Below are 55,235 nucleotides of genomic sequence, written 5' to 3' on the forward strand. Positions count from 1 at the left end.
GGACTGCGGGACGCCGTGTCGCAGCTTGCCTTGCGGCGTTCGGCGATGCATGCGAAGACGCAGGCAAGCGCTGGTTCGATCCCCTATGGCGTGGCAATCGCAGCCGCCACGATCTACGTCCTCGCAAGCCGTTACGTCTGATATTTCTGCCAAGTCTGCTTCCTTGCCGGAGGTCAAATGGAGAGGGGAGGACGATGGCTAGAATCAATTTAACAAATGTAAGAAATATCCGCACCTCATCAGGAGGTTTCCTTATGGAAGTGTTTTCAGCACCAAGGCCAGTCGCTCATTCCGATGAGCTACTGGCGGGTGCAGCTGGCAGTGGCGGGGGAGAGGTGGAGCTTGTTCCCATCCTGCCGCGCCAGCCGCGCACCGTGCGCGATACGGGCCTCGAACCACGCTTGTTGAGCGCGCTGCTCGTCAAGACCATGCACGCCAGTGGCAAGACGCCGCTGTCCCTGCTCACCGGGCGCTTGCGCCTGTCGGTCAGTGTGGTGCGCGAAGTGTTGCAGGGACTGGTGGCCGAGCAGCTGGCCGAGGTGGCCTGGTCGGGCGAATCCGACCTCGACGTGCATTACCAACTGACCGGGTTCGGTCAGCGTGCCGCCGCCGAACACCTGGCCGAGTCGCGCTACGTTGGTCCGGCGCCGGTGGCACTCGACGCCTATCGCACCCTTGTCGGGCAGCAGTCGTCGCGCCGTCCCGATGCCGTTCGCGTCACGTCGCCCCAGTTGCAGGCCGCGCTGGCAGAGGATGGCATCGAGACCCCGGTGAACGAACTGATCGGCGCCGCGCTGCACTCGAACCGGCCGCTGATGCTGTATGGTCCTTCGGGCAGCGGAAAGACGACGCTGGCGCGCAGGTTCGCCCGCCTGCGCCAGGAGCCGGTGGCGATTCCCTATGCGGTACTGGTCAACCACGAAATCGTCCAGGTGTACGATCCGGCGCTGCATCCGGCGCCGCTCCAGCTCCGCGGCCTTGAGGATCGGCGCAGCTGCGACGCACGGTGGGCGCTGTGCCAGCGTCCGCTCGTGCATGTCGGAGCCGAACTGGCGCGCGACATGCTGGAACTGCGCATCGATGCCGCCCGCGGCGTTCTGTGCGCGCCACCGCACCTGTTGGCCAACAACGGCCTGCTGGTGCTCGATGACATCGGCCGCCAGCGGGTACCGGCCTCCGAGGTGCTGCACCGCTGGTTGGGCGCCCTCGAGAGCGGCACCGACCACGTCACAGTGCCCGGCGGGGCCAGCCATGCACTGCCGTTCGACGTGTCGTTGGTGCTGGTCACGAGCCTGGCGCCACAGGCGGTGCTGGACGAATTCTGCCTGCGTCGCGTGGGTTACCGGATCCCGATCGGTCCCTTGTCCGAAACGGGCTACCGCGCGCTGCTGTGGCGCCAATGCCGGCTGCGCGGCATCGAGCCCGAGGAAGGCGCGATCGACTACCTGATCAACGAACTGCACCGCCGCACCCGGCGCCCGTTGCTGGCAGCTTGGCCGCATGAGCTGCTGGGCCGGATTGCCGACTTCGCCGGGTTCGCCGGCCACGCGCCACGTTTCGACGTCGGCAGCGTGGGCCAGGCGTGGAGCAGCCTGTTCGGTTCTTGCGCGGCGCTCGAACCCGGTAACCTGGGAGATGTCCGATGAAAAACAAGCGTGCCGTGATCGTGATGACGCTCGCGATCCTTTTCGGCGTGGCGGCCGTCCTGCTGGCTTCACGCTGGCTACTGACACAGCCGGCCAAGCGTGCCGACCGCATCGTGGTGGCCGGGGCCGACATCAGCATCGGCCAGCGCCTGACGCCCGAGATGCTCAAGCTGGTCGAATGGCCGGCCCACAGCGTGCCGAAAGGCGCGTTCGACGACCCCCAGAAGCTGGGTGGCCGGGTGCTCAAATCCAGCATCCTGATGGGCGAACCGCTGAGCGAGGCCAAGCTGGCGCCCGCCGGCACGGTAGGCGGCCTGTCGGCGCTGATTACCGAGGGCAAGCGCGCCATCACGGTCCGCGTCAACGACGTGATCGGCGTGGCCGGCTTCGCCCTGCCGGGCAACTATGTCGACATCATCGTCAGCACCGAGACCGAGGCGCAGGCGCAGGAGGGACGGCAACGCGAGCGGAGCATCTCCAAGATCGTACTGGAACGGATCCTGGTGCTGGCAGTGGCGCAGGAAGTCAACCGCGACGAAACCAAACCGAAGGTCGTGAACGCCGTCACGCTCGAAGTGACGCCCGAGCAGGCCGAAAAGCTCGACCTGGCGCGCAGCGTCGGCACCCTGTCGCTGGCGCTGCGCAACCAGGTCGACCCGGCTCCGGCCGAGACCCTGGGCGCTACCAAGGAGAACCTGCTGCCGGCTCAGGCTTCACCCGTGCGGCCGGTGGCGATGCCGGTGCGTGCACCACGGGTGCAGGCGCAGGCGCCGCGCCCGGCTCCAGCGGCGCCGCCGCGGCGCGACTGCATCAAGGTCATCAATGGCCTGCATGCTTCACAGGAATGCTTCTGACTTTATCGATCCGGGATGGATGCCATGAACAGACGCCTCAATCTTGCACGGTTTGCCGCTGGCCTGGCGCTGGCCGCCACCGCGCCCTCCCATGCCGCCGCCGTAGCTGCCAAGCCCGCCGCCGCTCCTGCCAAGCCAGCCGACAGTGCTGCCGCCAAGCCGGCCGCCGCAGCTGCCGCCAGGCAGCAGGAAGCGCGTTCCCAGCTCGCGATGGGCTGCAACGGCGAAGCCGCGCGCCCCGCTACGCTGTCGCTCAACATGGGCAAGTCCACCATGCTGCGCCTGCCTGAGAGGGTGCTCAACCGCAGCGTTGGCAACCCCGCCATCGTGCAAGCGATGCTGGTGTCGCCGGACACGCTGTACATTGCCGGCGTCGACGTCGGCAGCACCAACATGATCGTGCAGGGAAAGAGCGGCCTGTGCAGCGTAGTCGACATCGTGGTCTCGATGGACCCCGCCGCATTGCAGGCGACGCTGGCCGCAGCGATGCCCGAAGAAAAGGACATCAGGGTGCTGGCCGCCGCCGATTCGCTGGTGCTGACGGGTACCGTCAGTGACGCCGGCGCGATCACCCGCGCGGTCGAGCTGGCGTCTGCCTACGTGCGGCGTCCGCTGCGGCAGCTGCCATCGGCCGACAAGGCCAACGATACCGACGGCGTCATCCCGCTGGCCAACGACAACGGCGGCGGCACCAACACAGGCAGCGGCAGTGGCGCGGCCACGCGCGTGGTCAACCTGCTCAACGTCGGCGCCCCCCAGCAGGTGCAGCTGGAGGTCAAGGTCGCCGAGGTGTCGAAGACCCTGCTCGAGCGGCTCGAAACCAGCACCGCCTTCAACTTCAATCCCGGTAGCTGGACCGCTGTCCTGGCATCGAATTTCCTGAGCGGCAAGATGCAAAGCGGGATAGGCGGCGTGAAACCCAACGGCAATCGCCTGATCGCCGAGGCCGACAAGCAGGATGCCCTGGTGCGCGTGCTGGCCGAGCCGAACATACTGGCCATCAGCGGACAGGAGGGCACTTTCCTGGCCGGCGGCAAGTTCTATATCCCGGTTGCTCAGGACAACAACAGGGTTACGCTCGAGGAAAAGGAATTCGGCGTCGGCCTGCGCTTTACCCCCACCGTCCTGTCTGGCGGGCGCATCAACCTGAAGGTAGCGCCGGAAGTGTCGGAACTGTCGCGCGAGGGGATCGGCGTGTCGGCGCTCGGCCTTGCCGGCAACGCGATCCTGCCGGTCGTGACCACGCGCCGCGCCAGCACCACCGTGCAGCTGTATGACGGGCAGAGCTTCGCCATCGGGGGCCTGGTGAAGAACAACCTGGTGGCCAACCTGAAGGGCCTGCCGATGCTGGGCGAAGTCCCGGTGCTGGGTGCGCTGTTCCGCAGCACCGACTACCAGCAGGACCGTACTGAACTGGTGTTCGTGATCACGGCGCGGTTGGTCAAGCCGATCCCGGGCGCCGAGTACTCGCTGCCGACCGATAAGGTGGGCATTCCATCCCGCGGCGCGGTGCTGCTCGGCGGCCGCCTCGAGGGACCTGTCCCGACCACGACCACCGCTGCCGCATCCACGCCGCCGGCCGCGGCCCCCGCCGCGCAGACCGCTGGCGGTTTTGAACTCAAATAGGAGGTCACGTGAAGACCAAGATTCACTTCCTGCTACCAGGCTTGCTGGCCACCTGCCTGCAGGGCTGCATGCACACGACACCACATTGGGACAGGCAGTTCGGTCAAGCCACGCGCGCCAACCTGGCAGCCCAGGTGCTCGATCCGGCGGCGTCGGCCAACCGCAATCCAGTCGTTGGGGTGGACGGCCGCGCGGCCAGGGGCGCGCACGAGCGCTACCAGCGCAGCTTTGCCCAGCCAGAACCGGCACCCGCGCCGATCTTCTTCAGCACTGGCGGCGCTCGATGAGCGCCTGCCACCCACTTTGACCCGATGCGCCAGCAACGAGGCCCGCCATGAAAGCGCTACTTATCAGCCGCGACAGCCAGCTCTATGCGGAGATCGCCTCCCAGGGGGCGGCACGCGTGCCGCCGCTGAACCTCGGTGCCGTCCGCGCCAGCCTGCGCGAGGCACTCGACCGGCCCGAAGCCGACAGTCCCCAACTGGTCATCATCGACGTCACCGAGACCGAACCCTCGGAAGCCCCCCTGCTCGAACGCCTCGGCCGCCAGTATCCCGAAGCCCACCTGATGCTGCTGACCGACCAGCACCATCCGGACCTCCTGATCCACGCCATGCGTGCCGGCGTGCGCGAAGTGCTGCAGCTGCCGCTGGTGCATCGCGCCTTCCACGAGTCGATGGACCGCATTTCGGCCGCGGCCGGGGTGTCGGGCCTGCGCGACGGGAAGATCCTCGCCTTCATCGCCTGCAAGGGCGGTAGCGGCGCCACCTTCATCTCGACCAATTTCGGCTACGCGCTCGCCACCCTGGCCGCCAAGAAGGTGCTGCTGATCGACCTGCACGGCCAGTTCGGCGACGCCGCGCTGTACGTGTCCGACCAGAAGCCGACCATGACACTATCCGACGTCTGCGCCCAGATCGCGCGCGTGGACGGGCCCTTTCTCGAGTCCTGCGTCGTCCATGTGACGCCGGGCTTCGGCGTGCTGGCCGCGGCCGACGACGCTGCCTATGCGAAGGAAGCCAAGCCGGAACACATCGATACCATCCTGCGCGTGGCGCGCCAGCACTACGACTATGTGCTACTGGACGTCGGCCGCCAGATCGATGCGGTGTCGCTGCGCGTCCTGGACGTTACCGACACGATTTATCCCGTGCTGCAGCTGGCGCTGCCCGACATTCGGGATGCGCGCCGCCTGCTCGACATCTTCCGCTCGCTCGGCTACGTGCTGGACCACATCCGCCTGATCGTCAACCGCTACGAAAAGGGCGGCAAGCTGCGCCTGCAGGACCTGCATGCGGCACTCGGCTGCGAAGTGGTGCATACCTTCCCCAATGACTACGTCGCCGTCACCGACTCCGTCAACCAGGGCGTACCGGTGCTGCAGCTGTCGCGCTCGAGCGCGGCGGCGCGCAGCCTGGCCGACATGGTCGAACTGGTGACGGCGCGCCGCATCCCGGAGAGCAGGGGGCTGCTCGAGCGCCTGTTCGGCCGCGGCGAAGATGAGTGATCAAAACGAAACAGAACGCCACGGAGCCATCCATGTCCCTACGTGAACGCCTTGCGAGTACCGCCCAGGAGCGCCAGCCCGGCGTGGTCCCGCCAGAAGTCGCCAACCAGGCTTACCAGGAGCTCAAGAAGCAGATGCACCAGATGATCCTGGACCGCATCGACCTCGAGCGCCTCAAGCGCCTCACCGCCGAGCAGTTCAAGCACGAGCTGGCTTTGCTGATCCAGCGCATCATCGAGGAGGAGCGCATCGTGCTGAACCAGCACGAGCGCCACCACCTGGTGCTCGACATCCAGCACGAGATGCTCGGCTTCGGTCCGCTCGAGCCGCTGCTGAACGATCCGAGCGTCTCCGACATCCTGGTCAATACCGCCAGCAAGGTGTATGTCGAGCGTCGCGGCAAGCTCGAACTCACCGACATCAGCTTCCACGACAATGCGCACCTGATCAAGATCATCGAGAAGATCGTCTCGCGCGTGGGCCGGCGGGTCGACGAATCGAGCCCGATGGTCGACGCGCGCCTGCCGGACGGCTCGCGTGTCAATGCGATCATCCCGCCGCTGGCGGTCGACGGTCCGCTGCTCTCGATCCGTCGCTTCGGCTCCTCGCCGCTGACGGTGCAGAACCTGCTCGACTATAAAAGCCTGACGCCGCCCATAATCCGGGTGCTGGAAAGCCTGGGGGCGGCCAAGGTGAACATCCTGATCTCGGGCGGCACCGGCAGCGGCAAGACCACCTTGCTGAACCTGATTTCCGGCTTCATTCCGGCCACGGAGCGGGTGCTGACGATCGAGGACGCGGCCGAGCTGCAGCTGCGCCAGCCGCACGTGGTGCGCCTGGAGACCCGTCCGCCAAATATCGAAGGCAAGGGCGAGGTGACCCAGCGCGCGCTGGTGCGCAACGCGTTGCGGATGCGGCCCGACCGCATCATCCTGGGCGAGGTGCGCGGCGCGGAGGCGCTCGACATGCTGCAGGCGATGAACACCGGCCATGAGGGCTCGCTCGCGACGATCCACTCGAATACTCCACGCGATGCGCTGTCGCGGCTGGAAAACATGGTCAGCATGGCAGGCGTCAACCTGACCGCGCGTGCGATCCGCCAGCAGATCGTCTCTGCGGTGACGGTGGTGGTGCAGGCGTCGCGGCTGACTGACGGCACCCGCAAGGTGATCAGCCTGCAAGAAATCACCGGCATGGAAGGGGACGTCATTTCGATGCAGGAAATCTTCCGCTTCGAGCAGAGCGGCGTCGACGCCGACGGCAAGGTGAAAGGGCGCTTCAGCGCCACCGGGGTCCGCCCGCGCTTCGCCGACCGCCTGAAGATGTTTGGCGTGCCGGTGCCGGAAGACACCTTCGATCCCGACCGGATCTTCGACTGAGGAGGCAGCATGGACGCGCTGTTCTACGCATTCGTGGTGTTCCTGTTCGCGGCCACGGTCCTCGCGATCGAGGGCGCCTACCTGTGGTGGATGGGCACGCACGGTGCGGCGGCGCGCCGCATCGCGCGCCGGCTGCAGGTCATGTCCGGCTCGTCCGGGCGCAGCGGCGAGCGGATCTCGATCCTCAAGCAGCGGCCCTACAGTCGCAATGTCGCCTTGGACCGGATCCTGCACCGCGTCCCGCTGGCGCACCGGATCGATGCCCTGCTGGTACAGTCAGGCACCGGCAACACGGTCGGACAGTTCCTGGCCTGGTCGCTCGGCTGCATGGCCGCCGCAGGCCTGGTGTCGCTCGCGTGGCCCCTGCCGGCCGCGCTCCGCATCGTGATGGCCCTGTTCGGGCTGTGCGTGCCTTGGGTCTTGCTGCGGCGTGCGCGCCAGCGGCGCCTGATCCGCATCGAGCAGCAGCTGCCCGATGCCGCCGACTTCATCGGGCGCGCCTTGCGCGCCGGGCACTCGTTCACCAACGTCCTCCAGATCGTCGGCAATGAGCTGGCGGAACCGCTCAGCGGCGAGTTCCGCATTGTCCGCGAGGAGATCAACTATGGCGTGCCCATGAACGAGGCGCTGCACGGCATGGCGGCGCGCATTCCGCTGACCGACCTGCGCTACCTGATCATCGCAGTGCTGATCCAGCGCGAATCAGGCGGCAACCTGGCCGAGATCCTGGGGAACATCAGCCAGATCATCCGTGCCCGCTTGAAACTGGTCGCGCATGTGCGCGTGCTGTCGGCGGAAGGACGGATGTCGTCGGTGATCCTGACCTTGTTGCCGTTCGCCGTGCTGGGCACGATGCAGATCATGAGCCCCAAGTATGCCAGCGTGCTCTGGAGCGACCCGAGAGGGATGCGCATGATCTGGTTCGGCCTCGGCCTGATGCTGATCGGCATTATCTGGATGCGCAAGATCATCCGCATCCGCATTTGAGACCGGCCTACGCTCCATCTAGAGGTGACCATGACATCCTCCCAGCTGATCTTCCTGCTCATCGTCCTGTGGGTCGTCTGCGGCCTCGTCTGGCTCGGCCTGGCCCTGTTCGCACCGCTGGCCCTGCGCGAACGCCTGCGCCACTTCCTCGGCAATGCGGAGCAGAGCCAACTGGACGCCGCGAATGGCTGGGTCGAGCGCGTCGCCAACGCGGCCAAGCCACTGAGCAAGCTGTCGATCCCCGACGAAGGCTGGGAAAAATCCAGCCTGCGCACGCGTTTCATGAATGCCGGCTGGCGCAATCCGTCCGCCCCGGCGCTGTATTTTGCGTCGAAGACCGCGCTGGCGCTGTTGCTGCCTGCGCTGGCCGCGCCGGTTGTCGTCTTCTACGGCAATGCATTGGCCGGCTGGCGCCTGATGGCCTTGCTGCTGAGCGCAGCAGCGCTCGGCTACTACCTGCCGAACATGATCCTCGAGCGCATCGTGAAACGGCGCCGCCGCGAGATTTTCGAAACCATCCCGGACGCGATCGACCTGATGACCGTTTGCGTCGAAGCTGGCCTGAGCCTGGAGCGGGCCGTGGTCAAGGTAGCGGGCGAAATCCACATCAAGAGCCCGGTGCTGGCGCAGGAGCTGCAGCTCGTCCTGATGGAAATGCGCGCAGGCTTCAGCAAGGAAAAGGCACTCCGCAATTTCGCGCTGCGTTCGGGCGTCGAGGACGTCGATACCCTGGTGGCCATGCTGATCCAGTCCGAGCGCTTCGGCACCAGCGTCGGCGAGTCGCTGCGCGTGCAGTCCGACAGCCTGCGCCACAAGCGCAGGGTAATGGCCGAGGAGTGCGCCGCCCGCATCGGACTGAAGCTGTTGTTCCCGCTGATCTTCTGCATATTCCCGATGCTGCTGATGGTGCTGCTCGGACCGGCCGTGATCCAGATTTCCGGGACCCTGGGCAAACTGACCGTTTCGCAATGAACACGAAGGAGTCCGATATGCCAAGCCTCACCCTGTTCGCACGCCTGGCGCTGCTGTGTGCCGGCGCCACCCTGGCGGCATGCGCGCCCATCGGCGGGCGGCCAGCCTTGAACCTGACGGCTGCGGCCGCCGCCGACGCCTACCTCGCCGGCCGCAACCATCATCTCGCGCGCCGCTACGACGAAGCGCGCGCCGCCTACCAGGCTGCGCTGCAAGCTGTTCCCGGTCACGTGGATGCCCGCAACGGGCTGGCCACGCTGTACGCGGAACAGCGCGAATTCGCCACCGCGATCGCGCTGTGGCGCGCATTGACCGAATCACTGACGCTGTCGTCCGGTCCCGGCAAGGCCTACCTGTTCAGCAACCTCGGCCATGCCTACTTCCTGAACGGGGAGTACGACCAAGCCCTGGTCTCGCTCGAGAAGGCCTGCCTGCTCGATCCGCTCAATCACCGTGCCTGGCAGCTGCTGGGCGACACCCTGCGCAAGCTGGGCCAGGAGGAGCGCGCGCAGCAGATGCTGAGCCAGGCCGAGGCCTTGCGCAACCATGACGTGCGCGCCGACTATGCCGCTGCCAGCAGCCGGCCCCAGGTCGCGGCGATCGACCGCGCACTCAAGGCGCCAGCGCGCGAGGAAGGAGGGTGGAGCCAGGTGCAGCTGCATGTCGGTACGGACGGCATGATGGAACTGCGGCGCGGCCCGATCCCGGCAAGCCCGTCTGCTCCGGCACGACCGTCGGAACCGGCGCCGGCGCCAATCATGCCGGGACGGGACGCGCCGGTCCTCGCGCTCGTCGAGCTGCGTAATGGAAATGGCGTGTCGGGCATGGCGCGCTCGCTGGCACGCCAGGTCGGCACCGACGGGCTGAAAGTGGCGCGCCTGTCGAACCACAAAGGCTTCGGCGTGCGCCAGACCCGCATCGAATATGAAGCGCCCCACCGCGCGGCGGCCGAACGTCTGGCCGGCCGTTTCGGCGGCGCGCAGTTGCAGGAGGTGGCCAGCTGTGCCCCGGCCAACCTGCGTGTGGTGCTCGGGCGCGATGTCGCCCGGCGCGGTTTCGTCCTGCGACCGGCAGCCCCCGCCGGCGATACGTCAGCGCCGGTACTGGCGTTGAACAAACCTGACTGAAAAAAGGTCCGTTTGCACGTTTGGCCGGCATCAAGCGTCGACCGATGGCTCCCGAGAGAATGGGCTGGTCTGCCTTCTCTCGGGAGCCTTCCATGAACCTTTCCTACCGCATTCATCTGATCCTGCTCGGCCTGCTGCTGGCAATCCTCAGTGCCTGCGCCCCTTCCGGTACGCAGCGCGGCACCGGTGAATACATCGACGATGCCGCCATCACCACCCGGGTCAAGACGGCTTTGGTCACCGATCCGCAGGTCAAGGCAACCGAGGTCCAGGTCGAAACCTACAAGGGAACGGTACAGCTCAGCGGCTTCGTCGATTCGGCCGAGAACGTCGCGCGGGCGGCACAACTGGCCCGCGAGGTGCCCGGCGTGAAAGAGGTGCGCAACAGCATGGTGGTCAGGCAGCGGCTCAACCAGTAGAGCTTACCCTGAGGCTTATTTCCAGCTGACCTTGCCCATGCCGTTGGTGTTGGCATTGCGCGTGGCCGGGTTGCCATAAACGGTGGCCGATCCCATGCCGCTCAGGTCGATCTCGGCCGCACGCGTCGCATGCACCGTCGCGCCGCCGAGGCCGCTCATGTCGAGGTCGACCGACTCGGCGCGCAGTCCCTGGGCTTCGAGGCTGCCGACACCGGCCAGCTTGGCGCGCAGCAGCTTGCTCTCGCCATTGACGCTGATGCGGCCGGCGCCACGCAGGCTGAGGTCGACGCGCTCGGCGCGCACGCCGTTCAGGGCGAGTCCGCCGACGCCGCCCAGGCGCGCATCGATATTGCGATAATTGCTGTTCATGGTGACCGATCCGGCGCCGTCGAGGGCGACCTGGATGGCATGGCCCGAGAAGCCAGTAACGGTCGATGCGCCCACGCCCTGCGAGGTGAACTCGGCGAGGTTCGGCACCGTCAGTTCGGCGCGCAGCTTCTCGCTCATGTCGCCACGGCGGGTATTGAAGGATTCGGTACCGATTTCCAGCGTGTCGCCGCGCTGGGCAGTGGTGATCCGCTGGACGAAGCGGCGGTCGCCCGAGACGACGAGGGAGGGCGTAGTGCCCTGGCGCAGGACGAGGTCGACGACGCCACCCAGTTTCACCTTGGTGACCTTGGCGTCGACGCTGCGGTTTTCACGCACGACGTCGTCGGCGACGACGGGGCTGGCGACCAGTGCGAGCGTGGCGGCGACGGCGGCGGCACTCAACAGTTTTTTCATGCTTGTTCTCCGGTAGGTTGTCGATGGAGGCACTATAGGCCGCTGTCCTGCCGCACCCGAGCCGATTGCGATGAACTGCGCAATCCACGGTCTGGAGCGTAAAAAAGCGGGCATGGCGCGCCATGCAGCGAGGCAGCTTCCGGATCGGTGCTCATGCTCCCGGCGTGGCGCGCCGGTAGACGCGCACATAATCCACCAGCATCCGCTGGGGCAGGACCGTGCTGCTGTCCGGATTGCCGGGCCAGGCACCGCCCACGGCCAGGTTCAGGAGCACGAAGAAGGGATGCTCGAATACCCAGTCACCCTTGACCAGGCTTGGCCGTGCCGTATGGTAGTGGATGCCGTCGCGATACCAGCGGATCTCGCCGCGTTCCCACTCGACCGCGAACACGTGGAAATCGTCCGCGAAGATGCCGCTCGCCAGGGTCGAGCGGCTGGTAAAAGCCTTGTCGCCTGAATAACCGGGACCGTGCAGCGTGCCGTGCACGTTCGACGGCTGCTTGCCGATGATCTCCATGATGTCGATCTCGCCGCTGCGCGGCCAGCCGACCTGCTTGATGTCCGCGCCCAGCATCCAGAAGGCCGGCCAGATGCCCTGGCCCTTCGGCACCTTGATGCGCGCCTCGAAACGGCCATGCATCTGTTCCATCAGGCCGGCGGTCTTGATGCGCGCCGAGGTGTAATCGTTGCCGCCATGGCGTTCCCGGCGCGCCTCGATGACGAGCATGCCATTCTCCACCCGGACGTTCTCCGGCCGGTCGGTGTAGTGTTGCAGCTCCTGGTTGCCCCAGCCGTGGCCACCGGTCTCCGCCACCCATTTCGTGCGGTCGAGCTGGCTGCCGTCGAATTCGTCGCTCCATGCCAGTGTCCAGCCGGCCGGCGCGTCTGCGGAGGTGGAGGCGCAGCCGGCGGCGGCCAGCGCAAGCAGCGTGGACAGGGTGAGGGCGAGAAGGCGGATCGGTTTCATGGGTCTCCTTGTGGCCTCAGGGCGCCGCCGGGGTGCGGGCCTGCTGCTGCCTGACGTGTTGCATGATGTTGAGGAAGGTATCGGTCCAGACTACCCGGCGATTGTCCGCGAGGAAGCGCAGCAGCTCCCGGTGGGCCTGCGCGGACACGCTGAGGTAGTCGCCCCCGATGCCGTGGAAGGTGAAGTTGACCATGGTCCCGCGCGCCATCGCCTGCTTGACGATGGCGATCAGCTCCGCGCCGCTGCTGCCGACGGGTGTCGCCACCGGCACCGCGAGCGGATCGAGCGTCTGCATCGCATCGATGACGCCGCTCCCGCCCGTGACCTTGATCGCGACGAAGCTGGCGCGCACCGCAGGCAGGTAGTCGCGGCCGCCGGCCAAGGTATCGCCGCAGGGCAGCGTGAGGGTGCGCTCCTGGCGTGCGTCGATCGCCGTCAGCATGGTGTTGGCCAGCAGGATCTGGTCACGCATCTGCTCCACGCTGGTGGTATCGAGGTCGCGGTGCGGCTCGACCCAGTGGCGCCCCGGTTTGCTGCGCGCGCACTGGTGGAACAAGCTGTGGTTGCCGAGTTCGTGCCCGCGCCGGGCGGCCGCGCGCCATTCCTCCATGCGCCGCGCCACCGCCGGATTCGACAGGGTCAGGTAAAAGCTGCCTTTCAGGCCATGCCGGTCGAGGGCGGGCAGGGCCTGGTCGAGCTGGGAATCGAGAGCATCGTCGTAGGCGAGGCTGACGGCGGCGCGCGCGCCGTGCGGCCAGGCGAACGACGTAGCGGCTTCGGCCGCCGCGGCGGCCGGCATGCCGGCATGCAATCCCGCGGCCAGGGCGAGCACACGCCCGAGCCATGTCCCGGCTGCCTTGAGACGTCCCGGCACCGCGCTTCCGGCAGTCCTGCCCGGATCTTGACCTCGCTTCATGTTCACCCCGTTCTTCAGCCACATATTGGAAACGTTACCAGAATGTCAAGGTGAATATAGCATTGGCGATTTTTGGATGTCAATCGCACAGCAGCGGCATGGTAGGCAGGGGCGCAGCGCAAGCTTCCCTCTCACGTCTGCCCAATGTTGCAAATCAGCCGCACTCCTGTTTATACCTACGCGGAATATTCCGTTGACAATTATTTTTGCCAAGCCTAATATTCAAACAAGGTATATGGAAACGTTTCCATGTACCGGGTGGAGAGTTGAAGCGCGATGCGAGCCTGAGCGATGAAGGATGAACGAGCGCAGCGCGCACCGCCTTGGCCCATGCCTGGCAGCGAGGACATCGGCACCGCGGCGGAGAGGTACCGGCGATAGGGACGACAGCAGGGACGACAGCAGCATCGCCGGCAGCGCACAGCCTGGATTCAGCCGGCACAGGTAGTGGAGACACCGTTGGATTGGGTGACGGTCATTTTAAAAAAAACAGGAGAGCACCATGTATTACCCCAAGGCTAAGCAGACATTGATGAGCCTGGCAGTAGCCAGCGCATGCGCGGCATTCATCCCGGCGCATGCCCAGGAAGTCGCCTCGACCCCAGGCGCCGCCGCCACCACCGACCCGGCAGCCCTGACCCCGCAGGAAGCCAGCACCCCATCCTCACCGGCCGGCGTCCAGACCGTCGTCGTGACCGGCCTGCGCGCCAGCCTCGAATCCTCGATGGCCCTCAAACGCAATGCGCAGGGCTTCGTCGACGGCATCGTCGCCGAAGACATCGGCAAGTTCCCGGATACCAACCTGGCCGAATCGCTGCAGCGCATCAGCGGCGTGTCGATCGACCGCAGCATCGGCGAAGGCTCGAAGGTCACCGTGCGCGGCGTCGGCCCCGACTTCAACCTGGTGCTGCTCAACGGCCGCCAGATGCCGACCTCGAACCTGGGCGACCGCCCGGGCCGCGCCTATGACTTCGCCAACATCGCCTCGGAAGCGATCTCGCAGCTGCAGGTCTACAAGTCGGCGCGCGCCGAGACCCCGACCGGCGGCATCGGCGCCACCATCAACGTGCTGACCGCGCGTCCGCTGGCGCGCCCGGGCCTGCAGGCCAGCATCGGCGTCAAGGGCGTGCATGACCGCTCGGCCGAGAACCTGCCGGAAGACGTCAAGCGCGGCGGCAAGGTGACCCCCGAAGTGTCTGGCATCTACAGCAACACCTCGGCCGACGGCCGCTTCGGCATCGGCCTGTCGGCCAGCTACCAGGAGCGCAACCTGGGCTACAACGTGGCCTCCGTCGGCAATGGCTGGAAGGGCCCCTTCCGCGGCGACGAGAACAACTGGGGCACGATTCCCCAGCCAGGCACCGATGGTTCGGAACGCATCACCAATCGTCCCGACCCGAGCGACCTGTACCAGGTTCCGCAGAACATGAACTACGCCATGAGCGGCATCCAGCGCCAGCGCACCAACGGCCAACTGGTGTTCCAGTTCGCGCCGAGCAAGGCCCTGACGACCACCCTCGACTACACCTATTCGGAAAACAAGATCCAGACCCGCCGCCAGGACGTGTCGGCCTGGTTCAACTTCGGCCCGTCCAGCAGCACCTGGACCGATGGCCCGGTGGCCGCCCCGTTGGTGTACACCGAGCTGATCCCGACCAACAACAGCGACATCGCGATGGGCGGCGCCGACTTCGCCACCAGGACCCAGAACAAGTCGCTCGGCTTCAATGCCGCATGGCGCGTCAACAGCGACCTGCGTTTCGAGCTCGACGCCCACAAGTCGACCGCCGAATCGAAGCCGGACAGCCCCTGGGGTTCGTCCAACACCCTGGGCACCTCGAGCTTCAGCCGCGGCGACACCAGCGTCGACTTCTCGCAGGACCTGCCGGTGCTGAGCATCAAGGGCGCCGATTTCGCACGCGCGCCGCAGCAGGTCACCGGCTCGGTGTTCGAGAACGGCTACGTGAAGAGCGAAGTCAAGCAGGTCCAGACCCACGGCAGCTGGAAGATGCTGGAAGCCTCCGAACTGAAGTTCGGCCTGGGCCATACCGACGTCAACAACCGCTCGGCCTTCTCGGTGCAGCAGCGCGACACCTGGGGCGGCGCCACCGTGGCGTCGGACTACCCGGCCAGCTACTTCCGGCCGGAGAGCCTGCGCCAGTACTTCGACAACATCGACGGCCACGACAACCCGAACCTGTTCAACACCTTCTACACCTTCGATTTCGGCCAGCTGCGCGAGCTGGCCGCCAGGGTGACGGGCCTGCCCGAGCTGTACCGGCCGAAGACCGTCTACGACACCGACCAGCGCACCCGCGAGAAGTCGAAGAGCCTGTACCTGCAGTTCAACACCGACTGGGACTTCGCCATGCCGGTGCACACCTCGGTTGGCGTGCGCTACGAGAAGACCGACGTCACCTCGACCGCGCTGGTGCCGATCGCGACCCAGATCAGCTGGGTCTCGCAGAACGAATTCCCGGTGAGCTTCGGCGCACCGAACTTCACCACCCTGACCGGCAAGTACAAGCACGTGCTGCCGAGCTTCGACGCCGACATCGACCTGCGTTCGGACATGAAGGGCCGCTTCAGCTACGGCGAAACCATCGGCCGCGCACGCTACGACCAGCTCACCGGCGGCCAGGTGCTCGACACCCTGGCCCGTGTCGAGGGCGGCACCGGGCGCCAGGGCAACCCGGGCCTGCTGCCGGTCAAGTCGAAGAACATCGACCTGGCCTGGGAGTGGTACTACAACAAGTCGAGCTTCGTCTCGCTCGGCCACTTCCGCAAGCGCCTGGAGAACTACGCCGGCCAGTCGCAGGTCGTGGCGCAACCCTTCAACCTGCGCACCCCGGTCGGCGGCGCCTACTGGAATGCGGCGCTGGCGAACGGCTGCTCGAACGCGGACACCACCTGCATCCGCAACTACATCTTCCGCAACTTCGCCGGCCAGCCGGGCGTGACGCGCGGTGCGGATGACGCCTCGGGCAACGCCACCGGCACCATCGTCGGCCAGCCGAACGACCCGGTCGCCAACTTCAAGATCACCAGCTACTCGAACCAGAAGGAAGCGCGCCTGCGCGGCCTCGAACTGAACGTGCAGCACATGTTCGGCAGCTCCGGCTTCGGCATCCAGGCGAACTACACCAAGGTGGATTCGGGCCTGCAGTACGACAACTCGAGCATCGGCGAGCAGTTCGCGCTGGTCGGCCTGAGCGACTCGGCCAACCTGGTGGGCATCTTCGAGAACGACAAGTGGAACGTGCGCGCGGCCTACAACTGGCGCGACAAGTTCCTGTCCTCGACCTTCGACGGCGCCGGTCCGAACCCGAACTACGTCGAGGCCTACGGCCAGCTCGACCTGAGCATCGGCTACAACGTCAGCAAGAACATCAGCCTCCAGTTCGAGGGCATCAACCTGACCGACGAGATCCGCCGCGTGCACGGCCGTAACGAACGCCAGGCGCTGTACGTGGAGCAGTCCGGTCCGCGCTACATGCTCTCGGCCCGCTACAAGTTCTAAAGACGGAAATGGAAAAACAGCGGACCCTGGCCTCTGCCATGGTCCGCTGCGTTCATTTTCGGGTTAGACTTGCCCGGAATTAGTTTTTATTAAAAACAAATATGGCGAGCACCACCATCAGGCATGTCGTCATCGTGGGCGGAGGCTCGGCCGGCTGGCTGAGCGCCGCCGTCCTCGCATCGGGCTTCCAGGCGCTGGAAAACGGTGGCCTGCGCGTGACGCTGATCGAATCGCCCGACGTGCCGACCATCGGCGTCGGCGAAGGCACCTGGCCGACCATGCGCGACACGCTGCGCGCCGCCGGCTTGTCCGAATCCGCTTTCTTCCGCGAATGCGACGCCGCTTTCAAGCAGGGCTCGCGCTTCAACCGCTGGGTCGACGGCGGCGACCACGATTACTACTTCCACCCCTTCGTGCTGCCCCAGGGCTGGGGCGAGGCCGACATGGCCGGCCGCTGGCTGGAACGCCACACCGACATTCCCTTCGCCGACCTGGTGACTTACCAGCCGCACCTGTGCGTGCACGGGCGCGCGCCCAAGCAGGCCGCCACGCCCGAATTCGCGGCGGTGGCCAACTACGGCTACCATTTAGATGCCGGCAAGTTCGGCCTGTTCCTCAAGAAGCATTGCCTGGAAAAGCTCGGCGTGCACTACGTGCCAGACCACGTAACAGGCATCCGCTCGCACGAGTTTGGCGAAAGGAGCGGCGACATCGCCGCCCTGCATACGAAAGCCCACGGCGAGCTGGCCGGCGACCTGTTCGTCGACTGCACCGGCATGCAGTCGCTGCTGCTCGGGAAACACTACGGCGTGCCCTTCATCCCGCAGCGTGGCGTCCTGTTCAACGACAGTGCGCTCGCCGTGCAGGTGCCCTATCTACGCGAAGACGATCCGATCGCCTCGCAGACCACGTCCACCGCCCAGGAAGCCGGCTGGATCTGGGACATCGGCCTGCCGACCCGGCGCGGCATCGGCCACGTGTACTCCAGCGCGCACACCGACGACGAAGCGGCCGAACGCGCGCTGCGCGCCTACATCCGCGCCACCGGCGGCCCCGAAGACATCCCCACGCCGCGCAAGCTCAGTTTCGAGCCCGGCTACCGCGAACGCTTCTGGCACCGCAACTGCCTCGCCATCGGTTTGTCCGCCGGCTTCATCGAGCCGCTGGAAGCCTCGGCGTTGGCCATGGTCGAATTATCGAGCGCGATGCTGCTCGACGAGATGCCGGCCACGCGCGAACAGATGGACCTGTGCGCCCGGCGCTTCAACGAGACCTTCACCTACCGCTGGGAGCGGGTGATCGACTTCCTGAAGCTGCACTATGTCCTGAGCCGCCGCGACGGCGCGCTCGACCCGAACGGCTACTGGCGGGACAACCGGAGCAAGGAGACCATCCCGCAGCGCGTCGCCGACCTGCTGGCGCTGTGGCGCCACCGTCCGCCTTCGCGCTACGACTTCAACCGCATCCAGGAAGTCTTCCCGGCGGCGAGCTACCAGTACGTTTTGTACGGCATGGGTTTCAAGCCCGAACCCGGCCCGGCCCGGCGCGAGCGCGTCGGGGAGGGCAATGGCGCCATGGCCGACGGCTTCCTGCGCCAGGCGGCCGACCTGACGCGCCGCATGCTGCCGGCGCTGCCGGACAACCGCACGCTCATCGCGCACATCGTGCGCCATGGCTTGCCCATCAAATGACCAGACAACGATAACCAGAGACGACCACCATGGCCAAGCCAGTACTGCTGAATAACATCGACCACAAGGACCTGCGCGTCAATACCCGCCACGGCCGCGGGCTGGACGACAGCCACGCCTACGTGCAGACCTTCGCCGCCGAGTTCCGCCTCCTGCAGGCCCATTACCCGATCATCTTCCGCAAGCAGAGCGAAGCCCATCCCTACGAGCCGGTCGCCCTGTTCGGCTTCGAAACCGACGAGAACCTGTTCCTGGAAGAAGACCGCTGGGACGCGCCCACCCTGCCGCTGCTGGTGGAGCGCCTGCCTTTCCTGATCGGCCGCGAGGGCGACGAGCTGATGATCCACATCGACGTCGACAGCCCGCGCGTCGGCACCGCCGAGGGAGAACCGATCTTCCTGCCGCACGGCGGCATGAGCCCCTACCTCGAGCACGTCAACTCGATGCTGCTGACCATCCATGAAGGCATGGGGTCCAACGCGGCCTTCATCGACGCATTGGAAAAGCACGAGCTGCTCGAAGGCTTCTCGCTCGACATCACCCTCGACGACGGTTCGCAGAACCGCCTGGCCGGCTTCTACACCATCAATGAAGAGCGCCTGGCCGCGCTGGACGCCGCGGCGCTCGACAGCCTGCACAAGGCCGGCTGGCTGTCCGCCATCTACTTCCAGATCGCGTCGCTGTCGAATTTCCGCGCGCTGATCGACCGCAAGAATGCCCGCCGTGCTGCCCGCGCCTGAACCGATCCGGGAACTCAGCGGCCTGACGCCGCGCGACCTCGGCCCCGGCATTCTCGAGTCCACCGAACCGATCGTGCTGCGCGGCCTGGTGGCAGGGTGGCCGATGGTCCAGGCCGCGCGCGCCTCCAGCGCCGCCGCCGACGCCTACCTGCGCCGTTTCTATCGCGACGCCACCGTCAACGCGATGCTCGGCCCACCGGAGATCGAAGGCCGCTTCTTCTACAACGAGGCGATGGACGGCTTCAACTTCGCCCCGGTGCGCGTGCGCCTCGACAAGGTGCTGGCCGAACTGGAGCGCTACCGCGGTGTCGAACATCCACCGGCGATCTACGTCGGTTCGACCACCGTCGACACCTGCCTGCCGGGCTTCCACGACGAGAACCGCATCGACCTGGGCGGACGCGACGCGCTCGGGTCGATCTGGATCGGCAACCGCACCCGCATCGCCGCCCACTACGACCTGCCGGACAACCTGGCCTGCGTGGCGGCCGGCCGGCGCCGCTTCACCCTGTTCCCGCCGTCGCAGGTCGAGAACCTGTACATCGGCCCGCTCGACCTGACGCCGGCCGGCCAGGCCATCAGCCTGGTCGATTTCCTGCAACCCGACCTGGCGCGCTTCCCGCGCTTCGCAGGCGCCATGGAACATGCGCTGGCGGCGGACCTGGCGCCGGGCGACGCGCTGTTCATCCCCAGCATGTGGTGGCACCACATCCAGGCGCTGGAAGACTTCAACGTGCTGGTGAATTACTGGTGGCGCCAGTCCCCGGATTACATGGACACGCCGATGAACGCGATGATGCATGCCCTGATGAGCGTGCGTGACCTGCCGCTCGAGCAGCGCAAGGCCTGGGCTGGATTGTTCCGCCACTACGTGTTCGAAGCCGATGACGAGACCGCGGCCCATATTCCGCCGCACGCGCGCCGCGCGCTCGCGCCGATGGATGCCGACAGCGTGCGCGGCATCCGCGCCCAACTACTGAAAAGAATGAACCGCTGAGGAGACAAGGATGGAAAACGGATCGAATGGCATGGGCAAGCCCATACGCCGCGTCGTCATCGCCGGCGGCGGCACCGCCGGCTGGATGGCGGCCGCCTGCATCTCGAAGGTGCTGGGCAAGCGCCTCGACATCAAGCTGGTCGAGTCCGACGAAATCGGCACCGTGGGCGTGGGCGAGGCCACCATCCCGACCCTGCTGAACTTCCACAACCTTCTCGAGATCAACGAGCAGGAGTTCATGGCCGAGACCAAGGCCACGTTCAAGCTCGGCATCAGTTTCGAAAACTGGCGCAACGTAAACGAGGACTACATCCACTCGTTCGGCCTGACCGGCACCGACCACTGGACGGCCGGCTTCCAGCACTTCTGGCACAAGGGCCGCGAGCGCGGCCTGGCCGGCGACTACGGCGACTACTGCCTGGAGCTGCGCGCCTCGCAGGAGAACAAGTTCGCCCACCTGCCGCGCAACGGCATGAACTACGCCTACCACCTGGATGCGAGCGCCTATGCGCGCTACCTGCGCAAGTTCAGCGAGCGCTTCGGGGTGCAGCGCATCGAAGGCAAGATCGTCGACGTCAGCACCAGCGCATTGAGCGGACAGGTGCGCTCGATCACGCTCGATTCGGGCGTGGATATCGAGGGCGACCTGTTCATCGACTGCACGGGCTTTCGCGCGCTGCTGATCGGGCAGGCGATGGGCGTCGGCTACGAGAACTGGTCGCATTGGCTGTTCAACGACAGCGCCGCCGCGCTGCAAACCAGCTCGGTACGCGGCGCGATCCCGCTCACGCGCTCGATCGCGCATCCCTTCGGCTGGCAATGGCGCATCCCGCTGCAGCACCGCGTCGGCAACGGCATCGTGTTCTCGAGCCGCTACGTGGAAGAGGGCGCGGCTATTCAAACGCTGCTGGGGAACATCGAAGGCGAAGCCTTGATGAAGCCGCGCGTCATCAGGTTCACGCCGGGCCAGCGCCGCGAGATCTGGAAGAACAACGTGGTCGCGGTCGGCCTGTCGAGCGGCTTCCTGGAGCCGATCGAATCGACCAGCATCCACCTGATCCAGCGCAGCATCATCCGCCTGATGCAGATGTTCCCGACCAGCGGCATCGTGCCAAGCGACGTCGCCGAATTCAACCGCCAGGCCTGGGAAGAGGTGGAGAAGATCCGCGACTTCATCATCCTGCACTACAAGGTCAACAACCGGATCGACGCGCCCTACTGGAAGGACGCGCGCGACATGGAAGTGCCGGCCTCGCTCCAGCACCGCATCGACCTGTTCCGCGAAACCGGGCGCGTGTTCCGCATCGCGAACGAGCTGTTCGCCGAGAACTCGTGGGTCCAGGTGATGCTGGGGCAGGGCATCATGCCCTATCGCCACCACCAGTCGGCCGACCTGATGGGAGACGAGGAGTTGACGCACTTCCTCGGTTCGATCAAGGGCCAGATCGACCGTACCGTGGCCGGCCTGCCCTCGCACCAGGCCTATGTGGAGCGTTACTGCTCGGCGCCGAAGTAGGGTGGGAGGCCTACCAGCCGTGCTGCAGCACGTGCAGCCAGGTGCCGGCGCTGACCGCCAGGGCGATGCCGGCCATGCCCCCGAGGACGCGCGCTTCGCGCCGGTTGCGCGACCTGAACTCGCGCCATGCAAGCCAGGCAAGGCCTAGTCCGATCAGGCCGTTCGCGACGAGCATGGCGTTCATGCCCTGCGCAGCCTCAGTCCCATTCCATCGCGCCTTTCTTCCATTCGTAGGCGAAACCCACCGTCAGCAGGCCCAGGAAGACCATGACGGCCCAGAACCCGGCGCTTCCGAGCTCCATCAGGGCTGCGGCCCAGGGGAACAGGAACACCACCTCCAGGTCGAACACGATGAACAGGATCGCGATCAGGTAGTAACGCACGTCGAACTTCATCCGTGCATCGCTGAAGGCTTCGAAGCCGCATTCGTAGGCGGACAGCTTTTGCGCGTCCGGCCGGTGCGGCCCGAGCGTGCGGCCCAGCAGTTGGGGCACGACGCCCACGCCGATGCCGATGAGGATGAAAAGCAGGACGGGCAAGTATTCAGAAATATCCATGATCGTTCATTCAGTTAGAAACTATCTTCAGGCCGACGATGCCGGCGCCAATCATCGCGATGCACAGCAGCCGTGCCGGCGAGGCCGATTCGCCCAGCAGCACGATGCCGATGATCGCGGTGCCGATCGCACCGATGCCGGTCCATACCGCATAAGCCGTGCCGACCGGCAGGGTCTTCAGTGCGTGCGCCAGCAGGCCAAAGCTGACCGCCATGGCCAGCAGCGTGCCGACCGTCGGCCACAAGCGGGTAAAACCTTCCGTGTACTTGAGGCCAATCGCCCAGCCGATCTCGAACAGGCCCGCAACGACGAGAATCGCCCATACCATGATAGTTTCTTTCGCAAAAAAGTGAAGGGTTAACGGGACCGCGCGCAGTCTATATCTTTAAACAAGATGGAAAAAGTCAGAAGCTATCAGTAAAATTGAAAGATGGCTTTCGATCTCGACAATCTGCGCGTTTTTCTAGCGGCAGTAGACCACGGTTCCTTCTCCGCCGCCGCGCGCGTGTTGGGGCGCGTGCCTTCCGCCATCAGCATGGCAATTGCCAACTTGGAAGCGGAGCTCGACCTGCAGCTGTTCGACCGCAGCGGCCGCGAGCCGCGTCCCACCACGCATGCCGCCGTGCTGCTGCCGCAGGCGCGCCTGCTGGTGGAACAGTTGCGGCGCCTGAACGGCCATGCGCTGGCGCTGAACCAGGGGCTGGAGACCTCGTTGACGATCGCCCTGGTGCCGGAACTGCTGGCGGCGGCGCCGTGGAGCGAAGCGCTGCGCCTGCTGGCGCTCGACTATCCGCTGCTGAAGGTCGAAGTGCTCACAGCGCCGCAGGCCGACGCGCTGGCCATGCTGCAGAGCGGGCGCGCCGACCTTGCCCTGGTCTACGAGCGCTACGGGCGCAAAGCGGACGAGGCGTTCGAAGAGGTGGCCGAGGAAAGGCTGGTGGCCGTGGTCGCGCCCGGCCATCCCCTGTGCGAACGCATGGGCCGGGAAGCGATCCGCGACGAAGACCTGCTGGCCGAGCGCCAGGTCTTGATCGCGGGACGCGATACCGAGTACGTCGACAAGCGCATCGCCATCGCGCGCCTGCAGTGGCGAACCGACAACCCGGCCGCGGCGCTGGCGCTGGTGAAGGCGGGACTGGGCTGGGCATGGCTGCCCTCCGGCCTGGTGCGCGAATTCCTGGAGCAGGGCGAGCTGGTCGAGATTCCGACCGCGAACTTCACCAACGTGCTGCGCTTTTTCGTGGACGTCATCTGGAACAACGAGCGAGCGCCGGGCCTGGCGGCGCAGCGCTTCATCGCCCTGATGGAAGCGCTGCGCCAGGACGAAAAAAATGCCCGCTCACGGAGCGGGCATGGGTAGGGACGTGCCGGAGCTCAGGCCGCCGCCACCGGCTGCTTGTGCAGGTTCGCGTATTTCACGCCGAAGTACAGGATGAACAGGTAGCACACCGCAGGCACCAGGAAGGATGGCTGCAGGCCGATGGTGTCGGCAAACATGCCCTGGACAAAAGGCACCACGGCGCCGCCGACGATGGCCATGCACAGGATGCCCGAACCCTGGCCGGTGAACTTGCCCAGGCCGTGCAGCGCCAGGCTGAAGATGGTCGGGAACATGATCGAATTGAACAGGCCGACCGCGATGATCGCCCACATGGCCAACTGGCCTTCGCCGAAGGTGGCCGCCAGCACCAGCGCGATCGAACCGAGGGCATTGAAGGCCAGGGTCTTGCCCGGGCTAACGTAGCGCATCACGGCGAAGCCGATGAAGCGGCCCACCAGCGCGCCGCCCCAGTACAGGCTGACGTACTGCGCCGCATCGGCGTGGCTCAGGCCCGCGATGTTGCCCTCGCCGAGGAAGTTGATCAGGAAGCTGCCGATGCTGACCTCCGCGCCCACATACAGGAAGATCGCGACCGCGCCCAGCACCAGGTGGCGATAGGCCATGGCGCCGCCCTTGCCGTCGGTGGCCGGTGTGCCGTCGTCGGCATGGCTGATCTTCGGTAGCCTGGCCAGCGCGAACAGCACCGCCAGCAGCGCCAGCGCCGCGGCCAGGCCCAGGTAGGGACCCTGGACCGCTGCGGCTTCGGCGGCCTTGTGCGCGGCCTGCTCGGCGGCAGGCAGTGCCGCCAGCTGCTCGGCGCTCAGCGCGACCGTGGACAGGATCAGGATGCCGCCCAGCGCTGGCGCCACCGTGGTGCCGAGCGAGTTGAAGGCCTGGGTGAGCGTGAGGCGGCTGGAGGCGGTACGCGCGGGTCCGAGCACCGTGACGAACGGGTTGGCCGCTACCTGCAGGATCGTGATGCCGCTCGCCAGCACGAAGAGGGCGAACAGGAACAGGCCGTAGCCGCCTTTCGAGGCCGGGTAGAACAGGGCGCAGCCGGCGGCCGCGATCGTCAAGCCGGTGACGGCGCCTTTCTGGTAGCCGATCTTGCGGATCAATGCCCCGGCCGGCAGCGACACGATGAAATAGGCCCCGAAGAAGCAGAACTGCACCAGCATCGCCTCCAGGTAGGTGAGGGTGTAGATCGACTTCAGGTGCGGGATCAGGACATCGTTGAGCGAGGTGAGCAGGCCCCACATGAAGAACAGGATGGTGACGATGACTAGCGCGCCGGTGTGCGGGTTGTGCTCGGACTCGAGCGCCTGCGCCGCCGGCGCCGGTTTCTGGACGGTGTTCTGCATGGGGTCTCCGTTTATTGCAGGGTCGCGATATGGTCCGACAGCATCGCGGATACGCCGCGCAGCGCCGGGTACTGCTCGGTAATCAGGTAGGTCGGGATGCGTGCGAGGTAGGGACCGAGACGCCCCTTGTCTTCGAAGCGTGCGCGGAAAGCCGATTCGGTGAACAGTTTACCAAGCCTTGGCACGATGCCGCCACCAATATACATGCCACCGGTCGCGCCCAGGGTTAGCGCGACGTTGCCCGCCACGCTCCCCAGCACCGCGCAGAAGATCCCGACCGTCCTGGCGCAGTCGGCGGACGTGCCGTCGATCGCGGCCTTGGTGATGGCCGGGGCATCGATGCGCTGGCCGCTCAAGACCCAGTGGATCAGCTCCAGTCCCATGCCCGACAACAGGCGCTCGGCCGACACGTGGCCGTATTCTCCCCACAGCGCTTCCAGGATCGCCACTTCTTCTTTCGTGGACGGCGCGAAGCTGACATGCCCGCCTTCGCCGGCCAGCGCGATCCAGCGCTTCCCGGCCGGGATCACGCCCGATACCCCGAGTCCCGTGCCCGGGCCGATCAGGCCGATGGGGCGCGCATTTCTCCCATCCTGCAGTTCGATGCCGCCGCCGATGCGCTGTCGCCCCTCGGCCGCCAGGTGCGGCAGCGACATCGCCAGCGCGGCAAAGTCGTTCACCACCAGCAGGGTGTCCAGGCCCTGCTGCCGGCGCAGCTCCTCGATCGAGAAGCTCCAGTGGTGGTTGGTCATGCTGACCCGGTCGTCCTCGACCGGATTGGCGATGGCCAGCGCCGCATGGCGCACGCGCTCCACCGCCAGACCGCGGCCGGCCGCCTTGTCAAGATAGGCCCGCATGGCTTGCCCCAGGGTGGCATGGTTGGCGCAGGCCAGCACCTCGATATCGTCGAAGCCCTCGCCCGACTGCAGGGCGAAGCGGGCGTTGGTGCCGCCGATGTCGGCCAGCAGCTTCATTGCAGCTCCCCGCAGCGCACGGCATCGGCTTCGCTGGCTGCGCCGCCGGCGATTTCGATGCTGGTGAAGGCGGCGGCGAAAGCGGCGTCGCTGGTCACGCTGAAGGGCGTGTCCACTTTCGTCAGGTCAGTCCCCTTGGCCTGGAAACAGGCCAGCGGAATGGCGACGGTCTGCTTGCCCTTGCCGGCCAGGCGCTTGAACAGGGCGCTGGCGTCGAGGCTGCCCTCGCCCATGCGCATCGTGACCTTGCCGGCCGGTGCCTTCGATACGATGGTGTCAAAGCGCAGCGCCGCGTTGGTAGCGGCGGCCGCCGGCAGCACCATGGGGCGGGCGCCACGGGCCTCGATGGTGGCCGGGCCGGTCCAGGTGACGAGCTTGGCGTCCTGCTGGGTATTCACCTGCGAGGTCTGCACGCTCACACCCGGCAGGCTGAAACTCGCGTTCAGGTCGGCGCCCAGCACCAGCGTCTGCTGGCCGCTGCGGATCGCCAGCGGGAAGCTGGCGCGGTCGGCCTGGCTGAAGACCGGGAAGCTGTTGCTGACGCCGCAGCCGCCGGCCGGATAGGTGGTATCCAGCTTGCCGAGCTTCGAACGGGTGGCGGCCTTGAGGCCATGGCCGTAGGCGAACAGCGGCGCGTAGTTGCTGTCGCCAACGTTCAAATCGGTCTGGCACACCGACTTCGGCCACGAGAAGGGCAGCTTGCCGCTGAAGTCGTAGCGTTTGCTGCCAGATACCAGCAGGTCCGACACGCCCTTGCCCTCGGTGCCCGGCAGCCAGGCGGCCACGAACACGTCCGACAGGTTGAGCAAGTCGTTCACGTAGAGCGGGCGGCCCGAGACGAAGACGGTCACCACCGGCTTGCCCTTGCCGGCGACCTGCTGCAGGACGGCCAGGTCTTCCGGATAGCGGCTGGAATGGCGCAGCGTGCCGCTGGGGCCGATGTCGCCGTCGCCTTCGGCATACGGGCGCTCGCCGATCACGGCCACCACCACGTCGAATCTCGACACGTCGACACCCTTGCCGTCGACGCTGAAGCTGACATTGTCCTGGCCGGCCGCTTCGCTGATGCCGGCCAGGATCGTGTCGCCATTGGGGAAGTCGGCATTGGTGTTGGCGGTGCCCTGCCAGGTGATCGACCAGCCGCCGCTCTGGTTCGACATGTCGTCCGCGCTCTTGCCGACCACGAGGATCCGCTTGCCGCGTGCGATCGGCAGCACTGGCTGATCGTTCTTGAGCAGCACCAGCGACTCGCGCACCGCGCGGCGCGCCAGCTCGCGCGGCTGCATGACCTCGTCCTTGCCAGCGTAGGCGTTCTGCGCCGGGCTCTTGTCGAACAGGCCGGCGCGCAGCTTGACGCGGATGATGCGGCTGACGGCGTCGTCGATGCGCGCCATCGGAATCTCGCCGCTTTCCACCTGCCTGATGGTGTTGGCAATGAAGGCTTTCCAGTCGTCCGGCACCATGATCATGTCGTTGCCGGCATTGATGGCGGCCGCGCAGCTGTCGTTGCGGCAGCCCGGCACTTCGCCGTGGCCGTTCCAGTCGGTGACGACGAAGCCGTCGAAGCCCATCTTCGTCTTGAGCACGTCGGTGAGCATGGCGCGGCTGCCGTGCATCTTGCCGTAGTCGGTGCCGCCGGCGACGTCGTTCCAGGAGTTGAACGAGGACATCACCGTCTGCACGCCGGCCTCGAGCGCCGGGTAGTAGCCGGCGCCATGGATGTTGATCATCTGCGAGCGGCTAGCCTTGTTGACGCCGCGGTCCTTGCCGGACTCGGTGCCGCCGTCGCCGATGAAGTGCTTCGCGGTAGCGATGGTGTTGGCGTCGTCCTTGAGCATGCCCTGCATGCCGCGCACGTAGGCGCCGGCATAGCTCTTCACGATCTCCGGATTCTCGGAATAGCTCTCGTAGGTGCGTCCCCAGCGGTCGTCGCGCACCACCGCCAGGGTGGGGCCGAACACCCAGGCGATGCCGCTGGCGCGGGTGGCCTTGGCGGTGGCCGCGCCGATTTCCTCCAGCAGTTTCGGGTTGCGCGCCGCGCCCAGGCCGATGTTGTGCGGGAACAGGGTGGCGCCGAACACGTTGTTGTGGCCGTGGACGGCATCCGTGCCCCACACGACCGGCACCTTGACCGCCATGTCGGTGGCCATCGAGGCTTCGTGGTAGCGCTGCGCCAGCGCCAGCCATTCGGCCGCCTTGGCATGCTTGTTCCCGTTCGGCCAGCTGCCGCCGCCGTTCAGCACCGAGCCGAGGTAATAACGTTTGACGTCTTCCGGCGTGGCGCTCTTGATCTCGGGCTGGGTCATCTGGCCGACCTTCTGGGCCAGGGTCATCTTGCTGACGATGTCGCGAACGCGCTGTTCGAGCGCCGCGTCCCTGGCGATGGCGCTGCGCACCGTCGGCCAGTCGTTCAGGGGGGCTGCCGTAGCAGGGAGGGCCAGCGCGATGGCCAGCGCCAGTACCGGGTTGCGAAGCATGGGTTTCATTGGGTCGTCTCGCTGTCTTGTTGTATGTTCGTCTTATTCGCCGCGCAGGAAGGAACGGTACCACTTGCCGCTGCCCTTCAGGCGCCGCTGCTGGGTCGTGTAATCGATGTGGACGAGGCCGAAGCGCTTGCGGTAGCCCTCGGCCCATTCGAAGTTGTCGAGCAGGCTCCAGGCGAAGTAGCCCTTCACCGGTGCGCCGTCCGCGATGGCCGACTTCAGGGTGGCCAGGTGGCGCATCAGGTAATGGCGGCGCCCGACGTCGTCGATCTCGCCGTCCGCTCCTACCTGGTCGTCGTAGCAGGAGCCGTTTTCGGTGACGTACATCGGGCCCGGACGGTAGTCGTTCTCGATGCGCAGCAGGAGCTCGGCCAGGCCTTGCGGCGCCACTTCCCAGCCCATGAAGGTGGTCTCGGCGCCGGGAGCGGGCGGCAGCACCCGCGCCGACAGGGGGCCGTGGCCCGGGGCGTGCTGGATGGTCTCGGGGAAGTAGTAGTTCACGCCGAGGAAGTCGGTCGGCACCGCGATGGCCTCGAGGTCGCCCGGCAGCACCACCGGGGCGGCAGCGCCGATCGCTTCCAGGACCGCCTTCGGGTAGCCGCGGCCGTAGAGCGGATCGAGGAACCAGCGGTAGCGCAGGCCATCGTGGCGTTCGGTGGCGGCGATGTCCTCTGGCTGGCTTGACGCGGGGCGCACCGGATGCAGGCTGAGGGCGAGGCCGGCCTTGGCATTGCGGACGTTGGCGCGGATCAGCGGCACCGCCTTGCCGTGCGAGAGCAGCACGTGGTGCGCCACCTGCAGCGCGGTCTTGAAGTCGGTATTGCCCGGGGCATGCCAGCCTTCGTAGTTGCCGATGATGGACGTGCACCAGGGTTCGTTGTGGGTGATCCAGTGCTGGACGCGGTCGCCCAGGCGGCGCGTCACCGCATCGACAAACGCCAGATAGGCGTCGACGGTGGCGCGCTCGTTCCAGCCGCCGCGGTCTTGCAAGAACTGCGGCAGGTCCCAGTGGTAGAGCGTGGCCCAGGGCTGCAGGCCGCGCTCGAGCATGCCGTCCACCAGGCGCGAATAAAAATCCAGGCCCTTGTCGTTCGGCTTGCCGCCCACCTCGGAAAAGACGCGCGGCCAGGCGATCGAGAAGCGATAGGCGTTCAGCCCCATGTCGCGGCCGATGTCGAAGTCTTCCGGCCAGCGGTGGTAGTGGTCGCAGGCGACCAGGCCGCTGGAGCCGTCCTTGATGTTCCCCGGCGTGGCGGCGAAACGGTCCCAGATCGACTCGACCCGGCCGTCCTCCTGGCCGGCGCCTTCGATCTGGTACGACGAGGTGGCGCAGCCCCACAGGAAGTCGGGGGCGAAATCGCCGCGCATTGGCGCGCTCGGCTCGGGACGGGATGCTGTTGTCATGGTCTGGTCTGGTTAAGCTCGTTACGCTAGGATATTTGGAAAGCTTTCCAATTGCAATCTAAAAAAAAGGCCGCGCTGGCGGCCCGCCCGTTTATTTCTTTTTGCCGCGCGTGCGTTTGGCCGCGTTCTCGCCGGCCGCGCTCTCGCTCGGCCCCTTGGCAAGCGAAGCGCGCAGCGTCACGCTTACCGGGAAGGTGCGCGTCACCGGACGGTGCAGGTCGTAGCAGCGGTTGAGCAGGGCGTTCAGGCCATTGAGCGTCATCTCGCGCCAGGGCATGTGCACGGAGGTCAGGCGCGGGGCCGAGAACGCGGCGCTCGGGGTGTCGTCGTAGCCGATCACCGACAGGTCGCGCGGCACGCTGATGCCGGCTTCCTGGAAGTAGGCCAGCGCCCCCACCGCCATCTCGTCGTTGGCGCAGAACAGGGCGGTGCACCTGGTGCCCGAATCAATCAGCGCCTTGGCCGCCGACCAGCCGCCCTGGGGAGAAAAGTCGCTTTCCATGGTCCAGACCTTGTTCGTGTCGATGCCCTCGGCTTGCAGCTCGCGCATGAAGCCGTCGATGCGGGCCACGTTGTCGGCCAGCGCCGCCGGGCCCGCGATCACGGCGATGTCGCGGTGCTTGTAGTCGAGCAGGGTACGCGCGGCCAGGCGCCCGCCCAGCACGTGGTCGACCGTGAAGCACTGCTCGGGGATCTGCTTGAATTCGTGGTTCAGCGCGACGATCTGCTTCTGCTTGCCGCCCAGGGCGGCCAGGTCCTCGTCGTTGAGGGCGCTGGTCATCATGACGATGCCGTCGCAACCGCGCTCGACCAGGAATTCGATGCCCTCGATGGCCTGGCGTCGGGCGTCGCCCAGGCCGACACCGAAGGCCACCACCATGTGCAGGCCGGCGGCGCGCAGTTCGGTGTCGATGATCTGCAGGATCGGGGTATAGAAGGTGCCGCTCAGGACCGGGATGTAGACGCCGACCATCCGGCTGGTGCCGGACAGCAGCGCGCGCGCCGCATGCGAGGGGCGAAAGCCCAGCTCGTCGATCGCCTTGCGCACGCGGGCCAGGGTGGCCGGCGATACCGAACCCTTGCCGCTGACTACGCGCGAAGCGGTGCCGAGCCCGACGCCGGCGAGGCGCGCTACGTCCTTGATGGTTGCCACTGACGATCCCTATCCTGTTGTCTGGTTATTCGATGAACACCGAAGCATACTGTATTCATTTGACACTGGCACCTGTCATCACAGGCGCTTGCCGCTGGCCGGATCGAACAGCGACACCCGCGCCGCATCGATGTCGAAGCGCACCGCCTGACCGGTCGACAGCGGCCGCGGGTCGTGCACGATGCAGGAAAGCTGGTGGCCGCCGCAGTCCAGCCAGACGACCTGGTGGTTGCCCATCGGCTCGACCAGCGTCACGCTCGCCTGCAGGGAGCCGCCCGGGACCAGGTGGATGTCTTCCGGCCGCACCGCCAGCGTCACCGCGCCGCATGGCGCCGCGCAGTCCAGCGTCAATGCGCCCGCGCTGAAGCGGCCCTGCTCGGCCCGTCCTTCGACGAAGTTCATCGACGGCGAGCCGAGAAAACCCGCGACGAAACGGTTGGCCGGGCGCCCGTAGACTTCGCCCGGCGTGCCGATCTGCTGGATGCGGCCGCCCTGCATCACGACGATGCGGGTGGCCAGGGTCATCGCCTCGGCCTGGTCGTGGGTCACGTAGATCATGGTCGAGCCGAGCGCCGCGTGCAGCATCTTGAGTTCGCGGCGCAGCTCGGCGCGCAGCTTGGCATCCAGGTTCGAGAGCGGTTCGTCGAACAGGTAGACGCCGGCCTCGCGCACCAGGGCGCGGCCGATTGCCACCCGCTGGCGCTGGCCGCCCGAGAGCTGGGCGGGCTTACGGTCCAGCAGGGACTCGAGCTGCAGCATCTCGGCCGTCTTGCGCACGCGGCGCCGGATTTCCGCCTTGGGTGCGCCGGACATGCTCAGGCCGAAAGACATGTTCTTCTCGACCGTCATGGTCGGGTACAGCGCATATGACTGGAACACCATGCCGATCCCGCGTTCGCTCGGATCGGCATGGCTCATGTCGACCCCGCCGATCTCGATCGCTCCATCGGCCAGGTCGATCAGGCCGGCGATGCTGTGCAGCAGGGTCGACTTGCCGCAGCCCGAGGGCCCGAGCAGGACCAGGAATTCGCCCGGCTCGACCTGCAGGTCGAGGTTGCGGATGACCTGGTTGCCGCCGCGGGTGATGCAGAGCTTGCGGAGATGGACGTTCGACATGCTCGTTTATCCTTTGACGGCGCCGGCGGCGATGCCGCGCACGAACCAGCGTCCCGAAATGAAGTAGATCGCCAGCGGCACGCTTGCCGTCAGCATGGTCGCGGCCATGTTGACGTTGTACAGGCGGGTGCCGGTGGTGGTGTTGATCACGTTGTTCAGCTGCACGGTCATCGGCGCATTGTCGCGGCCCGCGAACACCAGGCCGAGGATGTAGTCGTTCCACACCCCGGTGACCTGCATGATGGCGGCAACCACGATGATCGGCAGCGACATCGGCAGCATCACCTGCAGGAAGATGCGCCAGAAGCCGCCGCCGTCGATGCGCGCGGCCTGGAACAGCTCCTGCGGCACCGAGGCGTAGTAGTTCCGGAACAAAAGCGTCATGATCGGCATGCCGAAGATGACGTGCACCAGCACGATGGCCGGCAGCGACCCGAACACGCCGGCGCGCGCCATCATCCACACCAGCGGATAGATCATCACCTGCACCGGGATGAAGGCGCCGGCCAGCAGCACCCCGAACAGCAGCTTGGCGCCGCGCGGCTTCCAGAACGACAGCGCGTAGCCGTTGACGGCGCCTAGCAGGATCGGGATCACGGTGCTGGGCAGCGTGATCGCCACCGAATTCCAGAAGCCGCCGCTGACCTGGCTCCAGGCGTGCTTCCACGGCTCGACGGTGGCGAGCAGGGGTAGCGCGAACACGCTGCCGTTCCTGATCTCGTCCATCGGCTTGAAGGACGTGACGACCATGACGTACAGCGGCAGCAGGAAGTACAGCGCGGCGCTGAACAGGAACGCGTAGACGCCGATGCGGGCCGGCGACAGGCGCTTGCGGCGCGCGGCGGGGGCAGCCTTCTTTGGTTCGAGCGGCATGACGGGAGCGGCCGCTTGCAGGACGGTATCGCTCATGCGCGTTTCCTCCGGCTGCGTGCGTAGGCATAGGGCGCCAGCAGGGCCAGCACCGGAATGAGCAGGGTGACCGCGCCGGCCGAGGCCAGCCCGATGTTCGAGCGCAGGAACAGATGGTCCATGATGAACTTGGCCGGCACCTCGCTGGCCGTGCCCGGGCCGCCGCCGGTCATGGCCACCACCGCGTCGTACAGTTTCACCACGGCGGTGCACAGTAGCAGGAACACGGTGGCCATCGTCGGCCCCAGCATCGGCAGCACGATCTGCAGGTAGACCCGCCAGGCCGGGATGCCGTCCAGGCGCGCCGCCTTGTAGATCTCGGGATCGACGCCGCGCAGGCCGGCCAGCATCAGGGCCATCACCAGGCCCGAGGCCTGCCAGACGGCGGCGATGACGATGGTGTAGATGACCATCTCCTGATCCACGATCCAGTCGAAGCTGAAGCCGGCGAAACCCAGCTGGCGCACCGCGCCCTCGATGCCGGCGCCGGGCGCCAGCATCCATTGCCACACCAGGCCGGTGGCGACAAAGGACATCGCATACGGATACAGGAACACCGTGCGGAGAAAACCTTCGCCGCTGACCTTCTGGTCGATGAAGGCCGCCAGCAGGAAGCCGAGCAGCATGCAGGCGACGATGAACAGGGCGCCGTACACGGCCAGGTTGTTCAGCGAGATCAGCCAGCGCTCGTTGTCGAACAGGCGCACATACTGGGCGGCGCCGATGAAGTTATCCGACGGGAAGGTACGCGAGGCGGTGAACGAGGTGCGCAAGGTCCACAGCGCCGCGCCGACGTAGGCGACCAGCACCGTGAGCGCCATCGGCAACAGGGCGAGGTGTGGACTGATCCGGTGGGCGCGGAGAAGGAGCATGGCGATCAGTACTTGAGGGCGTTGGCGATGCTCTTCTGGGCCCGTTCGACCGGCATGGCGGTATTCCAGTAGGCGGTCAGGACGTCCTGCATGGCGCCGTTCTGGTCCGGCGTCAGGTAGACCTCGGTGACGCCGGCCTGGCGCGTGCGGTCCTTCATGATCTCGATGCCCTTTTGTGCGCACAGGTCGAGTTCGGCGGCGTCGACGTCGGTACGCACCGGGATCGAGCCTTTCAGCTTGCTGAAGCCTACCTGCAGGCCGGGTTGCGACACCACCTCGGCGAGCAACTGCTGCGCCTTGACGGCCTGGACCTTGTCGGTGCGCGGGAAGACGAACACGTCGCCCTGGATCAGGTAGGGCGTCGAGGAGGTAAAGCCGGCCATGCAGCCGTAGTGCCGGCCCGCGACCTGGCGTGCGTTGGTGAACTCGCCCTTGGCCCAGTCGCCCATCACCTGGAAGCCCGCCTTCCCGCTGATGACCAGGGCGGTGGCGTCGTTCCAGTTACGGCCCGGCGAGCCGGCGTCCACATAGGATTTCAGGCGCTTGAAAGCCAGCAGCACCTCGCGGAAGCGCGGCGAGAGCAGGGTGGCCTGGTCGCGGTCGCGGATGGCTTTCAGGTACAGCTCCTTGCCGCCCATGTTGGCCAGGATGGCCGAGAACAGCACGGTCTCCTGCCAGGACTGGCCGCCGTGGGCGAGCGGGATGATGCCGGCCGCCTTGAGCTTGTCGAGGGCGGCGAAGAATTCAAGCATGCTGCCTGGCTCCTTCGCGATGCCGGCCTTTTTGAAAGCGGCCTTCGAATACCAGAACCAGGTTTGCATGTGGATGTTCAGCGGCACCGCGTAGTAATGGCCCTGCACCTTGATGACGTCGATGATCGGGGTGGGCAGCATCTGGTCCCAGTTCTGGGCGCGCGCGACCTGGTCGACCGTGTTCAGCATGCCCGCTTCGATCACGTCGAGGAACTGCTTGGAGGTGTTGAACTGGGCCGCGGTCGGCGGGTTGCCGCCGACGATGCGGTTGATGGTCACGGCACGGGACTGGTCGCCGCCGGCGATGGCGGTGTCGATCCACACGCCGCCGGCATCGCGGTAGGCCTGGGCGACCTGCTTCACGGCGGCGGATTCGCCGCCGGAGGTCCACCAGTGGATCACTTCCGCCCTGGGGCTGGCCGCTACCGACGCGGCATGCGCGGGCGCGGCAGGCGTCATGGCAACGGCGAGCCATGCGCAGGCTGTCGCCAGGGTGCGTGGTGTGAACATCGTGTCTCCGTCGTGCGCCGTTATTGTCGGTAAGTTGGAAACGTTACCATTGGCTTTGCCCGACTATAGCACCGGGTGAAATCGGGGTCAAACAAATATTGCACTTCGGATTCTGTCACATTTTTTAGTGCCTGCAAGATAAGTTTGCTGACCGATCTGGGCCGATAAAACAGTGGGCAGCAGCCCATGCAGCGTCAGTCCTTGCCTATGGTATCGTTTCCAGCTGTTGTCCGGCGTTTAGCACCTACAATGGCCCCTTTGCGCAAGACAAGAGGACAGAGCTGGAGGCACCATGAACACCACCGAGATTTTCCTGATCGCTATGTTGCTGATCTTCGTCGCACCTTATCTGCTGTGGCGCCTCGGCAAGACCGATTACTTTGCACCGCTGGCCGTGGTCCAGATCATCATGGGCGTCCTGCTGGGCCCGGGCATCCTGGGCGCGGCCTATCCCGAGTATCACAAGTTCGTCTTCAACCCGGACGTGGTCAAGACGCTCAACGGCATCGCCTGGTGGGGCGTGATGCTGTTCGTGATGCTCGCCGGGATCGAGCTCGACCTGAAAAAGGTCTGGCAGTACCGGCGCGAGAGCGCGACGGCGGCCGGCCTGTCGCTCGGCGTGCCCTTGCTGTTCGGCTGCGGCGCGGCCTTTCTGCTGCTTGGAAACGAAGGCTGGATCGGCCCCAAGGGCGCCGATTGGCAGTTCATGCTCGGCATCGGCATGGCCTGCGCTGTGACGGCGCTGCCGGTGCTGGTGCTGCTGATGGAAAAGCTCGATATCCTGCGCCAGCCGATGGGCCAGCGCATCCTGCGCTACGCCAGCCTGGACGACATCGCCATCTGGGGCGTGCTGGCGCTGATCATGCTGGACTGGGAACGCGTCGGCCGGCAACTCGGCTTCCTGCTGGCCTTCGCCGTGCTGACCGTCCTGTTCCGCCGCTTGATGCTGCGCCTGCCGCGGATGGACCGCTGGTATGTGGCCCTGATCTGGCTGATCGCCTGCGGCCTCGGCGCCGACTGGGCCGGCCTGCACTACATGGTGGGCGCCTTCCTGGCCGGCGTCGTGATGGATGCCGACTGGTTCGAGCAGGACAAGCTCGATGCGCTCTTCAGGAACGTGCTGCTGGTCCTGATGCCGGTGTTCTTCCTCAGCACCGGGCTGCGTACCCAGTGGGACATGGGCAGCTATCCGGTGTTCTTCGTGGCTGGACTGCTGCTGCTGGCCTCGGTGGGCGGCAAGCTCGCCGGAGCCCATATCGCCGGCAGGGCGCTGGGCTGGAAGCGGGGCGAGGCCACGATCATCGGCTGGCTGCTGCAGACCAAGGGCCTCATCGAAATCATCTTCGCCAACATCCTGTTGGACAAGGAAATCATCACCAGCGACACCTTCACCGCCATGCTGCTGATGGCGGTGGCCAGCACGATGCTGACGATCCCGATCGTGCATCCGAAGCTGAACCGGGTGCAGAACCGGGGACTGGTGGAGCAGGCCAGTTCCTGAGGCTTTTCTTGCCGGGTGGCTTGGATTTCCTGCCAGCTTTTTGTACTTGGCTGCAAGGTGTTTGCACAAGGAATCTGAGCGCCGTCCGCATGCATTCTGCGCCCGCTCAACTGCCGGGGGCGTCTCCTTCCTATGATGAGCTCAAGCGGCCGGCGATCCGATACGTCGCCGGTCTCCGCCAGCACTCGTTGGGAGGAAACCATGTCCAACACAACACGCACGGCGTCGCTGGAGTCATCGCGCAGGGAAGCGCTCCTGGCAACGAACGCGCAGCACCTCGCCCATCCGAATGTCGCCGCCTTCCTGAGGGCGATCGCCGCGGCCGAAGGCGGGGGATACAACTTCAAATACGGGGCGCTGAAGGGAAAGGCGAACGACCGCTGGCGCTTCACCGACATGTCGACCCATCCCGGCAAGGGCATCGATGGCAAGTCGACCGCCGCCGGCATGTACCAGATCACGCGGCCGACCTGGCAGCACCATGGCGCCAAGCTGGGGCTGCGCGATTTTTCGCCGCGCACGCAAGACCTGATCGCGGTGGAGATCCTGCGCAGCCTGGGCGTCGTCGAGGCGATCAAGGCAGGCGACATCGCCGATGTCATGCCCAAGGTTGCCCGGACCTGGGCGGCCTTGCCGACAGGGCCGGGGCAGGGCAATCACTACCCGCCGCAGCGCCACGTCAGCTTCGATACCTTTCTTTCCGCCTATCGCGAGGCAGGCGGAAGCGTCGCCTGAGCGGAGCGCCGCTCGATCATTCGCCGCGCACCGCGAGCCCGTGCAGCAAGGGGCGCAGCAGGTCGAAGTCGATCGGCTTGGTGATATGGTGGTCGAAGCCGGCCTCGAAGGCGCGTTCGCGGTCTTTCTGCTGGCCCCATCCGGTGGTCGCGATCAGCATGGTGTGCGCGCCGCCGGGCAGCTGGCGCGCGCGGCGCGCCAGTTCGTAGCCGTTCATGTCCGACAGGCCGATGTCCAGCAGCGCGGCCTCGGGTGCGAAGCCGGGGAGCAGTTCCAGCGCCTGCGCCGCCGAATGGGCGACGCGGACCTCGCAGCCCGACCATTCGAGCGCCATGGCCAGCATCTTTGCCGCATCCTCGTTGTCGTCCACCACGAGTACCCGTACCCGGGCCGGGAGCTCGCCGGCCGGGGCCGCCTCGACGGGACGGGTGGCATTCGCGGACAGGGGCAGGCGCACGGTAAAGCTGCTGCCCTTGCCGGCGCCTGCGCTGTCCGCGGCAATACTGCCGCCATGCAGTTCCACGATGCCGCGTACCAGGGCAAGGCCGATGCCGAGTCCACCCCTGGAGCGTTCCAGTGCCGGTTCGAGTTGCGAAAACATGTCGAAGATATTCGCCAGCGCTTCGGCCGGTATGCCGATGCCGTTGTCGCTCACCCTGATTTCGGCCATCTCCCCGTCGCAGGCGAGATGGAGTTCGATCAGGCCACCGTCCGGCGTGTATTTGGCCGCATTGGTCAGCAGGTTGAGGACGACCTGGGACAGGCGCGTGGGGTCGCCGTCGACGGTGACCGGCGGCGGCGCGATCGACAGCCTCAAGGTATGGCCTGCCGCCTCCATGGTCGTGGCCAGGTCCTGGGCCGCGCCCGCCACCAGCGTGGACAAGTCGACCGCCGTGCGGCGCAGCTGCATGCGCCCCTGCGTGATGCGCGACACTTCCATCAGGTCATCCACCAGCCGCGTCAGGTGACGCAGTTGGCGGTCGAAGGCCTGCAGCAGGCGCCCATCCGCGCTACGGGCGAACTTGAGCGTGAGCACGTCGAGCGCACTGCGCATGGGCGCCAGCGGATTGCGCAGCTCGTGCGACAGCGTCGCCAGGAATTCATCCTTGCGGCGGTCGGCGGCCGACAGCTGGGCGTTGAGTTTCTTGAGTTCTTCCTCGGCGCTGCGGCGCGCCTCCAGCGCGGCTTCGGCCGCCTTGCGCGCTTCCAGCAGCTCGCGCTCGTAGGCCTTGCGGTCGGAGGCCTTGAAGAAGGCCCAGTGATCGACCAGCCGATCGCCTTCCTGCTGCCGTACGATATTGATCAGTACCGGCAGGCGCTCCTGGCCGCGGGTGCGCAGGTCGACCTGGATCTCGGCCACCGAACCTTGCACCTCGAGGATCGGCTGGCAGTGCGTGTGATAGAACAGGCGCGCACCGACCGGCAACAGGTCGCGCATGCGCATGGCGCCCGCCAGTTCCTCGTGCGTATAGCCTAGCCAGGTGCAGGCCGTGGCGTTGGCCCGCAGGATGACGCCGTCGGGCGTGGTGAGCACCAGCGCGCAGGCGGCATGGTCGAACAGCAGTTCGCCCGCAAGGGTCTCGGGGGGCACGGCATTCAGCGCAGGGTTTGCGCGAGAAAGTGATCGATGGCGTTCGAACTTGCGGTAGGCGCGCTCATGTGCGGGCAGTGACCGACGTTGTCGATGACATGCAGGGTGCTGGCCGGCAGGTGGCGGTGCAGGAACTGCCCGACCGAGAGCGGCGCGACCAGGTCGTCGCTGCATTGCAAAATCAGGGCCGGGACCGTCGACTTCGGCACATCGGCGCGGTGGTCCGAGGTGAAGGTGACGCGGGCGAAGTGCTTGGCGATCTCGGGATCGTTGCGGCAGAAGCTGTTCGACAGTTCCTGGCGCAGCTCGGGCCGGTTGGGCGCGCCCATGATGGCCGGCGCCATGCTGCTCGACCAGCCGAGGTAATTCGCATCCATCGTCTCCAGCAGTTCGTCGATGTCTTCGTGGCTGAAGCCGCCGATGTAATCGCCGTCGTTGATGTAGCACGGCGACGGACCGACCATCACTTGCGCCACGAAGCGCTCCGGCGCCTTGATGGTGGCCAGCAGGCCGATCATGGTGCTGACCGAATGGCCGACGAAGACCACCGGGCCGCTGGCGAACGCATCGAGGATCTCGAGCAGGTCGTCGGCATAGCCCTGCAGGCTGGCGTACTTGTCGCGGCAGTAGGCGGACAGGTCGGAGCCGCCGCTGCCGACCAGGTCGAAGGAGACGATGCGGAAGCGGTTCTCGTAGGCCGGCGCGAGGAAGCGCCACATGGTCTGGTCGCAGCCGAATCCATGCGCAAACACCATGGTTGCTGAACCATTACCGGTAACACGGACATTGTTGCGAAGCTGGATGCGGGAGCTCATCGGTGTCGACGGGAGGAATTGAACTGAGCGATTATAGCCCTGTAATGTCGCGCAGGCTCGCACTTTTGACCCGGAAATGTCCGGTTTGGGCAGGCTGTTGTTTGCCCGTCCGGGTGGGCGGCGTGTGGACGCCGGAAAGCAAAAAGCCCAGCCGAATGGCTGGGCTCAATGCTTGAGAGTCGTGGTGCCGACTGCAGGACTCGACCGGTTGCTGCCCATTGCGATTCGTACTCGTTGCTCGCTTCGCTAACTATGCGCTTAGCGCGTTCGATGACTTTGGTCATAGCTCCATTGAGCAGCCTTGGTTTTTGTGAGTAAAGGACTCAGGGCTTACAGGTCTTACGATCAGCCAGGCAGAGGGCAAGCCGCTGCTGATGGGCTATCAGGTCGGCTCGCGCTTTCTCCTCCGCTACAAGCAAAGTAACGGGTGGATTCGCAGCTGAATAAATCTGATTTAATGCTTCCGCAGCAATCCCGCCGCCGGCTTTGTTATTGTAGGTGATTCCCGTGATTTGACCTGCATCCGACAACGCCAATTGCAAAATCTGCTCACCGAAGAAGATCGGCTTTGGAATCTGCACTTCATAAGTCGGGCCGGGAACCAAAGGCTCAAAGCTTGCCAGATCAACAGGCTCGCCGCCGGGTTTTTTGCTCCGCAATAGCAAGGTTTCGCGACGTACCTGGTTGACAACCAGTTTCGGTTTATCGACCTTGCTCATGTTGATGCGCTGGTCGATCGTGCCGCTTGCTGGCGATTGCACCGCAGCTTTAGATAAGGTCAATTGGGTGAACAAGCCGAGTTCATCGGGCTTCTTCTTCTCTGATTCTGCCCGCTGCCTGACATAATGGTTCAATGCAGGATCCTTGACAATGTCAAAAACAGCCTCACCTCCGAGCTTGTGGTCGAATTTCGCAACCCGGGTAACAGTCAGCGTTTGCGATTTCGGATCGCCAAATTGCGCGACCACATCACAAATGGGAGGCTTGATCAGCGAGACAGCTCCGGTACGCACGCCGGTGACGATCCCGACCACGGCCTTTACCATTTCGCCGCCGACGCCAGTCGACGTCGCGTTGAGAGATTTTAAGCGGCCGTCTTCCGTAAAAGTAAAAGCTGCGCTGCCGGAGGCGTAGAAGCTGTCGAGATCTTTCAGATAAACCGTTTGCGGTGTCCCGCTCGACTTGTCTGCGACATACGATGTACTGATGGACGGGAGGGATACGACCGCAAAATCTGTATCGTCATCCTTGCAAGCGTAAGTCTCGACGACCTCCACGGTAGACACTGCCTTTGGCAGCCAATATTGGACGGTGGCGTCAGGTAGCGAAGCGCAACCGCTCAGAACTGTAACTGCAAGTAAGGATAGAAATCGCATTGTCGGCCCCTTAATTGTTATTAATTCAGCATACATAACGCGTGTCCAAACGACATCTAACCTTTGGCATACTGTACATACACCCATGGCAGAGCACCGATGTGCAGCCATTCGAACTCAATTAAAACCTTTTGTGTTACGCACATTCGGGCAGCATTCCGAAGCGGGATCGGGTATTCATCACACTGCAGTCTCCGATTAGCCGGCTTTGTGAAAACGAACGACTCTCAGCTTTGATTGATACTCTGCATGGCGTGCGATACCCACAAGACGACGGACTCGCTTCCGGGCATCCACGCCGGTTTAAGGGCTAGGAGGCGTTCCTAGTTGCGGCCGGCTCTGCGGTTTACACGCTTCAGGCCTGTGAAGAAGGCCGTGGAAGCGACTTGCATTGGATGAACTGCATGTGTACTTTTTTAGCGCTGAGATTTTGCCAGAAGGGCTCACAGGTAGTTACACGGTGGTCACACAGGCTATAGAAAACAAAAAGCCCAGCCGAATGGCTGGGCTCAATGCTTGAGAATCGTGGTGCCGACTGCAGGACTCGAACCCGCCACCTGATGATTACAAATCAACTGCTCTACCTGATGAGCTAAGTCGGCTTAATCTTGGAACAACGATTATACGCTATTTGATGCGTGTCAACGTCGGGCGTCCGCCCTTCTTGGGCGGCTCGTCGTCGCCGTCCGGCGCGGCAGCCGTTTCGACCGGCGCTTCCGTCCCCGTTGCCGGCACCGCCGACAAGGACGGCGCAGCCGCTTCTTCAGGCGCAGGCGCCATGTCCGCTGCCGTCATGTTCACCTCGAAGGCCATGCCCTGGCCATTCTCGTTCGCGTAGATCGCCAGCACGTTCTGCACCGGGATGTACAGCTCGCGCGAGACGCCGTTGAAGCGTGCGCGGAAGTGGATCGCGTCGTTGTCCATCTTCAGGCCCGAGGTGGCGCCATAGCTGATGTTCAGGATGATCTCGCCCTTGCGGACGTATTCCATCGGCACCGTCGTGGCGGCGTCGACCTTGACCGCGAGGTAGGGCGTGTAGCCGCTGTCCGTGCACCATTCGTAGATGGCGCGCAGCAGGTAGGGCTTGGTGGAGATCTCTGACATGGACGTGATAAAAAAAGCAAACCTGACCGCGCCAGTTTAACGGATTCGCCTGCGTGGCGTCCGAAACCGGCACGTATTGAATCGAGCGACGTTCGATGCAGGCGTGCGCACACGCCTGCAGCCGGCATCAGCGGCGCATCACCTTCTCGGACGGGGTCAGCGCCTCGATGTAGGCCGGACGCGAGAAGATGCGCTCGGCGTACTTCATCAGCGGGGCCGCGGTCTTCGACAGTTCGATGCCATAGTGGTCCAGGCGCCAGAGCAGCGGGGCGATCGCCACGTCCAGCATCGAGAACTCGTCGCCCAGCATGTACTTGTTCTTCAGGAACAGCGGAGCCAGCGTGGTCAGGCGGTCGCGGATTTCCGAACGGGCCTTGTCGTGGCTCTTGTCGTTGGTCTTGTTGCGCTCGCTTTCCAGCGTGTGCACGTGGACGAACAGTTCCTTCTCGAAGTTGAACAGCATCAGGCGGGCACGGGCGCGCATCAGCGGGTCGGCCGGCATCAGCTGCGGGTGCGGGAAGCGCTCGTCGATGTACTCGTTGATGATGTTCGACTCATACAGGATCAGTTCGCGCTCGACCAGGATCGGCACCTGGCCGTAGGGGTTCATGGTCGAGATGTCTTCCGGCTTGTTGAACAGGTCGACGTCACGTACCTCGAAGTCCATGCCCTTTTCGAACAGGACCAGGCGGCAGCGTTGGGAGAACGGGCACGTGGTGCCGGAGTAGAGAACCATCATGGTTTATAGTTCCTTCAGAAACAATGGGGTGAAGCGCATTGGGAAGCCCTAGCGATTCACCCCGAAAAATGATTGCCCGTATTATAGCCAACCGGGCAATGAAAGCGAATTTACTTCACTTCTTTCCAGTAGGATTTGTTTAAAAGCCAAGCAAGGAAGGCGAATCCTGTCATGAACAACAACACGATAACGCCCAACTTCTTGCGCGTGTCTTGCGCTGGCTCAGCCATCCACACCAAATAGGCAACCAGGTCGGCCGTCGCGGTGTCGAATTCCTGCTGGGTCATCGTGCCTTGCGACAGTTGCTGGAATCCAACGAATTGCTGGGTCGTGTTGCCGGCCACATGCTGGCCGGGTACGTTCTCGAACTTCGCCACGCGCACGCCCTGCTCCTGCCACATCACGTGCGGCATGGCCACGTTCGGCACCACCATGTTGTTCCAGCCGGTCGGGCGGGTATCGTCCTTGTAGAAGGTGCGCAGGTAGGTGTACAGGTAGTCCGCGCCGCTGCCCGAAGGCGAGGCTTTCGCACGCGCCATCACCGACAGGTCCGGCGGCACGGCGCCGAACCAGGCCTTGGCGTCGTCCGGGCGCATCGCCGTCGTCATCATGCCGCCCACTTTATCCTGCGTGAACAGCAGGTTGTTCTTGATCTGCTCTTCGGTCAGGCCGATATCGCGCAGGCGGTTGTAGCGCATGCTCGACGCCGAGTGGCAGTTCAGGCAGTGGTTGACGAACAGCCTGGCGCCGTTCTGCAGCGACGACAGGTCGGTGCGCTCCGGCGCCGGCTCGAGTGCAAAGCCGCTTTCGGCGGCGAATGCCAGCCCCGGCACCAGGGCCAGGACTGCGATCAGTTTCTTCGCAAATTTCATGTGTCTGTCCTTTGGTCTGTGCTTAGTGTGCCGAGTAGGTCAGGCGCGTCGGGACCGGCTTGAAGCGGCCCATCGTGCTCCACCATGGCATCAACAGGAAGAACGCAAAGTACAGCAGGGTCGCCACTTGCGAGATGATGGTGTAGGCCGGCGTCGGCAACTGGGTGCCCAGGTAGCCCAGGGTCACGAAGCACAGGCCGAACAGGATGTACACGTACTTGTGCCAGTCCGGACGGTAGCGGATCGAGCGCGCCAGCGAGTGGTCGAGCCACGGCAGCAGGGCGATGATCATCACCGACGAACCGAACAGCACCACGCCCCAGAACTTCGCGTCCAGCACCTGCGGCAGCATGCCGACGATCAGGACCAGGCCGATCACGGCCACGGCGATCTTGGTCTTGTAGGCCAGGCGCGACTTGAGCCAGATGAACACCACGTAGGCGGCGACAGCGGCCATCAGCACGTACATGAAGTCGGCGGTGGTGGCGCGCAGCACCGAGTAGAACGGGGTGAAGTACCAGGTCGGCGCGATGTGCGGCGGGGTCTTCATCGGATCGGCCGGCAGGAAGTTGTTGTACTCCAGGAAGTAGCCGCCCATTTCAGGTGCGAAGAACACGACCGCCGAGAAGATGGTGAGGAACACCGCCACGCCGAAGAAGTCCTTGGTCGAGTAGTAGGGGTGCGAAGGAATGCCGTCCACCGGGTGGCCGTCCGGACCCAGGTTGTCCTTGATCTCGATGCCGTCCGGATTGTTCGAGCCGACTTCGTGCAGCGCGATCAGGTGCGCCGCCACCAGGCCCAGGATCACCAGCGGCAGGGCGATGACGTGGAAGGCGAAGAAGCGGTTCAGGGTGGCGTCCGACACCACGTAGTCGCCGCGGATCCAGAGCGACAGGTCCGGGCCGATCACAGGGATCGCGCCGAACAGGTTGACGATCACCTGGGCGCCCCAGTACGACATCTGGCCCCACGGCAGCAGGTAGCCGAAGAAGGCTTCGGCCATCAGGCACAGGAAGATGCCGAAGCCGAACAGCCAGATCAGCTCGCGCGGCTTGCGGTAGGAGCCGTACATCAGGCCGCGCGCCATGTGCAGGTAGACCACGATGAAGAACATCGAGGCGCCGGTGGAGTGCATGTAGCGCACCAGCCAGCCCCAGGGCACTTCGCGCATAATGTATTCGACCGAGCCGAAGGCCAGGTTGGCGTCCGGCTTGTAGTGCATGGTCAGGAAGATGCCGGTGACGATCTGCAGCACCAGCACCAGCATGGCCAGCGAACCGAACAGGTACCAGACGTTGAAGTTCTTCGGCGCGTAGTACTTGCCCCACTGGTCGTTCCACAGCTTCGACAGCGGGAAGCGGTCGTCGACCCAGGCCAGGGCCTTGGCGCCTGCGCCCGCGTTGGCCGGAACTTGGGTTTCTTTGAATGGGCCGCCCATGTTATGCCTCGCCTTTCTCGTCTTTGCCGATGATCAGCTTGTTATCGGAGAGGTACATGTACGGCGGGACGTCCATGTTGGTCGGCGCCGGCTTGTTGCGGAAGACGCGCGCCGACAGGTCGAAGGTCGAGCCGTGGCAGGGGCAGAGGAAGCCGCCCGGCCAGTCGTCGGGCAGGTTCGGCTGGGGGCCGGACGCGAGGCGCGAGGACGGCGAGCAGCCGAGGTGGGAGCAGATGCCGACCGTGACCAGCACTTCCTTGTGGTCTTCGCGCGCGCGCCAGGGATTCCTGGCGTATTCGGGCGTCGGCAACTGGTATTCTTTTTCGGAGTTGGGGTCGGCCAGTTCGGCCGTGTCCTTCTCGAGGGTGGCCATCATCTCCGGGGTGCGGCGCAGGATCCAGACCGGCTTGCCGCGCCATTCGACGACCTTCATTTCTCCCGGCTTGACGTCGGAGATGTCGACCTCGACCGGGGCGCCGGCGGCTTTCGCCCGCTCCGACGGCTGGAAGGTACTCACAAGAACGCCCGCCGTGGACACCCCGACCACGCCGCCAGCGGCGCATGTCGCGACGAGCAGTCCGCGTCGGCCTGAATCGACCTGCTTTTCAATACTCATACCAACCCCACTCCGTGAAAATACGAATCTTAAGAATCAATAAAGAGCTTCCAGCAACACAAAATTATATGTGAACGGCAATACCGATTGGAAAAAAATTATCAAGCGGACACATCCGAGAGGAATTGGCCTTCCTGTTAGACCACGCGCGTGCCTGTGCATCCGCAGCATTTGCGCTTGGGGTATCATGAAATCGCATGACTCAATAACAAGCTTGGGGAAAACACATGTCAATGATGGGAGAGTTCAAAACCTTTGCCATGCGCGGCAACGTCGTCGATCTCGCCGTTGGCGTGATCATCGGCGGCGCCTTCGGCCGCATCGTCGATTCGCTGGTCAAGGACGTGATCATGCCGCCGATCGGCATGTTGTTCGGCGGCCTCGATTTCGCCAATTACTACCTCCCGCTGAACGGCCAGGGCACGACGCTGCCGCTGGCCGAGGCGCAAAAGGCCGGCGCCGTGCTCGCCTACGGCAACTTCCTCACCATTTTGCTGAACTTCATCCTGCTTGCCTTTGTCATCTTCCAGATGGTGCGCGTCGTGAACCGCCTGCGCGGGCCGGTGGACGCGCCGACGGCGGCCGAGAAGGAAGAAATCCTGCTGCTGCGCGACATCCGCGACTCCCTGAAAAAGCCTTGAGAAAGTAAGCCATGAACGACAGCGTCCATGAACTCAAGCCGCCGGGCACGCGCCCGCCGCGCCAGCCCGGAACCTTCAGGCGTTTCTGGCTGCTGTTCGCGCAGGCCGTCACGGTCGCGCTGGCGCTGTATTTCGTGATCGCCGCCATGCGTCCGGACTGGCTGGAGCGCGCGCCCACCCGGGTGGCGCTCGGCCCGGCCGGCCAGCAGGTGCCGGTGCTGCAGGGGGCGAACGTGCCGGCCGGCGGCAGCTACCGCGAGGCGGCCGGGCGCGCCATGCCGGCCGTCGTCAACATCCTCACCAGCAAGACCACGCGCGAGACCCATCCGCTGCTGAAGGACCCCTTCTTCCGCCGCTTTTTTGGCGACCGGATGCCGCCCGACGAGCAGCTGGCCAGCCTCGGCTCGGGCGTGATCGTCAGCAGCGACGGCTACATCCTGACCAACAACCACGTGATCGAGGGCGCCGACGTCATCGAGGTCGGGCTGGCGGACGGACGCAAGGCGGCGGCGCGTATCGTCGGCACCGACCCCGAAACCGACCTGGCCGTGATCCGCATCAATGAGCGCAAGCTGCCCGTCATGGTGCTGGGCGATCCGGAAAGCGCGCGGGTGGGCGACGTGGTGCTGGCCATCGGCAACCCGTTCGGCGTGGGCCAGACCGTCACCCTCGGCATCATCTCGGCGCTGGGGCGCAACAACCTGCACATCAACCACTTCGAGAATTTCATCCAGACCGACGCCGCGATCAACTTCGGCAACTCGGGCGGGGCGCTGGTCGACACCAACGGCCAGCTGCTCGGGATTAACTCGGCCATCTATTCGCAGACCGGCGGCTCGGTCGGCATCGGCTTCGCCATCCCGGTCAGTACCGCCAAGATGGTGCTCGATTCGATCGTCAAGCACGGCCAGGTGGTGCGCGGCTGGATCGGCATCGAGTCGCAGGACATCACGCCCGAATTGGCCGAAAGCTTCGGTTTGGGGCGCTCGAGCGGGGCCATCATCGCCGGCGTGGTACGCGGCGGCCCGGCCGACCGCGCCGGCATGCGCCCCGGCGACATCCTGGTGGCGGTGGGCGGCAAGAACGTGGCCAACACCAGCGAGATGCTGAACCTGATCGCCCAGCTCGAGCCGGGCGAGAAGGCGCCGCTGCGCATCCTGCGCAAGAACCGCGAGTCCACGCTCGACGTCACCGTCGGCAAGCGCCCGCGCCAGCCCCAGTAACTTTTTTCGGACTTCTTCATGCACCTGCGTGACCTGACGCAATTCTTAAGCGAGCTCAGCGAGAACAACAACCGTCCCTGGTTCCTCTGGAACAAACCACGCTACGACATCCTGCGGGCCGAATTCCTGCAAGTGGTCACTGATCTAATCCATGAATTAGGCGCTTTCGACAAAGGGGTGGCCGGCTGCGATCCCAAGAAGGCGCTGTTCCGCATTCACCGCGACGTGCGCTTCGCCAAGGACAAGCGGCCCTACAAAACCCATTTCTCGGCCGGCATCGCGCCGCTCAACAAGCGCCGCCCGAGCGCGGCGGGCGGACCGACCTACTACTTCCACATCGAGGCCAACGGCAACCTGCTGTTCGGCGCCGGCGAATACCTGCCGCCGGCGCACCGCCTGAAGGCGATCCGCCGGCACGTGGTCAACGATGCGACAGGCTTCAGCAAAATGTTGAAGAATAAGCATCTCCGCGCGACCTACGGCGACCTGCAGTTCGAAGACGTCCTGCAGCGGCCTCCGAAAGGCGTCGACCCGAACCATCCGCTGGTCGAGTACCTGAAGCTGAAGAGCTATTTCGTCTGGGTCGAGGTGCCGCTGCTGCTCAACTCACCCGAGTTGCTGGTGCCGCAGCTGGCGAGCGGAATGAAGGATGCGTTCCCGCTGGTGACCTGGTTGCGAGGTGTACCAGATGAGGTACCGGAGACGCGGGAAGAAGAGGAATCAAACGAATAAGGAGGGGCGACATGGCCTTGCAACACGCAGTTTCGGGCGAGCGCATCGTATTGCAGCGCGGCGACGACGACATCGCCCATTTCACGTCGATTGCGCTCATCAAGACCGAGCACATGGAACTGATCCGGCTGGTGCTGCCCAAGGAAAAGCCGATGCCCGCGCACCGGGTCGAGGGCGAAATGACCCTGGTGTGCCTGGAAGGGGAAATCGCGTTCGACGCACACGGGCGCACCACGATCCTGCGGCCGAACGAGATGGTCTATTTGGCGGGCGGCGAGCCGCATGCGATCCGCGCCAACAAGGATGCGGTCGCCCTGATGACCATCCTGCTGGGGCCGGTGCGTACCGGCGGGCCGACGAATGATCCGCGGGGTTCTGGTAACTGAGGTTTCGCTGCGGTTTGAAGGGGCTGGCGTAATGCGACGAACTTGGGTCCCGCCTGCGCGGGACGACGTTGTTTGAGTATGCGTGTATCGGACTTCGTTAGGCCACCGCCCTAAAAACCGTCATCCCGGCGAAGGCCGGGATCCAATTTCTGCGTGAACAAGCACTAACGCCTCAAATTTAGGCCAGCTCATCCCTCGGATCGCGCGCCAGCAGGCGCTGCGCCATCTCCGTGGCGCTCACACCATCGAACAGCACCGCCGCCACCGCTTCGGTAATCGGCATCTCCACGCCCAGCCTGTGGGCCAGTTCACGCACCGACTTCGCGCACGGCACGCCTTCGGCCACGTGCCCGAGTTCGGCCACGATGGTGTCCAGCTGCTTGCCCTGGGCCAGGGCCAGCCCCACGCGCCGGTTGCGCGACAGGTCGCCGGTGCAGGTCAGGATCAGGTCGCCCATGCCGGCCAGGCCCATGAAGGTGCCGGCCTGCGCCCCCAGGTGCACGCCCAGGCGGGTGATTTCGGCCAGGCCGCGGGTGATCAGGGCGGCGCGCGCGTTCAGGCCCAGTCCCAGGCCGTCCGAGGCGCCGGTGGCGATCGCCATCACGTTCTTCACCGCGCCACCCACTTCCACGCCGACCATGTCGTCGCAGGCGTAGACCCGCATGTTGTCGGCGTGCGCCGCGGCGACCACGCGTTCGCGCAGGCTGGCCGAGGTCGAGGCCACGGTCAGGGCGCAGGGCAGGGCGCGCGCCACTTCCTGGGCAAAGGAGGGGCCGGACAGCGCCGCTACCGGCACGCCATCGCCCAGCACCTCGGCCGCCACCTGGTGCGGCAGCAGGCCGGTGCCGGCTTCGAAGCCCTTGCACAGCCAGACCACGTTCGGAATGGCGCGGCCCTTCAGCTGGCCCAGCAGCGGGCGCAGGCCGGCCACCGGGCAGGCCAGGATCAGGAGCGGCGCTTCGGCGGCGCAGGCCTCGCCCACGTGGGCCAGCGCGGCCTCGAAGTCGGCGCTCACGCGCAAGGAAGCGGGCAGCGGGTAGCCGGGCAGGTAATGCAGGTTCTCGCGCGCCGCCTGGGTTTGCGCCATCTGTTCGGCATTGCGGCCCCACAGCAGCACGTCGTGGCGGGCGGCCAGGGCGATGGCCACGGCCGTGCCCCAGGCGCCGGCGCCCAGGACGGTGATCTTGGAGGGTGTTTTCTGTTCTTGCATGCGCTTTCAGTCAAAACAGCGGGGCATCACAGGCCCCAGACATCGTTCGCACGGACATAGCCGTCGATGCCGTCGCGGTGGCGTATCCGGATCCAGGCGAGGGCGGTCGGATCGACCAGTTCGAGCAGGACGCCCCTGTCGGCCGTCATCAGGACCTGGCTGCCCTCGTCGGGGCCGGCGAAGACCTTGGCGCCCGGCGTGCGCACCACGAGGTTGCGGCGCGGGCTCAGGCCCCTGGCTTCGGTCCAGGCCAGTTCGCCGTTGGCGTCGCGCACCTTGACCCAGTCGCCGTAGCTCGACACCACCTGCAGCGGCATGCCGCGCGGTGCGATGTACATCCTGGTGCCCTTGGTGGTGGGGGTGTCGTACAGGATCACCGGGGTGCTGCCTACGCTCTTGAAGTCGTAGGCGAATGCAGCCGGTGCCACCAGCAGGAGCACGCTTGCGAAGAGGCGGGAACGGATCATGGCGGGCCGAAGGACGAAGTGACCGGGGCGCCGGAGGCACGGACACCGCAGGCGGTGTCCGTGAATGGGAACAACTTACTGTGCCGGAGCTGCGGCAGCCTGGGCCATTGCCTGCTGGCGCTGCTGGTAGAAGGCTTCGAAGTTGATCTCGGCCAGGTGCACCGGCGGGAAGCCGGCACGGCTGATCACGTCGGCGATGTTGGCGCGCAGGTACGGGTAGACGATGTTCGGGCAGCCGATGCCCAGCAGCGGATCCATCTGCTCGGCCGGGATGTTGCGGGCTTCGAAGATACCTGCCTGCTTGCCTTCGACCAGGAAAGCGACCTTGTCTTTCAGCTTGGCGGTGACGGTGATGGTCACGGTCGATTCGTAGATGCCTTCGGCGATCGACTCGGCGCCGACGTCCAGCGACACTTCGATGGTCGGCGCTTCCTGCTCGAGGAAGATGGCCGGGGAATTCGGTTGTTCCAGCGACATGTCTTTCAGGTAGACGCGTTGGATTTGGAATACTGGTTGCAGATTTTCGTCGGACATGGAACGCTTTCGTTTTAAATGATGTTGGACGGACGCGCCGTCCCGGTACTTTGGTCAAACGCGAGGGTAATTGTATCAAAATCAATTCTGATGCAATACCCCCGCGGTCACGGTCGCCAAAGCCCGTCAAATGGGGCGTATCGGACTGTTACTGGCCCTTCAGCAGCGGGTCGAGGCGGCCGGCCTGGTCGAGTGCGTACAGGTCGTCGAAGCCGCCGACATGGGTGTCGCCGACGTAGATCTGCGGCACGGTACGGCGGCCGGTGCGCTGCATCATGATCTGGCGTTGCTCTGGATCGAGGTCGATGCGGATGCGTTCGATGTCAGTCACGCCCTTGGCTTCGAGCAGGCGCTCGGCGCGGACGCAGTAGGGGCAGCTGGCAGTGTGGTAGAGAACGACGTGTGCGGTCATGATGCTTCCTTCCTGAAGGCTTGATGCGTTATTTGGTTACCGGCAAGCCGGCCGCGATCCAGGCCGCCTGGCCGCCTTCGAGCGCATGCGCGTCCTCGAAGCCGGCGGCCGTCAGCTGGCGCGCCGCCTTGTCGGCGCGGGCGCCGTTCTGGCAGACGACGATCACGGTGCGGTTCTTCGACTTTTCCAGCTCGCCGATCCGCTTGCTCAAGTCTGCCAGCGGGATGTGTTTCGCGTCGCGCAGATGGCTGGCGGCGTATTCCTCGGCGGTCCTGACGTCGAGCACGAGGCTCTTGCCGCGGTTGATCATCTGCGTGGCCTGCAGCGGGGTGACGCGCTTGCCGCGCGGGCCCAGGGCCGGCCAGAGCAGGGCGCCGCCGGAAATCACGGCGATCGCTACGATGAAGATATTATCGAGAATGAAATTCACAAGGGTTCCGTTGGTTGAACTGAATCGGCGCATTATAAAATAGATGCCGGACCGGATTTCAATTGCATTTTTTCTTGAGAAGAGCTTATGTACAAAATCGTATTCATGCGCCACGGCGAATCCACCTGGAACCTGGAAAACCGCTTCACCGGCTGGACCGACGTCGACCTGACCGAGAAGGGCATCAACGAGGCGAAGAGCGCCGGCCGGGTGCTCAAGGAAGCCGGTTTCACCTTCGACGTGGCCTACACCTCGGTGCTCAAGCGGGCGATCCGCACCCTGTGGCTGGCGATGGACGAGATGGACATGATGTACCTGCCGGTGAAGAACGACTGGCGCCTGAACGAGCGCCACTACGGCGCCCTGCAGGGCCTCGACAAGGGCGAGACCGCGGCGAAATTCGGCGACGAGCAGGTGCTGGTCTGGCGCCGCAGCTACGACACCCCGCCGCCCGCGCTGGAAGAAAACGATCCGCGTACCTCCTTCAAGGATCCGCGTTACGCGGCCCTGTCGAAAGAGCAGATTCCGCTGACCGAATGCCTGAAGGACACCGTGGCCCGCGTGATGCCGTGCTGGATTGATGAAATCGCCCCCGCCATCCGCGCCGGCAAGAAGATCCTGATCTCGGCCCACGGCAACAGCCTGCGCGCCATCATCAAGATGCTGGACAACATCAGCGACAGCGACATCGTCGGCCTGAACATCCCGAACGGCCAGCCGCTGGTGTATGAGCTGGACGCCGACCTGAAGCCGATCAAGCACTACTACCTGGGCGACCAGGAAGCGATCGCCGCCGCCGTGGCGGCCGTGGCCAACCAAGGGAAGGCGAAATAAGTCTTGCGTTTGCCATTCACGAAGTTCGCCGGCAGCGCGCTCCTGGGTGCGCTGCTGTTCGCCGCGCTGCTTGAACCCGCCTTTGCCCAACGCCAGACCGAACGCAGCCGCCAGAAAGTGACTGCGGAGAAGCAGCGCGCCGGTATCAAGCAGAAGCTGGAAGCGATCAAGCGCGACATCGCCCGCACCGAGGATGCGCGGGCCGACGCCGCCGACGAGCTGGCGGAGTCCGAGGCCGCCATCTCCGACGCCAATCGCGCCCTGCGCGACCTGGCCGAGGAACAGGACGCGACCAGCACGCGCCTGAATGAGCTGTCGAACCAGGGCGAGCGATTGCAGCAAACAATTGTCAATCAAAAGAAACAATTGTCGCAACTGCTGCGCGAACACTACGTGGCTGGCAACGAAGACCGGATCAAGCTCCTGCTGTCCGGCGACAACCCGAACCGCATCAGCCGCGACCTGCAGATGATGGCTTATGTGTCGCAGGCCCAGGCAAAGCTGCTGGACTCGCTGCGCGCCAACCTGGCCGAGGTCGAGGCCAACCGCGACAAGGTCGAGAACGCCCAGCTGGAGCTGCAGGAAATCGCCAGCGAACAGCAGCAGCAGAAAGCAACGCTGGAAAAGGAAAAGGCGAAACGCAGCGCGCTGCTGCAGAACCTGTCGACCCGCCTGACCGACCAGCGCAAGCAGGCCGACCGCCTGCAGCGCGACGAGCAGCGCATGACCGAGCTGGTGGATCGCCTGTCGCGCCTGATCCGCGAGCAGGCCGAGGCCGAGCGCCGCCGCCAGGCTGCGCTCGCCGCGGCCAAGGCCAAGGCCGAAGCGGAAGAGAAAGCGCGCGCCCTGGCGCGCGCCAAGGCCGCCGCCGAGAAGGCCGAGCGCGAGCGCATCGCGCGCCAGAGCGGCAAGCCGGCGCCCAAGCCGGAACCCGAGGCGCCGCCGCCGAAACTGGCCGAGAAGCCGAAGCCGGCCGAGAGGCCGGTCGACACGCGGCCGGGTGCGGTGGAGCAGGAGGTCCCGCTGGCGCCGCCGGCGCCGGCCGGCGCCTTCGCCGCCCTCAAGGGACGCTTGACGGCGCCGGTCAGCGGCGACATCCGCGCCCGCTTCGGGGCGCGCCGTACCGAAGGCCTGACCTGGAAAGGCATGTTCTTCACCGCGCCGGAAGGCGCCCCGGTGCGCGCCGTCGGACCGGGACGGGTGGTGCACGTCGACTGGATGCGCGGCTGGGGCAACATGGTCATCATCGACCACGGCGGCGAATACCTGTCGACCTACGGCTTCGCCTCGGCGGTGCTGAAGCGTCCGGGCGACATGGTGCGCGCCGGCGAGGTGATCGCGAGCGCGGGCAATACCGGCGGCGTCGAGGAATCGGGGCTATACTTTGAGCTCAGGCATCGCGGCAAGGCCTTCGATCCGGCAGGCTGGATCAACTTCTAGGAACAAGGGTGGATAAGCGATGGGCAAAGCAAAGAATATCGGCTTGATCGGACTCGGCATGGTGGCCGGCGTGGCCGCCTCCTTCCAGTTCTCGGCCCATGCGCAAAAGGACGTCGGCTCGCCGCTGCCGCTCGACGAACTGCGCCAGCTGGCCGACGTCTACGGCCTGATCAAGACCGACTACGTCGAACCGGTCTCGGACAAGAAGCTCCTGTCCGAAGCCATCGGCGGCATGGTGGCCTCGCTCGACCCGCACTCCGTCTACCTGGACCAGAAGGCCTACAAGGAGATGAAGGAAGCGGTGCAGGGCAAGTTCGTCGGCGTCGGCATCGAGGTCGCCAGCGAAGACGGCTACGTCAAGGTGGTCGCCCCCATCGAGGATACGCCGGCGCACAAGGCCGGCATCAAGTCCGGCGACCTGATCACCCGCATCGACAACGTCCCGGTGCGCAACATGTCGCTCGACGAAGCGATCAAGCGCATGCGCGGCAAGGCCGGCAGCAAGGTCACGCTCACCATCGCGCGCCGCGGCGAAGACCGTCCCTGGGTGGTGCCGGTGCAGCGCCAGGAAATCGTGGTGCAGAGCGTGAAGGCGAAGATGATCGAGCCTGGCTACGCCTGGCTGCGCGTCAGCCAGTTCCAGGAAAACACCGTCGAAGAGCTGGCCAAGAAGGCCAAGGCCTTGTATGCCGAGGATCCGAACATCAAGGGCCTGGTGCTCGACCTGCGCAACGATCCGGGCGGCCTGCTGCCGGGCGCGATCGGCGTGTCGGCGGCCTTCCTGCCGCAGCCGGAGCAGCTGATCGTCTCGACCAAGGGCCAGCTGCCCGACTCCAACCAGCAGTTCTACGGCCGCCGAGAATTCTATTCCCAGCGCGGCGCCGACCCGCTGGCCGGCCTGCCCGCCGGCCTCAAAACGGTGCCGATGGTGGTGCTGGTCAACGGCGGCTCGGCCTCGGCCTCCGAGATCGTGGCCGGCGCCCTGCAGGACTACAAGCGCGCCATCATCATGGGCAGCCAGACCTTCGGCAAGGGCTCGGTGCAGACCCTGCGCCAGCTCTCGGCCGATACCGCCGTCAA

54 protein-coding genes and 1 tRNA gene (2 of these 55 only partly in view) are annotated in these 55,235 nt (G+C 65.4%); 26 read left to right on the forward strand and 29 right to left on the reverse strand.

The genetic code is table 11. The annotated features are described in order from the left end of the window. From ACK4S9_RS05970 to ACK4S9_RS06020, 11 genes are all read left to right on the forward strand, one after another. Positions 1-141, forward strand: the final stretch of a protein-coding gene (locus ACK4S9_RS05970) for a prepilin peptidase (RefSeq protein ID WP_409722826.1). The gene continues 381 nt to the left of window position 1, outside the view; 141 of the gene's 522 nt are visible here — the last part of the coding sequence; its start codon lies beyond the left edge, outside the window; its stop codon occupies positions 139-141. A 113-nt stretch (positions 142-254) separates the two neighbouring features. Beyond that, complete coding sequence (locus ACK4S9_RS05975; RefSeq protein WP_409722829.1) at positions 255-1,646, forward strand: ATP-binding protein; 1,392 nt, start codon at positions 255-257, stop codon at positions 1,644-1,646. Further along, positions 1,643-2,500 carry a Flp pilus assembly protein CpaB gene (cpaB, locus tag ACK4S9_RS05980; protein WP_409722832.1) on the forward strand — a complete coding sequence of 286 codons (858 nt, stop codon included), beginning with the start codon at positions 1,643-1,645 and terminating at the stop codon, positions 2,498-2,500. Before ACK4S9_RS05975 ends, cpaB begins: the two co-directional genes overlap by 4 nt. A gap of 24 nt (positions 2,501-2,524) precedes the next feature. Then, the gene (locus ACK4S9_RS05985; RefSeq protein ID WP_409722835.1) at positions 2,525-4,126 is read left to right on the forward strand and encodes a type II and III secretion system protein family protein; all 1,602 of its coding nucleotides are present in this window, start codon (positions 2,525-2,527) and stop codon (positions 4,124-4,126) included. Positions 4,127-4,134: 8 nt separating this feature from the next. After that, positions 4,135-4,413, forward strand: coding sequence for a hypothetical protein (locus tag ACK4S9_RS05990; RefSeq protein ID WP_409722838.1), 279 nt, complete (start codon positions 4,135-4,137; stop codon positions 4,411-4,413). A gap of 47 nt (positions 4,414-4,460) precedes the next feature. Next, positions 4,461-5,633 carry a CpaE family protein gene (locus tag ACK4S9_RS05995; protein WP_409722841.1) on the forward strand — a complete coding sequence of 391 codons (1,173 nt, stop codon included), beginning with the start codon at positions 4,461-4,463 and terminating at the stop codon, positions 5,631-5,633. Between the two features lie 32 nt (positions 5,634-5,665). Then, positions 5,666-7,012: a CpaF family protein gene (locus ACK4S9_RS06000; protein ID WP_409722843.1), complete on the forward strand. Its 1,347-nt coding sequence runs from the start codon at positions 5,666-5,668 to the stop codon at positions 7,010-7,012. Between the two features lie 9 nt (positions 7,013-7,021). Next, a complete protein-coding gene (locus ACK4S9_RS06005) occupies positions 7,022-7,999 on the forward strand; it encodes a type II secretion system F family protein (protein WP_409722845.1) in 978 nt (325 codons plus the stop codon). 30 nt (positions 8,000-8,029) lie between these two features. Then, the gene (locus ACK4S9_RS06010) at positions 8,030-8,971 is read left to right on the forward strand and encodes a type II secretion system F family protein (RefSeq protein WP_409722848.1); all 942 of its coding nucleotides are present in this window, start codon (positions 8,030-8,032) and stop codon (positions 8,969-8,971) included. Between the two features lie 17 nt (positions 8,972-8,988). Then, positions 8,989-10,098 (forward strand): tetratricopeptide repeat protein, encoded by a 1,110-nt coding sequence (locus ACK4S9_RS06015; protein WP_409722850.1) that lies wholly within the window; start codon positions 8,989-8,991, stop codon positions 10,096-10,098. A gap of 92 nt (positions 10,099-10,190) precedes the next feature. After that, positions 10,191-10,517 (forward strand): BON domain-containing protein, encoded by a 327-nt coding sequence (locus ACK4S9_RS06020; protein WP_409722853.1) that lies wholly within the window; start codon positions 10,191-10,193, stop codon positions 10,515-10,517. Between the two features lie 15 nt (positions 10,518-10,532). Here ACK4S9_RS06020 and ACK4S9_RS06025 read toward each other — a convergent pair whose 3' ends face one another. The 3 genes from ACK4S9_RS06025 to ACK4S9_RS06035 form a co-directional block, all read right to left on the reverse strand. Continuing rightward, on the reverse strand, positions 10,533-11,300 hold the full coding sequence (locus ACK4S9_RS06025) for a GIN domain-containing protein (protein ID WP_409722856.1): 768 nt from the start codon (positions 11,298-11,300) through the stop codon (positions 10,533-10,535). Between the two features lie 151 nt (positions 11,301-11,451). Further along, positions 11,452-12,267: a family 16 glycosylhydrolase gene (locus tag ACK4S9_RS06030; RefSeq protein ID WP_409722859.1), complete on the reverse strand. Its 816-nt coding sequence runs from the start codon at positions 12,265-12,267 to the stop codon at positions 11,452-11,454. Between the two features lie 16 nt (positions 12,268-12,283). Further along, entirely contained in the window at positions 12,284-13,183 is a 900-nt protein-coding gene (locus ACK4S9_RS06035) for a polysaccharide deacetylase family protein (protein WP_409722862.1), read from the reverse strand. Positions 13,184-13,715: 532 nt separating this feature from the next. On the opposite strand from ACK4S9_RS06035, the gene ACK4S9_RS06040 reads away from it, so the two are divergent. From ACK4S9_RS06040 to ACK4S9_RS06060, 5 genes are all read left to right on the forward strand, one after another. Continuing rightward, positions 13,716-16,703 carry a TonB-dependent receptor gene (locus ACK4S9_RS06040; RefSeq protein ID WP_409722865.1) on the forward strand — a complete coding sequence of 996 codons (2,988 nt, stop codon included), beginning with the start codon at positions 13,716-13,718 and terminating at the stop codon, positions 16,701-16,703. Between the two features lie 101 nt (positions 16,704-16,804). Then, positions 16,805-18,394 carry a tryptophan halogenase family protein gene (locus tag ACK4S9_RS06045; protein ID WP_409722868.1) on the forward strand — a complete coding sequence of 530 codons (1,590 nt, stop codon included), beginning with the start codon at positions 16,805-16,807 and terminating at the stop codon, positions 18,392-18,394. A gap of 29 nt (positions 18,395-18,423) precedes the next feature. Further along, positions 18,424-19,134 (forward strand): SapC family protein, encoded by a 711-nt coding sequence (locus ACK4S9_RS06050; RefSeq protein WP_409722870.1) that lies wholly within the window; start codon positions 18,424-18,426, stop codon positions 19,132-19,134. Next, on the forward strand, positions 19,109-20,131 hold the full coding sequence (locus ACK4S9_RS06055) for a cupin-like domain-containing protein (protein ID WP_409722872.1): 1,023 nt from the start codon (positions 19,109-19,111) through the stop codon (positions 20,129-20,131). Before ACK4S9_RS06050 ends, ACK4S9_RS06055 begins: the two co-directional genes overlap by 26 nt. A 10-nt stretch (positions 20,132-20,141) precedes the next feature. After that, the gene (locus tag ACK4S9_RS06060) at positions 20,142-21,647 is read left to right on the forward strand and encodes a tryptophan halogenase family protein (protein ID WP_409722875.1); all 1,506 of its coding nucleotides are present in this window, start codon (positions 20,142-20,144) and stop codon (positions 21,645-21,647) included. Between the two features lie 10 nt (positions 21,648-21,657). Here ACK4S9_RS06060 and ACK4S9_RS06065 read toward each other — a convergent pair whose 3' ends face one another. The 3 genes from ACK4S9_RS06065 to sugE are packed head-to-tail and all read right to left on the reverse strand — an operon-like array spanning position 21,658 to position 22,532. Then, positions 21,658-21,831, reverse strand: a complete 174-nt coding sequence (locus ACK4S9_RS06065; RefSeq protein WP_409722878.1) for a hypothetical protein — start codon at positions 21,829-21,831, stop codon at positions 21,658-21,660. A gap of 13 nt (positions 21,832-21,844) precedes the next feature. Continuing rightward, positions 21,845-22,204 carry an NADH-quinone oxidoreductase subunit A gene (locus ACK4S9_RS06070; protein WP_409722880.1) on the reverse strand — a complete coding sequence of 120 codons (360 nt, stop codon included), beginning with the start codon at positions 22,202-22,204 and terminating at the stop codon, positions 21,845-21,847. Between the two features lie 10 nt (positions 22,205-22,214). Then, a complete protein-coding gene (gene sugE / locus ACK4S9_RS06075) occupies positions 22,215-22,532 on the reverse strand; it encodes a quaternary ammonium compound efflux SMR transporter SugE (RefSeq protein WP_409722883.1) in 318 nt (105 codons plus the stop codon). A 102-nt stretch (positions 22,533-22,634) separates the two neighbouring features. Between sugE and ACK4S9_RS06080 the strand changes: the two genes are divergently transcribed. Next, positions 22,635-23,564 carry a LysR family transcriptional regulator gene (locus ACK4S9_RS06080; protein ID WP_409722886.1) on the forward strand — a complete coding sequence of 310 codons (930 nt, stop codon included), beginning with the start codon at positions 22,635-22,637 and terminating at the stop codon, positions 23,562-23,564. 14 nt (positions 23,565-23,578) lie between these two features. On the opposite strand, the gene ACK4S9_RS06085 is transcribed toward ACK4S9_RS06080, so the two are convergent. The 9 genes from ACK4S9_RS06085 to ACK4S9_RS06125 all read right to left on the reverse strand — a co-directional run bounded on the left by ACK4S9_RS06085 (position 23,579) and on the right by ACK4S9_RS06125 (position 35,059). Next, positions 23,579-24,886 carry a sugar MFS transporter gene (locus ACK4S9_RS06085; protein WP_409722888.1) on the reverse strand — a complete coding sequence of 436 codons (1,308 nt, stop codon included), beginning with the start codon at positions 24,884-24,886 and terminating at the stop codon, positions 23,579-23,581. An 11-nt stretch (positions 24,887-24,897) separates the two neighbouring features. Continuing rightward, positions 24,898-25,860, reverse strand: coding sequence for a glucokinase (locus ACK4S9_RS06090; protein WP_409722891.1), 963 nt, complete (start codon positions 25,858-25,860; stop codon positions 24,898-24,900). Next, the gene (locus tag ACK4S9_RS06095; protein ID WP_409722894.1) at positions 25,857-28,346 is read right to left on the reverse strand and encodes a glycoside hydrolase family 3 N-terminal domain-containing protein; all 2,490 of its coding nucleotides are present in this window, start codon (positions 28,344-28,346) and stop codon (positions 25,857-25,859) included. The genes ACK4S9_RS06090 and ACK4S9_RS06095 overlap by 4 nt, the downstream gene beginning before the upstream one ends. 33 nt (positions 28,347-28,379) lie before the next feature. Beyond that, positions 28,380-29,747 carry a GH1 family beta-glucosidase gene (locus ACK4S9_RS06100; protein WP_409722897.1) on the reverse strand — a complete coding sequence of 456 codons (1,368 nt, stop codon included), beginning with the start codon at positions 29,745-29,747 and terminating at the stop codon, positions 28,380-28,382. 91 nt (positions 29,748-29,838) lie between these two features. Then, on the reverse strand, positions 29,839-30,900 hold the full coding sequence (locus tag ACK4S9_RS06105) for a LacI family DNA-binding transcriptional regulator (RefSeq protein ID WP_409722900.1): 1,062 nt from the start codon (positions 30,898-30,900) through the stop codon (positions 29,839-29,841). A gap of 78 nt (positions 30,901-30,978) precedes the next feature. After that, positions 30,979-32,016 carry an ABC transporter ATP-binding protein gene (locus ACK4S9_RS06110; protein WP_409722902.1) on the reverse strand — a complete coding sequence of 346 codons (1,038 nt, stop codon included), beginning with the start codon at positions 32,014-32,016 and terminating at the stop codon, positions 30,979-30,981. A gap of 6 nt (positions 32,017-32,022) precedes the next feature. Then, positions 32,023-32,925 carry a carbohydrate ABC transporter permease gene (locus tag ACK4S9_RS06115; RefSeq protein ID WP_409722905.1) on the reverse strand — a complete coding sequence of 301 codons (903 nt, stop codon included), beginning with the start codon at positions 32,923-32,925 and terminating at the stop codon, positions 32,023-32,025. Beyond that, complete coding sequence (locus ACK4S9_RS06120; protein WP_409722908.1) at positions 32,922-33,797, reverse strand: carbohydrate ABC transporter permease; 876 nt, start codon at positions 33,795-33,797, stop codon at positions 32,922-32,924. The genes ACK4S9_RS06115 and ACK4S9_RS06120 overlap by 4 nt, the downstream gene beginning before the upstream one ends. Positions 33,798-33,802: 5 nt before the next feature. Then, complete coding sequence (locus ACK4S9_RS06125; protein ID WP_409722910.1) at positions 33,803-35,059, reverse strand: ABC transporter substrate-binding protein; 1,257 nt, start codon at positions 35,057-35,059, stop codon at positions 33,803-33,805. A gap of 292 nt (positions 35,060-35,351) precedes the next feature. Between ACK4S9_RS06125 and ACK4S9_RS06130 the strand changes: the two genes are divergently transcribed. Further along, entirely contained in the window at positions 35,352-36,560 is a 1,209-nt protein-coding gene (locus ACK4S9_RS06130) for a cation:proton antiporter (protein WP_409722913.1), read from the forward strand. Between the two features lie 201 nt (positions 36,561-36,761). After that, positions 36,762-37,295 (forward strand): paar repeat-containing protein, encoded by a 534-nt coding sequence (locus ACK4S9_RS06135; RefSeq protein ID WP_409722916.1) that lies wholly within the window; start codon positions 36,762-36,764, stop codon positions 37,293-37,295. Positions 37,296-37,311: 16 nt separating this feature from the next. On the opposite strand, the gene ACK4S9_RS06140 is transcribed toward ACK4S9_RS06135, so the two are convergent. The 9 genes from ACK4S9_RS06140 to petA all read right to left on the reverse strand — a co-directional run bounded on the left by ACK4S9_RS06140 (position 37,312) and on the right by petA (position 45,846). Continuing rightward, positions 37,312-38,886, reverse strand: a complete 1,575-nt coding sequence (locus tag ACK4S9_RS06140; RefSeq protein ID WP_409722919.1) for an ATP-binding protein — start codon at positions 38,884-38,886, stop codon at positions 37,312-37,314. Positions 38,887-38,891: 5 nt separating this feature from the next. Continuing rightward, on the reverse strand, positions 38,892-39,641 hold the full coding sequence (locus tag ACK4S9_RS06145) for an alpha/beta fold hydrolase (protein WP_409722922.1): 750 nt from the start codon (positions 39,639-39,641) through the stop codon (positions 38,892-38,894). Positions 39,642-40,024: 383 nt separating this feature from the next. Beyond that, positions 40,025-41,077: a hypothetical protein gene (locus ACK4S9_RS06150; protein ID WP_409722925.1), complete on the reverse strand. Its 1,053-nt coding sequence runs from the start codon at positions 41,075-41,077 to the stop codon at positions 40,025-40,027. 526 nt (positions 41,078-41,603) lie between these two features. Next, positions 41,604-41,679 (reverse strand) — tRNA-Thr (locus ACK4S9_RS06155). A gap of 25 nt (positions 41,680-41,704) precedes the next feature. Next, positions 41,705-42,181 (reverse strand): ClpXP protease specificity-enhancing factor, encoded by a 477-nt coding sequence (locus ACK4S9_RS06160; protein ID WP_409722928.1) that lies wholly within the window; start codon positions 42,179-42,181, stop codon positions 41,705-41,707. A 127-nt stretch (positions 42,182-42,308) separates the two neighbouring features. Beyond that, positions 42,309-42,920, reverse strand: a complete 612-nt coding sequence (locus tag ACK4S9_RS06165; RefSeq protein WP_026354566.1) for a glutathione S-transferase N-terminal domain-containing protein — start codon at positions 42,918-42,920, stop codon at positions 42,309-42,311. A gap of 110 nt (positions 42,921-43,030) precedes the next feature. Next, positions 43,031-43,792, reverse strand: coding sequence for a cytochrome c1 (locus tag ACK4S9_RS06170; RefSeq protein ID WP_409722931.1), 762 nt, complete (start codon positions 43,790-43,792; stop codon positions 43,031-43,033). Positions 43,793-43,814: 22 nt separating this feature from the next. Then, on the reverse strand, positions 43,815-45,230 hold the full coding sequence (locus ACK4S9_RS06175) for a cytochrome b (protein WP_409722934.1): 1,416 nt from the start codon (positions 45,228-45,230) through the stop codon (positions 43,815-43,817). Between the two features lies 1 nt (position 45,231). Next, positions 45,232-45,846 carry a ubiquinol-cytochrome c reductase iron-sulfur subunit gene (gene petA, locus ACK4S9_RS06180; RefSeq protein WP_409722937.1) on the reverse strand — a complete coding sequence of 205 codons (615 nt, stop codon included), beginning with the start codon at positions 45,844-45,846 and terminating at the stop codon, positions 45,232-45,234. Positions 45,847-46,073: 227 nt separating this feature from the next. Here petA and mscL point away from each other — a divergent pair, with 227 nt between their 5' ends. The 4 genes from mscL to ACK4S9_RS06200 are packed head-to-tail and all read left to right on the forward strand — an operon-like array spanning position 46,074 to position 48,828. After that, complete coding sequence (gene mscL / locus ACK4S9_RS06185; protein WP_409722939.1) at positions 46,074-46,487, forward strand: large conductance mechanosensitive channel protein MscL; 414 nt, start codon at positions 46,074-46,076, stop codon at positions 46,485-46,487. 11 nt (positions 46,488-46,498) lie between these two features. Next, positions 46,499-47,710 (forward strand): Do family serine endopeptidase, encoded by a 1,212-nt coding sequence (locus tag ACK4S9_RS06190; RefSeq protein ID WP_409722942.1) that lies wholly within the window; start codon positions 46,499-46,501, stop codon positions 47,708-47,710. An 18-nt stretch (positions 47,711-47,728) separates the two neighbouring features. After that, positions 47,729-48,442 (forward strand): DUF2461 domain-containing protein, encoded by a 714-nt coding sequence (locus ACK4S9_RS06195; protein WP_409722945.1) that lies wholly within the window; start codon positions 47,729-47,731, stop codon positions 48,440-48,442. 11 nt (positions 48,443-48,453) lie between these two features. Continuing rightward, positions 48,454-48,828, forward strand: coding sequence for a cupin domain-containing protein (locus ACK4S9_RS06200; protein ID WP_409722948.1), 375 nt, complete (start codon positions 48,454-48,456; stop codon positions 48,826-48,828). Between the two features lie 178 nt (positions 48,829-49,006). On the opposite strand, the gene ACK4S9_RS06205 is transcribed toward ACK4S9_RS06200, so the two are convergent. From ACK4S9_RS06205 to ACK4S9_RS06225, 5 genes are all read right to left on the reverse strand, one after another. After that, on the reverse strand, positions 49,007-50,038 hold the full coding sequence (locus ACK4S9_RS06205) for an NAD(P)H-dependent glycerol-3-phosphate dehydrogenase (RefSeq protein WP_409722951.1): 1,032 nt from the start codon (positions 50,036-50,038) through the stop codon (positions 49,007-49,009). A gap of 26 nt (positions 50,039-50,064) precedes the next feature. Further along, a complete protein-coding gene (locus tag ACK4S9_RS06210; RefSeq protein ID WP_409722953.1) occupies positions 50,065-50,505 on the reverse strand; it encodes an SH3 domain-containing protein in 441 nt (146 codons plus the stop codon). A 75-nt stretch (positions 50,506-50,580) separates the two neighbouring features. Further along, a complete protein-coding gene (gene secB / locus ACK4S9_RS06215) occupies positions 50,581-51,039 on the reverse strand; it encodes a protein-export chaperone SecB (protein ID WP_369091439.1) in 459 nt (152 codons plus the stop codon). 148 nt (positions 51,040-51,187) lie between these two features. After that, complete coding sequence (grxC, locus tag ACK4S9_RS06220) at positions 51,188-51,451, reverse strand: glutaredoxin 3 (RefSeq protein WP_409722956.1); 264 nt, start codon at positions 51,449-51,451, stop codon at positions 51,188-51,190. Positions 51,452-51,479: 28 nt separating this feature from the next. After that, entirely contained in the window at positions 51,480-51,881 is a 402-nt protein-coding gene (locus ACK4S9_RS06225) for a rhodanese-like domain-containing protein (RefSeq protein WP_409722958.1), read from the reverse strand. A gap of 87 nt (positions 51,882-51,968) precedes the next feature. Here ACK4S9_RS06225 and gpmA point away from each other — a divergent pair, with 87 nt between their 5' ends. The 3 genes in view from gpmA to ACK4S9_RS06240 are tightly spaced (at most 19 nt apart) and all read left to right on the forward strand, a layout consistent with a single transcriptional unit that may run on beyond the window. After that, a complete protein-coding gene (gene gpmA, locus ACK4S9_RS06230) occupies positions 51,969-52,715 on the forward strand; it encodes a 2,3-diphosphoglycerate-dependent phosphoglycerate mutase (protein WP_409722961.1) in 747 nt (248 codons plus the stop codon). 9 nt (positions 52,716-52,724) lie between these two features. Further along, a complete protein-coding gene (locus ACK4S9_RS06235) occupies positions 52,725-54,155 on the forward strand; it encodes a murein hydrolase activator EnvC family protein (protein ID WP_409723044.1) in 1,431 nt (476 codons plus the stop codon). Positions 54,156-54,174: 19 nt separating this feature from the next. Next, positions 54,175-55,235: the 5' portion of a S41 family peptidase gene (locus tag ACK4S9_RS06240; RefSeq protein ID WP_409722963.1), read on the forward strand. The gene runs 421 nt beyond the window's last position; the window shows 1,061 of its 1,482 coding nt (coding positions 1-1,061); its start codon is at positions 54,175-54,177; its stop codon lies off the right edge, out of view.

Origin of the sequence: Massilia sp. (assembly GCF_046293535.1) — a bacterium.
Taxonomy (GTDB): domain Bacteria; phylum Pseudomonadota; class Gammaproteobacteria; order Burkholderiales; family Burkholderiaceae_D; genus Telluria.

What these genes read in the sequence shown, in the direction of transcription:
- ACK4S9_RS06000 (WP_409722843.1), top strand. Translation starts at nt 5,666, where the DNA reads ATGTCCCTACGTGAACGCCTTGCGAGTACCGCCCAGGAGCGCCAGCCC.
- ACK4S9_RS06055 (WP_409722872.1), top strand. Translation starts at nt 19,109, where the DNA reads ATGCCCGCCGTGCTGCCCGCGCCTGAACCGATCCGGGAACTCAGCGGC.
- ACK4S9_RS06035 (WP_409722862.1), bottom strand. Translation starts at nt 13,183, where the DNA reads ATGAAGCGAGGTCAAGATCCGGGCAGGACTGCCGGAAGCGCGGTGCCG.
- ACK4S9_RS06135 (WP_409722916.1), top strand. Translation starts at nt 36,762, where the DNA reads ATGTCCAACACAACACGCACGGCGTCGCTGGAGTCATCGCGCAGGGAA.
- ACK4S9_RS06145 (WP_409722922.1), bottom strand. Translation starts at nt 39,641, where the DNA reads ATGGTGTTTGCGCATGGATTCGGCTGCGACCAGACCATGTGGCGCTTC.
- ACK4S9_RS06210 (WP_409722953.1), bottom strand. Translation starts at nt 50,505, where the DNA reads ATGATCCGTTCCCGCCTCTTCGCAAGCGTGCTCCTGCTGGTGGCACCG.
- ACK4S9_RS05995 (WP_409722841.1), top strand. Translation starts at nt 4,461, where the DNA reads ATGAAAGCGCTACTTATCAGCCGCGACAGCCAGCTCTATGCGGAGATC.
- ACK4S9_RS06045 (WP_409722868.1), top strand. Translation starts at nt 16,805, where the DNA reads ATGGCGAGCACCACCATCAGGCATGTCGTCATCGTGGGCGGAGGCTCG.
- ACK4S9_RS06165 (WP_026354566.1), bottom strand. Translation starts at nt 42,920, where the DNA reads ATGATGGTTCTCTACTCCGGCACCACGTGCCCGTTCTCCCAACGCTGC.
- ACK4S9_RS06060 (WP_409722875.1), top strand. Translation starts at nt 20,142, where the DNA reads ATGGAAAACGGATCGAATGGCATGGGCAAGCCCATACGCCGCGTCGTC.
- ACK4S9_RS06020 (WP_409722853.1), top strand. Translation starts at nt 10,191, where the DNA reads ATGAACCTTTCCTACCGCATTCATCTGATCCTGCTCGGCCTGCTGCTG.
- ACK4S9_RS06015 (WP_409722850.1), top strand. Translation starts at nt 8,989, where the DNA reads ATGCCAAGCCTCACCCTGTTCGCACGCCTGGCGCTGCTGTGTGCCGGC.
- gpmA (WP_409722961.1), top strand. Translation starts at nt 51,969, where the DNA reads ATGTACAAAATCGTATTCATGCGCCACGGCGAATCCACCTGGAACCTG.
- ACK4S9_RS06200 (WP_409722948.1), top strand. Translation starts at nt 48,454, where the DNA reads ATGGCCTTGCAACACGCAGTTTCGGGCGAGCGCATCGTATTGCAGCGC.
- cpaB (WP_409722832.1), top strand. Translation starts at nt 1,643, where the DNA reads ATGAAAAACAAGCGTGCCGTGATCGTGATGACGCTCGCGATCCTTTTC.
- ACK4S9_RS06090 (WP_409722891.1), bottom strand. Translation starts at nt 25,860, where the DNA reads ATGAAGCTGCTGGCCGACATCGGCGGCACCAACGCCCGCTTCGCCCTG.
- petA (WP_409722937.1), bottom strand. Translation starts at nt 45,846, where the DNA reads ATGAGTATTGAAAAGCAGGTCGATTCAGGCCGACGCGGACTGCTCGTC.
- ACK4S9_RS06005 (WP_409722845.1), top strand. Translation starts at nt 7,022, where the DNA reads ATGGACGCGCTGTTCTACGCATTCGTGGTGTTCCTGTTCGCGGCCACG.
- sugE (WP_409722883.1), bottom strand. Translation starts at nt 22,532, where the DNA reads ATGGTATGGGCGATTCTCGTCGTTGCGGGCCTGTTCGAGATCGGCTGG.
- ACK4S9_RS06030 (WP_409722859.1), bottom strand. Translation starts at nt 12,267, where the DNA reads ATGAAACCGATCCGCCTTCTCGCCCTCACCCTGTCCACGCTGCTTGCG.
- ACK4S9_RS05975 (WP_409722829.1), top strand. Translation starts at nt 255, where the DNA reads ATGGAAGTGTTTTCAGCACCAAGGCCAGTCGCTCATTCCGATGAGCTA.
- ACK4S9_RS06050 (WP_409722870.1), top strand. Translation starts at nt 18,424, where the DNA reads ATGGCCAAGCCAGTACTGCTGAATAACATCGACCACAAGGACCTGCGC.
- ACK4S9_RS06190 (WP_409722942.1), top strand. Translation starts at nt 46,499, where the DNA reads ATGAACGACAGCGTCCATGAACTCAAGCCGCCGGGCACGCGCCCGCCG.
- ACK4S9_RS06040 (WP_409722865.1), top strand. Translation starts at nt 13,716, where the DNA reads ATGAGCCTGGCAGTAGCCAGCGCATGCGCGGCATTCATCCCGGCGCAT.
- ACK4S9_RS06125 (WP_409722910.1), bottom strand. Translation starts at nt 35,059, where the DNA reads ATGTTCACACCACGCACCCTGGCGACAGCCTGCGCATGGCTCGCCGTT.
- ACK4S9_RS06115 (WP_409722905.1), bottom strand. Translation starts at nt 32,925, where the DNA reads ATGAGCGATACCGTCCTGCAAGCGGCCGCTCCCGTCATGCCGCTCGAA.
- ACK4S9_RS06100 (WP_409722897.1), bottom strand. Translation starts at nt 29,747, where the DNA reads ATGACAACAGCATCCCGTCCCGAGCCGAGCGCGCCAATGCGCGGCGAT.
- grxC (WP_409722956.1), bottom strand. Translation starts at nt 51,451, where the DNA reads ATGACCGCACACGTCGTTCTCTACCACACTGCCAGCTGCCCCTACTGC.
- ACK4S9_RS06110 (WP_409722902.1), bottom strand. Translation starts at nt 32,016, where the DNA reads ATGTCGAACGTCCATCTCCGCAAGCTCTGCATCACCCGCGGCGGCAAC.
- ACK4S9_RS06010 (WP_409722848.1), top strand. Translation starts at nt 8,030, where the DNA reads ATGACATCCTCCCAGCTGATCTTCCTGCTCATCGTCCTGTGGGTCGTC.
- ACK4S9_RS06175 (WP_409722934.1), bottom strand. Translation starts at nt 45,230, where the DNA reads ATGGGCGGCCCATTCAAAGAAACCCAAGTTCCGGCCAACGCGGGCGCA.
- ACK4S9_RS06160 (WP_409722928.1), bottom strand. Translation starts at nt 42,181, where the DNA reads ATGTCAGAGATCTCCACCAAGCCCTACCTGCTGCGCGCCATCTACGAA.
- ACK4S9_RS06150 (WP_409722925.1), bottom strand. Translation starts at nt 41,077, where the DNA reads ATGCGATTTCTATCCTTACTTGCAGTTACAGTTCTGAGCGGTTGCGCT.
- ACK4S9_RS06080 (WP_409722886.1), top strand. Translation starts at nt 22,635, where the DNA reads ATGGCTTTCGATCTCGACAATCTGCGCGTTTTTCTAGCGGCAGTAGAC.
- secB (WP_369091439.1), bottom strand. Translation starts at nt 51,039, where the DNA reads ATGTCCGACGAAAATCTGCAACCAGTATTCCAAATCCAACGCGTCTAC.
- ACK4S9_RS06065 (WP_409722878.1), bottom strand. Translation starts at nt 21,831, where the DNA reads ATGAACGCCATGCTCGTCGCGAACGGCCTGATCGGACTAGGCCTTGCC.
- ACK4S9_RS06130 (WP_409722913.1), top strand. Translation starts at nt 35,352, where the DNA reads ATGAACACCACCGAGATTTTCCTGATCGCTATGTTGCTGATCTTCGTC.
- ACK4S9_RS06170 (WP_409722931.1), bottom strand. Translation starts at nt 43,792, where the DNA reads ATGAAATTTGCGAAGAAACTGATCGCAGTCCTGGCCCTGGTGCCGGGG.
- ACK4S9_RS06070 (WP_409722880.1), bottom strand. Translation starts at nt 22,204, where the DNA reads ATGGATATTTCTGAATACTTGCCCGTCCTGCTTTTCATCCTCATCGGC.
- ACK4S9_RS06205 (WP_409722951.1), bottom strand. Translation starts at nt 50,038, where the DNA reads ATGCAAGAACAGAAAACACCCTCCAAGATCACCGTCCTGGGCGCCGGC.
- mscL (WP_409722939.1), top strand. Translation starts at nt 46,074, where the DNA reads ATGTCAATGATGGGAGAGTTCAAAACCTTTGCCATGCGCGGCAACGTC.
- ACK4S9_RS06025 (WP_409722856.1), bottom strand. Translation starts at nt 11,300, where the DNA reads ATGAAAAAACTGTTGAGTGCCGCCGCCGTCGCCGCCACGCTCGCACTG.
- ACK4S9_RS06085 (WP_409722888.1), bottom strand. Translation starts at nt 24,886, where the DNA reads ATGCAGAACACCGTCCAGAAACCGGCGCCGGCGGCGCAGGCGCTCGAG.
- ACK4S9_RS06095 (WP_409722894.1), bottom strand. Translation starts at nt 28,346, where the DNA reads ATGAAACCCATGCTTCGCAACCCGGTACTGGCGCTGGCCATCGCGCTG.
- ACK4S9_RS06195 (WP_409722945.1), top strand. Translation starts at nt 47,729, where the DNA reads ATGCACCTGCGTGACCTGACGCAATTCTTAAGCGAGCTCAGCGAGAAC.
- ACK4S9_RS06120 (WP_409722908.1), bottom strand. Translation starts at nt 33,797, where the DNA reads ATGCTCCTTCTCCGCGCCCACCGGATCAGTCCACACCTCGCCCTGTTG.
- ACK4S9_RS05985 (WP_409722835.1), top strand. Translation starts at nt 2,525, where the DNA reads ATGAACAGACGCCTCAATCTTGCACGGTTTGCCGCTGGCCTGGCGCTG.